This window comes from Actinopolymorpha sp. B9G3 (assembly GCF_040120725.1).
Taxonomy (GTDB): domain Bacteria; phylum Actinomycetota; class Actinomycetes; order Propionibacteriales; family Actinopolymorphaceae; genus Thermasporomyces.
This window is the reverse complement of the sequence record NZ_JBEEAB010000010.1, coordinates 55,433-113,103: the sequence shown is the minus strand read 5'-3', so window position 1 is coordinate 113,103 and position 57,671 is coordinate 55,433. Positions and strand designations below refer to the sequence as shown.

The 57,671-nt window shown below is 66.9% G+C and carries 49 protein-coding genes and 1 pseudogene (2 of these 50 running past the window's edge); 22 read left to right on the top strand and 28 right to left on the bottom strand.

Annotation, left to right across the window (positions count from 1 at the left end):
- Together ABNF93_RS18765 and ABNF93_RS18760 are read right to left on the bottom strand one after the other, a co-directional pair.
- On the bottom strand, positions 1-412 hold the 5' portion of the coding sequence (locus tag ABNF93_RS18765) for a DinB family protein (RefSeq protein WP_349329368.1). Its footprint begins 158 nt before the window's first position; 412 of the gene's 570 nt are visible here — the first part of the coding sequence; its start codon is at positions 410-412; its stop codon lies off the left edge, out of view.
- 419 nt (positions 413-831) lie between these two features.
- Positions 832-2,310, bottom strand: a complete 1,479-nt coding sequence (locus ABNF93_RS18760; RefSeq protein WP_349329367.1) for an MFS transporter — start codon at positions 2,308-2,310, stop codon at positions 832-834.
- Here ABNF93_RS18760 and ABNF93_RS18755 point away from each other — a divergent pair.
- Positions 2,295-2,888, top strand: a complete 594-nt coding sequence (locus ABNF93_RS18755) for a TetR/AcrR family transcriptional regulator (RefSeq protein WP_349329366.1) — start codon at positions 2,295-2,297, stop codon at positions 2,886-2,888. The two genes, ABNF93_RS18760 and ABNF93_RS18755, sit on opposite strands and share 16 nt — an antisense overlap.
- Positions 2,889-2,972: 84 nt before the next feature.
- Here the strand turns inward: ABNF93_RS18755 and ABNF93_RS18750 are convergent, their stop codons facing one another.
- Positions 2,973-3,389: a DUF6223 family protein gene (locus ABNF93_RS18750; protein ID WP_349329365.1), complete on the bottom strand. Its 417-nt coding sequence runs from the start codon at positions 3,387-3,389 to the stop codon at positions 2,973-2,975.
- Positions 3,390-3,605: 216 nt separating this feature from the next.
- On the opposite strand from ABNF93_RS18750, the gene ABNF93_RS18745 reads away from it, so the two are divergent.
- The 4 genes from ABNF93_RS18745 to ABNF93_RS18730 all read left to right on the top strand — a co-directional run bounded on the left by ABNF93_RS18745 (position 3,606) and on the right by ABNF93_RS18730 (position 7,283).
- The gene (locus ABNF93_RS18745; RefSeq protein WP_349329364.1) at positions 3,606-4,724 is read left to right on the top strand and encodes a sensor histidine kinase; all 1,119 of its coding nucleotides are present in this window, start codon (positions 3,606-3,608) and stop codon (positions 4,722-4,724) included.
- On the top strand, positions 4,721-5,383 hold the full coding sequence (locus ABNF93_RS18740; protein WP_349329363.1) for a response regulator: 663 nt from the start codon (positions 4,721-4,723) through the stop codon (positions 5,381-5,383). Before ABNF93_RS18745 ends, ABNF93_RS18740 begins: the two co-directional genes overlap by 4 nt.
- A 229-nt stretch (positions 5,384-5,612) precedes the next feature.
- Positions 5,613-6,548: a phosphotransferase family protein gene (locus ABNF93_RS18735; protein ID WP_349329362.1), complete on the top strand. Its 936-nt coding sequence runs from the start codon at positions 5,613-5,615 to the stop codon at positions 6,546-6,548.
- Between the two features lie 162 nt (positions 6,549-6,710).
- Complete coding sequence (locus ABNF93_RS18730) at positions 6,711-7,283, top strand: GNAT family N-acetyltransferase (RefSeq protein ID WP_349329500.1); 573 nt, start codon at positions 6,711-6,713, stop codon at positions 7,281-7,283.
- Here ABNF93_RS18730 and ABNF93_RS18725 read toward each other — a convergent pair.
- From ABNF93_RS18725 to ABNF93_RS18685, 9 genes are all read right to left on the bottom strand, one after another.
- Positions 7,198-8,583, bottom strand: a complete 1,386-nt coding sequence (locus ABNF93_RS18725; protein WP_349329361.1) for a glycoside hydrolase family 32 protein — start codon at positions 8,581-8,583, stop codon at positions 7,198-7,200. The two genes, ABNF93_RS18730 and ABNF93_RS18725, sit on opposite strands and share 86 nt — an antisense overlap.
- Before the next feature lie 89 nt (positions 8,584-8,672).
- Positions 8,673-10,700 carry a transglycosylase domain-containing protein gene (locus ABNF93_RS18720; RefSeq protein ID WP_349329360.1) on the bottom strand — a complete coding sequence of 676 codons (2,028 nt, stop codon included), beginning with the start codon at positions 10,698-10,700 and terminating at the stop codon, positions 8,673-8,675.
- A gap of 495 nt (positions 10,701-11,195) precedes the next feature.
- Positions 11,196-12,317, bottom strand: coding sequence for a pyridoxal-phosphate dependent enzyme (locus tag ABNF93_RS18715; RefSeq protein ID WP_349329359.1), 1,122 nt, complete (start codon positions 12,315-12,317; stop codon positions 11,196-11,198).
- 111 nt (positions 12,318-12,428) lie between these two features.
- Positions 12,429-13,253 carry a GHMP family kinase ATP-binding protein gene (locus tag ABNF93_RS18710; protein WP_349329358.1) on the bottom strand — a complete coding sequence of 275 codons (825 nt, stop codon included), beginning with the start codon at positions 13,251-13,253 and terminating at the stop codon, positions 12,429-12,431.
- A gap of 164 nt (positions 13,254-13,417) precedes the next feature.
- Positions 13,418-14,668: an MFS transporter gene (locus tag ABNF93_RS18705; protein ID WP_349329357.1), complete on the bottom strand. Its 1,251-nt coding sequence runs from the start codon at positions 14,666-14,668 to the stop codon at positions 13,418-13,420.
- Complete coding sequence (locus ABNF93_RS18700; protein WP_349329356.1) at positions 14,665-15,522, bottom strand: Rossmann-like domain-containing protein; 858 nt, start codon at positions 15,520-15,522, stop codon at positions 14,665-14,667. The genes ABNF93_RS18705 and ABNF93_RS18700 overlap by 4 nt, the downstream gene beginning before the upstream one ends.
- 57 nt (positions 15,523-15,579) lie before the next feature.
- On the bottom strand, positions 15,580-16,566 hold the full coding sequence (locus ABNF93_RS18695) for an ABC transporter substrate-binding protein (RefSeq protein ID WP_349329355.1): 987 nt from the start codon (positions 16,564-16,566) through the stop codon (positions 15,580-15,582).
- Positions 16,563-17,372: an ABC transporter ATP-binding protein gene (locus tag ABNF93_RS18690; RefSeq protein ID WP_349329354.1), complete on the bottom strand. Its 810-nt coding sequence runs from the start codon at positions 17,370-17,372 to the stop codon at positions 16,563-16,565. Before ABNF93_RS18690 ends, ABNF93_RS18695 begins: the two co-directional genes overlap by 4 nt.
- Complete coding sequence (locus ABNF93_RS18685; RefSeq protein ID WP_349329353.1) at positions 17,372-18,448, bottom strand: FecCD family ABC transporter permease; 1,077 nt, start codon at positions 18,446-18,448, stop codon at positions 17,372-17,374. Before ABNF93_RS18685 ends, ABNF93_RS18690 begins: the two co-directional genes overlap by 1 nt.
- 198 nt (positions 18,449-18,646) lie before the next feature.
- Here ABNF93_RS18685 and ABNF93_RS18680 point away from each other — a divergent pair, with 198 nt between their 5' ends.
- Both ABNF93_RS18680 and ABNF93_RS18675 read left to right on the top strand, forming a co-directional pair.
- Complete coding sequence (locus ABNF93_RS18680) at positions 18,647-19,825, top strand: alpha/beta fold hydrolase (protein ID WP_349329352.1); 1,179 nt, start codon at positions 18,647-18,649, stop codon at positions 19,823-19,825.
- 217 nt (positions 19,826-20,042) lie between these two features.
- On the top strand, positions 20,043-21,785 hold the full coding sequence (locus tag ABNF93_RS18675; protein WP_349329351.1) for an inositol monophosphatase family protein: 1,743 nt from the start codon (positions 20,043-20,045) through the stop codon (positions 21,783-21,785).
- Positions 21,786-22,016: 231 nt separating this feature from the next.
- Here ABNF93_RS18675 and ABNF93_RS18670 read toward each other — a convergent pair whose 3' ends face one another.
- The 4 genes from ABNF93_RS18670 to ABNF93_RS18655 all read right to left on the bottom strand — a co-directional run bounded on the left by ABNF93_RS18670 (position 22,017) and on the right by ABNF93_RS18655 (position 27,552).
- Positions 22,017-23,819, bottom strand: a complete 1,803-nt coding sequence (locus tag ABNF93_RS18670) for an ABC transporter ATP-binding protein (RefSeq protein WP_349329350.1) — start codon at positions 23,817-23,819, stop codon at positions 22,017-22,019.
- Entirely contained in the window at positions 23,816-25,666 is a 1,851-nt protein-coding gene (locus tag ABNF93_RS18665) for an ATP-binding cassette domain-containing protein (RefSeq protein WP_349329349.1), read from the bottom strand. Before ABNF93_RS18665 ends, ABNF93_RS18670 begins: the two co-directional genes overlap by 4 nt.
- Positions 25,667-25,844: 178 nt before the next feature.
- Positions 25,845-26,423 (bottom strand): hypothetical protein, encoded by a 579-nt coding sequence (locus ABNF93_RS18660; protein WP_349329348.1) that lies wholly within the window; start codon positions 26,421-26,423, stop codon positions 25,845-25,847.
- Between the two features lie 292 nt (positions 26,424-26,715).
- On the bottom strand, positions 26,716-27,552 hold the full coding sequence (locus tag ABNF93_RS18655) for a hypothetical protein (protein ID WP_349329347.1): 837 nt from the start codon (positions 27,550-27,552) through the stop codon (positions 26,716-26,718).
- A gap of 689 nt (positions 27,553-28,241) precedes the next feature.
- Here ABNF93_RS18655 and ABNF93_RS18650 point away from each other — a divergent pair.
- Positions 28,242-28,709, top strand: a complete 468-nt coding sequence (locus ABNF93_RS18650; RefSeq protein WP_349329346.1) for a GAF domain-containing protein — start codon at positions 28,242-28,244, stop codon at positions 28,707-28,709.
- Between the two features lie 96 nt (positions 28,710-28,805).
- Positions 28,806-29,507, top strand: a complete 702-nt coding sequence (locus ABNF93_RS18645) for a GNAT family N-acetyltransferase (RefSeq protein ID WP_349329345.1) — start codon at positions 28,806-28,808, stop codon at positions 29,505-29,507.
- A gap of 99 nt (positions 29,508-29,606) precedes the next feature.
- Here ABNF93_RS18645 and ABNF93_RS18640 read toward each other — a convergent pair whose 3' ends face one another.
- Together ABNF93_RS18640 and ABNF93_RS18635 are read right to left on the bottom strand one after the other, a co-directional pair.
- Positions 29,607-31,385, bottom strand: coding sequence for an ABC transporter ATP-binding protein (locus ABNF93_RS18640; protein ID WP_349329344.1), 1,779 nt, complete (start codon positions 31,383-31,385; stop codon positions 29,607-29,609).
- Positions 31,386-33,194 carry an ATP-binding cassette domain-containing protein gene (locus ABNF93_RS18635; RefSeq protein ID WP_349329343.1) on the bottom strand — a complete coding sequence of 603 codons (1,809 nt, stop codon included), beginning with the start codon at positions 33,192-33,194 and terminating at the stop codon, positions 31,386-31,388.
- Positions 33,195-33,642: 448 nt separating this feature from the next.
- Between ABNF93_RS18635 and ABNF93_RS18630 the strand changes: the two genes are divergently transcribed.
- Positions 33,643-36,816 (top strand): AfsR/SARP family transcriptional regulator, encoded by a 3,174-nt coding sequence (locus ABNF93_RS18630; RefSeq protein ID WP_349329342.1) that lies wholly within the window; start codon positions 33,643-33,645, stop codon positions 36,814-36,816.
- Between the two features lie 3 nt (positions 36,817-36,819).
- Here the strand turns inward: ABNF93_RS18630 and ABNF93_RS18625 are convergent, their stop codons facing one another.
- From ABNF93_RS18625 to ABNF93_RS18615, 3 genes are all read right to left on the bottom strand, one after another.
- Positions 36,820-37,653, bottom strand: a complete 834-nt coding sequence (locus ABNF93_RS18625) for a DUF4097 family beta strand repeat-containing protein (protein ID WP_349329341.1) — start codon at positions 37,651-37,653, stop codon at positions 36,820-36,822.
- A gap of 63 nt (positions 37,654-37,716) precedes the next feature.
- Positions 37,717-38,457: an ABC transporter permease gene (locus tag ABNF93_RS18620; protein ID WP_349329340.1), complete on the bottom strand. Its 741-nt coding sequence runs from the start codon at positions 38,455-38,457 to the stop codon at positions 37,717-37,719.
- Positions 38,454-39,398, bottom strand: a complete 945-nt coding sequence (locus tag ABNF93_RS18615) for an ATP-binding cassette domain-containing protein (RefSeq protein WP_349329339.1) — start codon at positions 39,396-39,398, stop codon at positions 38,454-38,456. Before ABNF93_RS18615 ends, ABNF93_RS18620 begins: the two co-directional genes overlap by 4 nt.
- A gap of 143 nt (positions 39,399-39,541) precedes the next feature.
- Here ABNF93_RS18615 and ABNF93_RS18610 point away from each other — a divergent pair, with 143 nt between their 5' ends.
- From ABNF93_RS18610 to ABNF93_RS18565, 10 genes and pseudogenes are all read left to right on the top strand, one after another.
- Complete coding sequence (locus ABNF93_RS18610) at positions 39,542-40,327, top strand: helix-turn-helix transcriptional regulator (RefSeq protein ID WP_349329338.1); 786 nt, start codon at positions 39,542-39,544, stop codon at positions 40,325-40,327.
- Between the two features lie 22 nt (positions 40,328-40,349).
- On the top strand, positions 40,350-40,742 hold the full coding sequence (locus tag ABNF93_RS18605; protein WP_349329337.1) for a VOC family protein: 393 nt from the start codon (positions 40,350-40,352) through the stop codon (positions 40,740-40,742).
- Positions 40,742-41,119 (top strand): hypothetical protein, encoded by a 378-nt coding sequence (locus ABNF93_RS18600; RefSeq protein ID WP_349329336.1) that lies wholly within the window; start codon positions 40,742-40,744, stop codon positions 41,117-41,119. Before ABNF93_RS18605 ends, ABNF93_RS18600 begins: the two co-directional genes overlap by 1 nt.
- A gap of 186 nt (positions 41,120-41,305) precedes the next feature.
- Complete coding sequence (locus tag ABNF93_RS18595; RefSeq protein WP_349329335.1) at positions 41,306-41,653, top strand: ArsR/SmtB family transcription factor; 348 nt, start codon at positions 41,306-41,308, stop codon at positions 41,651-41,653.
- Positions 41,650-42,153: an SRPBCC family protein gene (locus ABNF93_RS18590; RefSeq protein ID WP_349329334.1), complete on the top strand. Its 504-nt coding sequence runs from the start codon at positions 41,650-41,652 to the stop codon at positions 42,151-42,153. Before ABNF93_RS18595 ends, ABNF93_RS18590 begins: the two co-directional genes overlap by 4 nt.
- A complete protein-coding gene (locus ABNF93_RS18585; protein ID WP_349329333.1) occupies positions 42,140-42,715 on the top strand; it encodes a TIGR03086 family metal-binding protein in 576 nt (191 codons plus the stop codon). The genes ABNF93_RS18590 and ABNF93_RS18585 overlap by 14 nt, the downstream gene beginning before the upstream one ends.
- A gap of 256 nt (positions 42,716-42,971) precedes the next feature.
- Entirely contained in the window at positions 42,972-45,284 is a 2,313-nt protein-coding gene (locus ABNF93_RS18580; RefSeq protein ID WP_349329332.1) for an ATP-binding protein, read from the top strand.
- Positions 45,285-45,311: 27 nt separating this feature from the next.
- Positions 45,312-45,800, top strand: a pseudogene (locus ABNF93_RS18575) (GNAT family N-acetyltransferase); the annotation flags it as partial.
- A gap of 151 nt (positions 45,801-45,951) precedes the next feature.
- Entirely contained in the window at positions 45,952-46,458 is a 507-nt protein-coding gene (locus ABNF93_RS18570; protein WP_349329331.1) for an HIT family protein, read from the top strand.
- Positions 46,459-46,584: 126 nt separating this feature from the next.
- Positions 46,585-47,553 carry a phosphotransferase family protein gene (locus ABNF93_RS18565; RefSeq protein WP_349329330.1) on the top strand — a complete coding sequence of 323 codons (969 nt, stop codon included), beginning with the start codon at positions 46,585-46,587 and terminating at the stop codon, positions 47,551-47,553.
- Between the two features lie 137 nt (positions 47,554-47,690).
- On the opposite strand, the gene ABNF93_RS18560 is transcribed toward ABNF93_RS18565, so the two are convergent.
- From ABNF93_RS18560 to ABNF93_RS18545, 4 genes are all read right to left on the bottom strand, one after another.
- Complete coding sequence (locus tag ABNF93_RS18560; protein WP_349329329.1) at positions 47,691-48,185, bottom strand: GNAT family N-acetyltransferase; 495 nt, start codon at positions 48,183-48,185, stop codon at positions 47,691-47,693.
- A 335-nt stretch (positions 48,186-48,520) separates the two neighbouring features.
- Positions 48,521-49,171 carry a phosphatase PAP2 family protein gene (locus ABNF93_RS18555; protein ID WP_349329328.1) on the bottom strand — a complete coding sequence of 217 codons (651 nt, stop codon included), beginning with the start codon at positions 49,169-49,171 and terminating at the stop codon, positions 48,521-48,523.
- 440 nt (positions 49,172-49,611) lie between these two features.
- The gene (locus ABNF93_RS18550; RefSeq protein WP_349329327.1) at positions 49,612-49,956 is read right to left on the bottom strand and encodes a YciI family protein; all 345 of its coding nucleotides are present in this window, start codon (positions 49,954-49,956) and stop codon (positions 49,612-49,614) included.
- A gap of 209 nt (positions 49,957-50,165) precedes the next feature.
- Positions 50,166-50,720 (bottom strand): dihydrofolate reductase family protein, encoded by a 555-nt coding sequence (locus tag ABNF93_RS18545; protein WP_349329499.1) that lies wholly within the window; start codon positions 50,718-50,720, stop codon positions 50,166-50,168.
- A 267-nt stretch (positions 50,721-50,987) separates the two neighbouring features.
- On the opposite strand from ABNF93_RS18545, the gene ABNF93_RS18540 reads away from it, so the two are divergent.
- Positions 50,988-53,330 (top strand): LuxR C-terminal-related transcriptional regulator, encoded by a 2,343-nt coding sequence (locus ABNF93_RS18540; RefSeq protein ID WP_349329326.1) that lies wholly within the window; start codon positions 50,988-50,990, stop codon positions 53,328-53,330.
- 111 nt (positions 53,331-53,441) lie between these two features.
- Here ABNF93_RS18540 and ABNF93_RS18535 read toward each other — a convergent pair whose 3' ends face one another.
- Complete coding sequence (locus ABNF93_RS18535; protein WP_349329325.1) at positions 53,442-53,954, bottom strand: phosphotransferase family protein; 513 nt, start codon at positions 53,952-53,954, stop codon at positions 53,442-53,444.
- A 552-nt stretch (positions 53,955-54,506) separates the two neighbouring features.
- Between ABNF93_RS18535 and ABNF93_RS18530 the strand changes: the two genes are divergently transcribed.
- On the top strand, positions 54,507-55,070 hold the full coding sequence (locus tag ABNF93_RS18530; RefSeq protein ID WP_349329324.1) for a hypothetical protein: 564 nt from the start codon (positions 54,507-54,509) through the stop codon (positions 55,068-55,070).
- Between the two features lie 18 nt (positions 55,071-55,088).
- On the opposite strand, the gene ABNF93_RS18525 is transcribed toward ABNF93_RS18530, so the two are convergent.
- Both ABNF93_RS18525 and ABNF93_RS18520 read right to left on the bottom strand, forming a co-directional pair.
- A complete protein-coding gene (locus ABNF93_RS18525; RefSeq protein ID WP_349329323.1) occupies positions 55,089-56,012 on the bottom strand; it encodes a hypothetical protein in 924 nt (307 codons plus the stop codon).
- Between the two features lie 369 nt (positions 56,013-56,381).
- Positions 56,382-57,671, bottom strand: partial view of a polysaccharide pyruvyl transferase family protein gene (locus ABNF93_RS18520; RefSeq protein ID WP_349329322.1) — the 3' portion only. 186 nt of this gene lie beyond the right edge of the window; only the last 1,290 of its 1,476 coding nucleotides appear in the window; its start codon lies off the right edge, out of view; the stop codon is at positions 56,382-56,384.

Here is a 57,671-nt window from a genome sequence, read left to right as displayed (position 1 = left end):
GTAGCCAGTCCACGGACAATCCCTGCGTGATGTCGTGGGTGTGCAGCAGGGTTTCGGCGACGCCCATCGCTGCGAACCCAGCGGGGTCACACGGACCCCAGTGCCAGGCACGCAAGGCCGGGCTGGCTGTGGCCAACACGCTGCTGAGCAGCCCGCCGCAGGCGGTGACGGCCTGGAGTACCTCGGCCGGTGAGGCGTGGGGGCGGACGTTCAGGTCGAACGGAAGGTAGGCGTCGGCGGGCTGTGCTGCCAGCTGCCCTGCGTAGGCCAGCAGGTCGTGGCTGATGTGCGCTGCTGTTTGCCAGCAGGTCCATTCAAGCGGTCCCGCTGGCACCGTCCAGTCCTCGGCGGTATGAGGGCTCAGCACCTGCAGCATCTCTGCAACGGCGGCGTCAACGTCCTGGTGATCCATGCAGAGCCCTCCTTGCGGTTCGTGCCGTGAGACTGGGCTGTGCCGGCTGTCGTTCATTCACGTCTCCAGGGAACTGGCACGTCCGCCCCAGCGGATGCCCTGCTCGCTGCGGATGCGGGCGCGTTCTCGGCGCATGGCGGCCAGGACGTCGGGGTGGAGGGCGTTGGCGTTGAGCCCGCGCAGGTAGGTGTGCGGCGTCCGGTTCCCCGCCGGCGGACGCGAGCAGCATCATCACCCGTTTGTAGCGCACCGAGTTGGTGCTGCCCAGGCACTTGATCTGCCGCAGTTTCTGGCCCTCCTGGTCGGTCAGTCTGCGCACCCGCACAAGCTCAGCCACCACACGTCCCGCGGTCGAACGGATGCCACCGCCCATCCAACTGCCCCAACGCCCAACCTGACGAACCTATGCGGTCACAGCACTAGCTGGATTCGCCCGTGCCGGGAACCTGTCGGATGAGCAGAAGGCTGACGACCAAAGCACCTGCGGCGGTGAGGAGTCCGGTGCGGTAACCCGCAGCGAGTGAGTTCACGGTGGTGTCGACGGTCGATGCAGCAGCCAGTGCGCCAAGGACCGCGACACCAACTGCTGTGCCGAGTTCTTGTGCGGAGTTGAGTAGTCCGGATGCCAGGCCCTGGTCGTGGTTCGGAACGCCGGCCGTGCCTGCAGCAAACGTGGGGGCATATGACAGGCCGCTGCCAATGGCGAGAAGAAACAGCGGCGGTAGTACGTCTCGAAGGTAGCTGCCGTTCGTCGGGACTCGGGCGAGTAGGAGCATGCCACCAGCGAGCAGGCAGAACCCGATCAGCACGAGTAGGCGGGCGCCATATCGGGTGATGAGAGCGCCGGCCCGTGGCGAAATGATGAGAATAAGTAGCGTGATGGGGGCAAACGCGAACCCCACCTCCATAGGTGAGTAACCGAGAACCAGCTGCAGATAGAGCGTCGTAAAGAACAGAGTGCCTCCGAGCATCCCTGCATTCACGGCAAGAAGCGCGTTTGCAGCCACCACGTTGGCCCTGCGGATGAGTCGTGGATCGAAGATCGGCGTGTTGTGACGGCGCTCCACCATGATGAACGCCACCAAGGCGGTGGCAGCCGCCACCAGCAGAAATGTTCCCTCATCTTTGTGCCCGCCCTCGGCGAAGCGGGTGATCGCGAGCATTCCGCACGCCAGCGAAAGGACGAGCAGGACCGCGCCGCGTAGGTTGAGGGAGGGCCGACGGTCGTCGCGGCTCTCGGCGAAAACGAAGCAGCCGGCGATGACGGTGACGACGCCGACTGGAACGTTGATGAGAAAGATCCATCGCCAGCCGAGAGTGTCGGTCATCAGTCCACCGAGTAACTGCCCGCCGATTGCGCCCGCCGAACTCACCGCCGCCCAGTAGCCGAGCGCACGGTTTCGCCTGGCTCCCTCTTCGAAGGCAGTAGTCAACAGCGCCAGGGCCGTCGGTGCGACCATCGCCGCGCCGACACCCTGCCCGGCTCGGGCGGTGATCAGTTGCCATTCGTTCTGGGCCAGACCAGTGAACAGGGAGGCGAGAGTGAACAGCGAGAGGCCGAGGAGGAACACCCGGCGGCGACCGAGCAGATCACCGGCCCGGCCGAACGCGATCAGTAGGCTGCCGAAGGTCAGCGTGTAAGCGACGGAGATGAGCTGGAGGTGATCATCGGGGATGGCGAGACCGTTCCGGATCGACGGCAACGCGACGTTGACGACAACGACGTCCACGATGAGCATGGCCTGAGCCGCACAGATCAGGACGATGACGATGCAGCGCCTGCCAGTGGGGTTGGAGGCATATGTCGCGTCGGGCTGTATGGCCATGCCGACCGACAATAGTTTACGATCGTTCGTAAAGTAAAGGTTCTGAGGTGGTCGGCATGACCGGACGTCCACGCTCCGTCAGCGACGAAGCAATTTTCGATGCTGTTGCCGATGTGGTCACTGCGGTAGGCCCATCGGGGCTGACTCTCGCGGCGGTAGCGCGCCGAGCCGGTCTGTCCGCGCCGGGCCTGACCCAGAGGTTCGGCTCCAAGCGCTCCCTCCTGGTCGCCTTTGCCTCCCGGGAAGCGGCCGGCGTCGCCAGCATCTTCGAGGACGCGCGAGCAGCTACGCCCGGACCGTTGGAGGCAATACGCAAAGCGCTCGTCTCGTTGCCTGGTCCGATCACGACTCGAGAGGGCGTGGCCAACAACCTCGCGTTCCTGCAACTGGACCTCACCGACCCGGATCTGCACAGACATGCGGCGGACCTCAGCCGGTCTCTACGGGCGGAACTCACCACCCTGCTGGAAGAGGCCGCGAAGAATGGCGACGTCGTGGTCGACCGGTGCGAAGTGCTCGCTGACAGTCTGTACGCGATCTACTGTGGCGCCCTGCTGACGTGGGCTATCGACGGGACCGGCGAGCTACACAGCTGGCTCGCCGATCGCATAGATCGCACCCTGGCTCCACACCGCCGAGCCCAGACTTGAGGAGCTGCCCGTTGGGCGGCGACGCTTGGTCTTCGGGCAGGCCGGGACCCGCTCGAGTTCACCGCCGGTCAGCCAGTCAGCGGCTCAGGCGGTGCGGCGGGAGCGCGCTAGAGCCAGCCCGCCGAGGACCATGGCGATCAGTCCCACCACCAGGGCGACAAAGCCTCCGACTATTCCGTAGCCGGTGCCGGGACCACCGTCGGCGGCGGCCACAACCAGCCCGCCGATGACGGCACCGGCCAGCCCCGCCGTCAGGGCCAGGATGGCGCCCCTCCCCCCGGTTCCGATACGACCGGCGGACCGGGCCAGAGCCAGCCCGCCGATGACCACGCCGGCCAGTCCCAGTAGCGCGGCCACCAAGGACCAGAAGCGCCCGGCGGTCATCGTGTAAGCAGTGGCGGCGGCCGGCTGGACCAAGACGTTCGCGGCTGCTGGTGTGGCAAGCCCCAATACTCCGAGCAGGGCGGCTGCGCCGGCGGCAGGCAGGTGTCGGACGGACATGAGGTACTCCTTCTCTCCTACGACTGGACGTCGCTGATCATGTCCGTTGGACCCACCGTCGGTCGTTGTGCGGACGCAGACAATTCGCACTGCCGCCAAGGCTGTAGCCGGCTGCCGCAGACGCCGCAGGAGGCGCGAAACTACCGCGTGTGCGGTAGGAGGCTGATCATCTGCACGCAGGAGTTGCCCGCCCGAACATCTGGTTAGGGTGCACGTGTGAGCAGGGGACGGATCGGTGCCAGCGACTGGGTGATCGCCGTTGGAGTGGCGACGACCCTGATGGTCGCCGGGCTGTCCAGGCAACACCCCTCCACGGATCTCGACCTGCTGGGTTACGCGTTGTTGATAACCGGCGGTCTGGCGCTGGCCGCGCGCCGCTGGGCTCCGGTCCCCGTCCTTGCTGTGACCGGGTTGTGCGCCTTGGGCTACCAGGCGGTCGGTTTCGACGTACCTGCCGTCGCATATCTGTTCGCGGTGTATGCCGCCGTACGGGCGGGACACCGCATCGTCACGGTGGCGGGTTCGGTGATCATGCTGGCTACCCTTCCGCTCGCGATCCTCGCGTCTCCCCACGACTGGCCCGTTGGCGAGGCGTTCACGCAGTCCCGTAGCGCCCTGGAGCTGGCCTGGCTGATCGCCGCCGGTGCGGCGGGTGAAGCGTTGCGGCAGGCCGAGCGCCGGGCGGATGCGGCCGAGCACACCCGTGAGGAGACCGCGCGGCGCCGCGCCAACGAGGAGCGGCTGCACATCGCGCGGGAGCTGCACGATTCGCTCACCCACCAGATCTCCGTCATCAAGGTGCAGGCCGAAGTCGCCGTCCACCTGGCCCGCAAGCGGGGGGAACAGGTGCCTGAGGCCCTGCTGGCGATCCGGGAGGCCGGTCGTGAGGCGGCCCGGGAACTGCGCGCGACCCTGGAGGCGCTGCGCGACGACGACAAGAACCCGCCGCATGGGCTCGACCACGTCCCGGAGCTGGTGCAACGGGCCCGGACGACCGGCCTGGACGCGAAGCTGACGATCGAGGGACGCCGTCACGACGTGCCGGCCGCAGTGGACCGGACCGCCTACCGGATCGTTCAGGAGTCTCTGACCAACATCGCCCGTCACGCCGCCGCCGCTACCGCGTCGGTCCGAATCGACTATCGTCCCGACGCCCTGGTCATCCGGGTCGATGACGACGGCAAGGCCACGTCGGACACCGCGCCGGTGCACGGCGTCGGGCTGCTCGGGATGCGCGAACGAGTCACCGCCCTCGGAGGTCACCTGCGGGCGGCGCCGCGCAGCGAGGGCGGCTTCACCGTCCAGGCCGAACTTCCCGTGGATCACACGCCATGATCCGTGTCCTGCTGGTCGACGACCAGCCGCTCATTCGCAGCGGATTCCGCGCGCTCCTTGACGTCGAGGACGACATCGAGGTGGTGGCCGAGGCCGCCGACGGCAGCGAGGCCCTGGCGCTGGCCAGGCAACTCCTGCCCGACATCGCACTCATCGACATTCAGATGCCGGTCATCGACGGCATCGAAGCGACCCGGCGCATCGCCGCGGACCCGACCCTGGCGCGGGTGCACGTCGTCATCCTGACCAACTACGGTCTGGACGAGTACGTCTTCAACGCGCTGCGCGCCGGCGCGGCCGGATTCCTGGTCAAGGACATCCAGCCGGAAGACTTCCTGCATGCCGTACGCGTCGCCGCGCGCGGTGACGCCCTGCTCGCGCCGTCGATCACCCGCAAGCTGATCACCCGGTACGTCAGCCAGCCGCTCAACGCCGGCACGGACACGGCGCTGGAAGACCTGACCAACCGCGAACGCGAGGCCGTCGCCCTGGTCGCGCAGGGCCTGTCGAACGACCAGATCGCCGCCCGCATGGTGATCACCCCGCTGACCGCGAAAACCCACATCAACCGGGCCATGGTCAAGCTCCACGCCCGCGACCGCGCTCAGCTCGTCGTCCTCGCCTACGAATCCGGCCTGGTGGCGCCGCGCACCTCCTGACATCCACGGTCCGGGCGCAGGCACGCGAAAGTCTCTCGCAGCGGGAACCGATACGCGGTTAGGTTTCGGGTAATGCGACCACGCCTTCTTCCCGTCGGAGTCTGCGGCGGGAAGCAGTTGTAGGAGTGGAGTGTGATGGCAGAAGTCCCCTACCGCCTGGAGGGGCCCGAAGACCCATGACGTCGCCGATCGACGTGAACGTGCCGATCCGGAAGGCGGCCCTCGTCCGGTGGCTCCGGCGCACTCACCCGATCTCGCCGTCATCGAGGTTGGACAACGGCATCCCCTGACGGGTGGCGTCGGCTCTCTCCTGGTCGAGCGGGTGGAGATCACAGCCGTACGGTCGAGTGGTCGGAGGGAACAGTTCGACGTCGTCGCGAAGCGTGCATCCTCCGCCGAGGTGATCGCCTTGCGTGAGATCGCGTCTGTACCTGCTGCCGACGCCTTCCCGGAGCTGATTGACGCAGGCACGGATCAGTCCGGACCGTGGGTCGTGACACCGTTCTATCCGGGCGCGACGATGCCGTGGGATGCGGAAGTTCCGGAGACGGTGTTCGCGAGCTTGGCGCGGTTGCACCAACGACATCTCGAGACAGCGAGCACGCTGCCTGCAGACCTTCGACGAGTCGATGGGGCGTTCTGTCGCGAGGCTCTGACGGACTTCGCCTCGTCGTGGATTCGCGATGCCCAGCGCAAAGCGCCCCATCCGCTTCACGACCGTGCCCTGGATCTACTGCATCGATGGTCCTACGACGAGCGGATCTACGCCGGTCCGGACGTACTACCCGCCACCCTTCTGCACGGCGATGTGTACGGCCTCAACGTTGTCGTTGCAGAAGACTCGGATGGACCGCCTCGCCTCATCGATTGGGGAAACGCGCGGGTTGGGCCGATCATGCTTGACGTTGCCCTATCCGCCACCAAGTCCTCGGCTGGGTTCTCCGCCTACCTTCGGGCGTGGGAGGACGTCGCTGGCTGCCCGCTGGATCCGTGGCAGGCAGATGCGGGTCACGCTTGGGCGAGAGCCATCAGTAACGCGATGTTCGTTGGCGCAGTCGCCGAACGGTTCGGCCCCACCTACGCCGAGAAGATGCTCGACCAGGGCGAGGCCGCGCTGGAACGATCTGGGCAACTTCTTGCAGGACGCTCACCCCGCCGCCCGTAGCTCGGTCCCAGCCGTACGACCCTCGGATGCGGTACCCATGCCCACCTGCCGACGTCGAGAACCGATCACCAAGGCTGAAGTCACAGCAAAATAAGGGACTGAGCCGGGAAGGTAGCCTCAGACCTCGTGCACGAATCGATCGACCAAGACCTGGGGTGTGTGATGTTTGCTGGAGAGAAGGTCACCTTACGTGGTGTGACGCGCGAGGACCTGCCCGTGCTTCTTTCGTACTACAACGACCCCGAGGTCGACCTTGCCGCGGGGGACTTGCCGTCCCCGACGTCGATGGAGCGGCTCGAGAAATGGTACGAACGGTTGGTCGAGCAACAGCCGATGCGCCGCTTCGCCATCGAGGCGGACGGGAGGTTCATCGGTACGTGCCTTCTGCAGGACATCGACGAAACGGCCGGGCATGCTGAGCTCGGAATCACCATTGGTGACAAGGACTCCTGGGGACGTGGTTACGGCAGAGACGCAATCCGGGTCCTGCTTGACTACGCGTTCCGACTGGCGAACCTCCGCCGGGTATGGCTACGGACGCACGCCGAGAATGTGCGTGCGATTCGTGCCTATCAGGCTGTCGGCTTCGTGGAGGAGGGCCGACTGAGGGAACATCAGTGGCTCGCCGGTCGGTACGTCGACACAGTCCTCATGGGCATCCTTCGGAGCGAGTTCTGCGACCGGCGTGACCGGACTCCCACAGGCGCCACACGTGCACCTCGTCAGTCGCGGTGAGGCCGGACAGCGAGAGCGTCCACGGTGGGGGTTCGGTGGGATAGAACCGAACAGTTGCGCTGCGGCCGGAGCCGGTGAACAGCTCCCCGACCGAACCGTCGACGAACCAGCGCAGCGACATGGTGCTGGTGGACAGGATTTCCGGCTCGTCGAAGGTGTAACTTCCTCCTTCGGCGCGCGGGTCGCGGCTGGCTTGGTCCCGGTCGATACTCACCTGGCCGGTCGCCCAGTCGACCACAACATCGAGCCGTTCGCCGGCGGAGGTGCCGAGTGACATTCTCGTCGGCTCACCGCGATGCCCACTGAGCTCGAGCTCGACCTCGAACTGCGCAGGCACGGATCGTCCGATCTCTTCTTGCCGCAGGCCCGTGAGCGCTTCGACAGGTGCGCTGGCGAGGCGACCGTCGGGCGTCAGGCTGACGGTGCGCGGCAGTGAGATCATCCCCGACCAGTCGGCCTCATGGGTCCAGTCCGCCGCCCGGCTCTCGGTGACCCAGCCCCACATGATCGGACCGTCGCCGCCCTCGCGCAGCACCGAGGCGGCGTAGAAGTCCGGTCCGGCATCTACCTTGCCAACCCGCTCGGGGATCAACTCATGCCCCGACCGACGGCCGGTGACGGCAAGGACGCGGTTCGCAGCGCTCCTGTCGAACTCGTACGCGGAAACCAGCAGCGCCTCGTGGTCGCCGAACGACACCAGCTGTGGGCATTCCCACATGTCACCGAGCCCTGTTCGCTCGTCCGGTGTGGCGAACGAGCCGTGGTAGGCCCACTTCTCCAAATCGTCGGAGGTGTACAGGCGCGCGGACGGGCCACCGGGCACCGCACCGGCGCCGACCAGCATGGACCAGCGACCGCCTTCCCGCCACACGAAGGGGTCACGGAACTGCTCTACCTGCTCGGAGGGCTCTGGGTCCGCGACGACCTGGTGGGGCGGCCCGAACGACTCCCCGCCGTCGGTCGACAGAGCCGAGAGCACCGACTGGTAGCGGTGTCCCTGCCGCATTCCGGAGTAGAACGCCACCACTCCGTCGTCGGTCAACACGGTGTTGCCCGACCAGCAACCATTGCGGTCGGCACCGTAGGGCTGCGGCGACATGGCCGGGCGGTGATAGCGCCAGCTCACCAGATCCGCACTGCTCGCGTGACCCCACACCACCGAGCCCGTGTGGGCGGTGTCGTGGGTGTACTGGAAGTACAGGTGCCAGCGACCGTCGATGCGCACCGGCCCGTTCGGGTCGTTGACATATCCGGTGGGTGGCCGCGGGTGGTAGCGGGGGAAGTGATGGTCTGCCGACAAGACTGCTCCTCTGCTCTACCGGAACGATCCGGCGGTGATGCCCTCGACGACGATAGCGCTGGGCGACCACGATCACAGCTGGGCCTCTCTCAGTCGGCTGTCCGAGCGGGCTCGGCGAAGTTGGGGCTCTTCTTGCCCTCGAGAGCCCCGCGCATGGCCGTCAGCCACATCGGGCCGGCGAGCGTGCCACCCCAGACCTGATCGCCGCCAACGACCCGACCGTTGATCGTGGTGCCGATGAGGGAACGCAGTACTGGGTGGGCATCGGCCACCGCAGCGGCGGCGACCAGGTTGCTGGTGTAGCCCATGAACCAGACGGCCTTGCGGCTCTCGGACGTACCTGTCTTTCCGGCGACCTGGCGACCTTCGGACATCATGCTCATCTTCTGCCCGGTCCGGCCGGAGTCGGTGCCGTCGACGACCTGACGTAGCACGTAGTTGACCTTGTCCGCGACGTCCTTGGGAATAGCCTGCTTGCAGTCCGGCCCGCGCACCGGGAGCGGGTTGCCATGGCGGTCGAGCACCTGGGTGAACGGCACTGCTCGACAGTGCACGCCGCGAGCGGCGAAGGCGGCGTAGGCCTCAGCCATCGACAGCGGCGCGATCTCGTTGACCCCGATCGTGAACGGCTTGATCTGCAGCAGCGGCAGACCATCGGCGCGGACTGCCCCGAGCTTGGTGGCGATCTGGGCCGGTTCGCAGATGCCGGTTTCGGCTTCCAGGTTGGCGTAGTACGTGTTGACCGAGCGACCCGTACCACTGATCATGTCGCTGGTCGCCCCGGCGCTGGTGGAGTTTCCGATGGACCAGAAGTCGCTGTTGTAGCCATGCTTGCCGTTCGGGCAGTTCGCCACCGGCCGACTGATTGCCGTACGTCCTGGCGACGGCAGTCTTTCGGTGAGCGGCATACCTTGGCGAATGGCTGCGGCGAGTACGAACGGCTTGTACGTCGATCCAGGCGAGAAGCCCACACCACCGCCATGCCTCTGCGGCACGTTGACGTTGACGTAGGTCTTACCCTCGCCCTCGCCGTACCCCTTTGACTGGGCCATCGCCTTGATCGATCCGGTGCGCGGTTCGACCATCGACAGCGCGCCATGTATCAGGTCTGTCGGAGCGACAGTTTCCGAAACCGCCTTCTGCGCTGCTTCCTGGGCCCGGATGTCGAGGGTGGACTTGATTGTCAGGCCACCGCGGTAGAGGGCTCGCTGTCGCTCCTCCTGGGTCTTGCCCAACGCCGGGTCGGAGAGCAGAACCGCGGCCACGTAGTCACAGAAGAACGGGTACTTCGAGTAGTAGCAGCCCTGAGTGAACGGGGTCATCCGCAGCCCGAGCGGGGTCTTCGCAGCCGCTGCTGCCTGCTTCGGCGGGATCAACCCTTCGTGCACCATCCGGGAGAGCACGAGGTTTCGTCGGGCCAGGACAGCCTGCGGCTTCTGCCTGACGTCCAGGCCATTGGGGTCGCGGACAAGACCGGCCAGCATCGCCGCCTGGCTGAGAGTCAGCTTGGACGCCGTGGTGCTGAAATAGTATTTCGCGGCGGATTGGATTCCGTAGGCACCGTCACCGAAGTAGACAATGTTGAAGTACTTTTCCAGAATCTTGTCCTTCGTCATCGTCTTCTCGAGCTCGACGGCGTAGCGCAGCTCCTGGAGTTTTCTGGCATAGGACGCCTCGGTGACCTTGGCTTGCTCGGCTGGAGTCTTGGCATTCTCAAAGAGCACCAGCTTGACGTACTGCTGGGTGATGCTCGACCCACCTTGCGAGACCCCACCGCCTTGCTGGTTACGGACGAACGCCCGCAGCGTGCCCTGCATGTCGAGCGGACCGTGGTCGTAGAACCGCGCGTCCTCGATCGCCAGGAGGGCTCGCTGCATCACCGGTGCCACCTGGTCCAGTTTCACCTCGACCCGGTTCTGGTCATAGAAGGTCGCGAGAACCTTGCCGTCCGAGGCGAGCAGCTGGCTGCGTGCAGGCAGCGCCGGCACTTGGAGGTTGCGGCTCATGCCCTGGAACGAGTCGGTCACGGACTTGGCCGTCAGGCCCACGGCGCCGACGAACGGGATCGCCAACCCGGCCACCAAGGCCCCGGCGAGCACCGATACCGCGATGAACATGACGAGGTGTGCGAAAAAGCGAGGCTTTCGTCTGGCCCGAGACATCATGCGGCTTTCCTTTCCCGGCGCGGCGAAACGGAAGAGTTCTGCTATCGGGAGACTGAGCTGCACGAGTGAGGTCGGGACTTGCTGTTCACTTCCCGAGGAGTTGTTGACCAGGTTGTCGCATCAGATTCGCGACTCTTGGACGCCATGACTGCTCCCGTTCTGGGCTTCCCCCGTAGCCCACCTGGACGCAGCTGAACTCAGCGAATGTCCTCAGCCAGGAGGTTATCCGCGCTGCGCCGAGCCCGACTTGAGTTCGACAGAAATTGGCGTTGCCCTATCGACAGAAGGGAGGTCAAATAGACCGCATAACGGCACAGCGGACATGAGGCACAACGGGCGGTCTCGTCGGGACAAGAACCCCTCGTCGAGGAGCCGGTGTGCGGACGACTTCCTCGGCGGGTTCACCACCCGTGAGGCTGGCGAGGAATGGACGCTCGTGGAGCGAGATCAGCAGGATGATCGGGAGGTCGGCGCCGGCATAGGCGAACGCGATGGTGTAGACGGTGGCGGCGCGTCGGCTCCGTCGGACTCGTCCTCGCCATCCCTCTCACCACGGCTGTGGGCGACCGCCGCGGCGGGCGCCGGTGCGCCCGCCCAGTTCATCCTGGTCCATGGGAGGGCCAGGTCTGCCAGGCTTGCTGCAGAGCGCGGGGTGAGGCTGTCGAGGGCGGGTGCATCATGGTGTCGGGCGAAGACGGTTTCGACATAGCGGTGTCCGGTGTCGGCGGCGATGAACATGACAGTTCCGTCGACGGAGTGTTGTTCCCATCGCGCGCACAGGTAGGCGGCCCCGGTGGAGAGCCCGGCGAAGATGGCGTGTCGGCGGAGCAGGTCGATGCTGCCTGCGCGGGCGGCGTCGAAGGACACCCAGTGGATCGTGTCGTACAACGCGTGTGAGACGTTCCCGAACGGGATCGAGCTTCCGATGCCGGCAATGATGATCGCCGGATCGGAGATGTGTTCACTTCCGAAGGTGATGCTGCCGAACGGTTGGATGCCGACGAGGGTGACCGACCGCCCCCGCTCGCGGAGGAAGGTCGCGAGCGCACCGGTCGATGCACCGGATCCCACGCCACCGACCATGGCGATGGCCTCGGTGGGTGGGAGGGAGGCGTCGATCACGTCGGCAACCGCGAGATAGCCCGCGTAGTGGATGTCGTCGTGATACTGGCGCATCCAGTGGTAGGACGGATTGGCCTTGAGGATCTCGGCGATTCGCTGGACTCGCAGGCTCTGGTCCAGCTTGAGGTTCTGCGACGGCCGTACCTGCTCCAAGGTCGCACCAAGGACAGCGAGCTGCGCCTTCAGCACCGGATCGACCGTCGTCGAGCCGACGATGTGGCAGCCCATCTCGTAACGGTGGCATGCCAGTGCAAGGGCGTAGGCGTATATTCCACTCGAGCTGTCGACCAGCGTGTCGCCTCGACGCACATGTCCCTGGTCAAGCAGGTACCGCACGGCGCCGAGTGCAGAGACCACCTTCATGGTCTCGAAGCGCACACAGACGAGCTTGTCCTGGATTCGAATCAGGTCGGGAAGACTTGTCGCGTCCGCGATATGACCGTACATCCGTGCCCTCCCCGCGGCGTGTGGTGCCTCCTTCGTTCCTTCGAACCGGGGGTACGACGTCGGGCCCTCCGGTTGGCCGGCCCGTCGGCGGACCGGACCCGTTCGCGTGGTTCAGTGCGGTTGGTGCGCGACGGCGTGCCCGCCCGCGCGGAACACTCCGGTGATCTGTAGTCCGTGCGCCACCAGTTCACGGGCGCATCGGCCTATCCTGCTCCGCAGCTTGGAGCTCCTGGGATCGAACAGCAGGCCGGCTACGTTGCCGCTGTGGGCTACCTGGACACCGGCTGCGCCGAACGCGCCGGCGAGATCTTCGAGCAGGCCGAGTTCCTCCTTGACATGCACACGCTGGTTGCTCCGAGCACTTTCGGTGCAGACTCGGCCGAGCAGCCTGACATCGGCGTCCGCGACGGCCCGACGGAGGGCGGCACGCAGCCGTTCGAAGTGCTCGAGATCATCGTCACCGTACTTGATCGTCGGTAGGGACAGCGTGTCCACGGGACGGCCGTTCCCGGTCCCGCATCCGAGGACGACTGTGGGCGGCAGGGCGCCTCCCAGATCTTCCAGGACGCGACCCTCCCGCTGCGCGAACAGGAGCGGACGGCCGGCCAGCATCAGCGGGTCGGTGGCGTTCTCGGCGTTGACGGCGAGTCGGGCGATCATCAGGGATGGCAAGGTCACGTTGCAGCTTGCGGCCACCGCTCGAACGGCCGCAATGACGTCGCTGGTGGACGATCCCATCCCGAGTCCGATCGGCACGTTGCTGTCCAGCTCGAGGTGTCCACCGCTTCCCGGCTTGTGCTGGAGGTGGGCGCACGCATTCGCCGCGAGGACCGCGGCGCGTCGCGCCTTTGTCCGGTCCGACGGCTCGACGATGACCTCATCCGTGGAGGTGGCCGGGTTGGGGGTGAACACCGCGCGGGCGCCGTACCGGTCCATGGGCAGAGTGACCAGCCCGCGGCAGGCAGAACCGTCGGTGTCCCTGAAGAAGCCCTGCAGTACTTCGCCGTGGTGGCATCCAGAAATTCCCACGCCCGCGTGGGGACGTCGAGAACGGCTGTGCGAGCGGGCGCCGCCGCTGTCGCCGGCCCTCCTGTGGTCGCTCACCCGCACGGCTCGGCTCCCGCGCTCGGTGTGGAGCGGAGCACAGCCACGGCTGCCGCCACGGCGGCCGCGCTGATCGCACCGAACCCGATGGCGATGCCGACATAGCCGCCGAGACCGAGGCCGAGGCCTCCCACCGCGGCGCCGACGAACACGCCGAGGCTCTGGCCCGCTGCGTTCACACTCAGGGCCGCGCCGCGAACCGTGTCGCATCGGCGCACCAGCAGGCTCACCACACACGCGGCCACGGCAGCGTGGCTGGCCCCGAGCAGTGCGGTGCAACCCAGCGCGAGAGGGAGCGTTGGTGCGGCGTAGAAGCCGAGGATTGCGACCAGCGAACAGCTGGCTCCCACCAGCAGCACCCGTTCGACCGGAAGCCGGGAGGCTCTGTTGATCAGTCGACCGGTCAGCAGGTTTCCCAGGAAGAAGGAGGTGCCCGAGAGAGTCCACACGAGCGCGAAGACGCTTGGTGTCAGGTCGAACCGGTCGTCGTAGAACGCGGCGAGGTAGGCGAGGTAGCCCATGAATGCCGCCGTCCGAAAACCACCGACGGCGAGCAACGGAACGGCGCCCCTGGTGCCCGCGAGAGCTCGGAAGGACGCGAGGTAGCTCGGCCGAACCGATGGCTCCGAATCCAGTAACGCCCTGTGAGTCCGACGCCTGAGCAGGACGACGGCGAGCAGGCCGGCGACCGAAGCGACCGCGAGCAGGTCGCCCTCCCACCCCCACCACAGCGCTGGCAACGCGATGAGCGGTGCAGCCAGCATGGCGGTCAGCGACTGCGTCGCGGTGACCAGCGTCGCGGCGCGGCCGGCCGCCGCGCCGGTGCCGTACTGGTCGGCAGCGGCCGCTCCCAGCGCGGGGTTGAGCATCGCGGTCGCGGCACCGATCAGGAGACAGAACGCCGCGAACGTGGCCAGAGTGCCGACGGCGCCGAGTACGCAGGACAGGCCGAGGAGAACGAGCGCGGTCGCGGCGGCGAGCTGCTTCGGTATCCGGTCGATGAACGGGGCGAGTGCGGTGCCGACGATGAGCGCAGCGATCCCGCCGAGCCCGCGCAAACTGCCCATCGTCGCGGCACTCGTACCGGCGTCGGCGGCGATCGGCACCAAGAACGTACTGAAGACTGTGAACGGCACGAGGCCGACAGCAGACGACAGTAATACTGGCCACAAAGTGCGGGCCATGCGCAGGTCGCTGGGTATGGCCTCGCGGGTGGTGAGGTCGTCTGCGGTGGTGCTACCCCTCATCGCCGTGCATCCCCCATGAAGTTACCTGCGCGATAACGGAAGAGCGGGGTCGGCTCCGCGCTGAACTGCGAGAACGGGAACGGCTCGGCAGACAAGGCCGTCACTCCGGCGCCGAGGAAGCAACGAACGACCGCGCTACCGGTTTGCGCGTACACCACAAGAGGAATCTCGCGTTCCCGGCACCGGCGCAGGATCTCGTCGAACGTCCCGTTGGACAGGGTCATGCCGGTGGCGACCACCGCGTCCGCCACGTCGAGGACCTTCCTCATGTCGTCAGTGACCGGCTCACCCCACTGGGTGGTACGAAGGTTGAGATCGCACGGCAGACAGTCGCCGCCGCGACTGCGGATCGCGGCAACCAGCGGGTTGACCACGCCGATCAGGGCGACGCGCGCACCCTCGCCGACGTCGAGGAGGCCCGCGATTGCGTCGTCGCGGGCTCGGGCCCGAACCTCCGGCGGCCCGTACGGCAGCTCGACCCGCTCCGCCAGGCCGGCGGCCGCGGCTTCGCGATGAGGCTGTTGCTCGGCGAGATAGGCGTCCAACGCCGCCACACGGATCGGCAGCGGCATGTCTGCGCCCAGGAGGGACGCGACCGGGCGGCCCGAGGCGTCGGCGCAGATGCTCACCTCGACCTCGCCGGCCTCGAACGCGCACGCACCGAACGAACGGCCGACCCGAACCAGTACGTACTGGTTGAGGTAGGTGACGTCGCCCCCGGCCAGTCTGGTGCCGTGATGGAGCCAGAACACACTGGTAGCCGCCTGGCTCGCCGGTGCCGGGCCGAGCTCGCCGGCAACGGCGCTGGTCAACAGATCGGCAACGGTGCCGGTGCTCACTTCATCGTTCTGCATGTCCTCAGTCCTCGTCTGTGCGGGCGCCTGGAGCGGAACACCCTCGTTTGCCTTCATTCATCGTCCGATCGATCGGAGATATCTGGCGAAGTCTTCGGCACCCTCGATGCTGCGCGGGCTGGTGACCGCTTGGCCGTAGTCGAGGACGTAGAACCGGTTGTTGCGTACCGCCGGGGTTTCGGCCAGCGCGGGCAGCGATTTCAGGTACGCGATCTTGTCCTCAACCGGTTGGTCTCCGTAGTCCACGACGGCGATCACCTCGGGCCTCGCCTTCACGACCGCTTCCCAGCCCACTGTTGTCCAGCGCTGATCGAGATCGGAGAAGATGTGGTCGCCGCCGGCGAGCGTGACGATGGTGTGCGGCGTGGTCTGGTTGCCGGAGGTGAAGGGCTCGTCAGTGCCGGAGTCGTAGACGAAAACCCTCGCCCGTTCGGTTTCTGGTTGCCGGTTCCGAAGCGCCTCGACGCGGTGCTTCAGGTCTGCGACAAGCCTCTCGGCACGGCGCTCGATGTGGAAGATCTCGCCGATCTGCTCGAGGTCGGTGTAGAGGGCTTGAAGAGGGCGCACCCGTGCTGGGTTGTCGCCATAGTCAAAGCAGGTCTCGGTGTACATGTAGCTCTTGATGCCTACCTGGTCGAGGAGGTCGGGCGTCACACCGCGTTCTTCGGAAAAGCCGGAGTTCCAGCCCGCCAACACCCAGTCGGCCTTGACGTCCACGACCACTTCACGGCTCAGCACGTCATCGCTGAGAATTTCGACGCGCTCGTAGTCATCCTTGTGCGGCGAACGCTCGGCAGGTTCCTCGGCCGTCTTCGGCAGTACGATGCCGCGCATCTGGTCGGCCAGGCCCAGCGCGAACATCTTCTCCGTCGCACTCATGTCGTACGCCACGGCACGTTTCGGCATGGGATAGGTGATCTCACGCCCGCAGTTCTCGATCGTGACAGGTATCGGGCCTGAGTCGCCACGCGGCTGCACCTCCGCCCCACAGCCGGCCAGGACTCCAGCGGTCGCCGCCAGCAACGGGATCAGGACACGTTTCATCGAGCGCTCCCTTCTTTGCTGTTCATGTCAAAGCTGTCGCGTGAGGTGAGGTCGTACAGCAGGCGGGGGGCGCCGGTCTGCGGATGTGCAACGATCACCGGCCGTACACCGAACACGCGATCCACCAGATCAGGTGTGAGCACCTCATCGGGGGCTCCACTCGCCACGAGCTCTCCATCCTTCAACACACCAAGGCGGTCACAGGTCGCCGCGGCGAGGTTGAGATCGTGCAAGGCGATCAGGACAGTGAGACCACAACGGCGCAGGAACGCCAACAGCTCGACCTGGTGTCTCAGGTCGAGATGGTTCGTCGGCTCGTCCAGCATCAGCAGCTCCGGCTCCTGCGCCAACGCACGGGCGATCAGAACGCGCTGGCGTTCACCACCTGAGAGGGTCAGCACGCTTCGATCTGCCAAGTGCGCCACGTCAGTCCGCCGCATCGCCTTCTCACACAGCTGACGTTCCCGTACGTTCAGTCCTCGATTGCCCTCGTGATGAGGGAACCGGCCGAGCGCGACCACTTCTCGTACGGTGAAATCGAGATCGGACTGGTTCTCCTGAGTGACAGCGGCGACCCGGCGGGCACTGTCACGAAGGGCCAGGGTGGTCAGATCGGCATCGTCCACACGGACGACTCCCGCGGTAGGACGAAGCGCACGGTACACACACCGCAGCGCGGTGGACTTTCCGCTACCGTTCGGCCCCACCATGCCGACCACCTCGCCGCTGCCCACCTTGAGGCTGAGCGCCCGAACCAGTGCCACACCCGCGAACTCGACCGAAACGGCGTCCAGGACCAGGCGCATCATCGGCCCCCGAACAGGTAGCCGCGACGTCGCATCAACGCCACAAAGACCGGCACCCCCACCAGCGCGGTAATCACGCCGAGCGGCAACTCTCGTGGGGGCACGAGAGTACGCGCCACCAGGTCCACCCACACCAGGAAGATCGCCCCCACCCACGGCGCGATCACGAGAACCTTGCCGTGGCTCGGCCCGACGACGAGTCGTACCAGATGCGGAACGACCAACCCGATAAAGCCGACAGCGCCACTCACCGCCACGAGAGCGCCCGTGACCACCGCAGTCAGGAGAAAGAGAAACCGGCGCAGTGCCGCGACATCCAGTCCGAGGGTCGCGGAGGTCTCATCTCCATGCGCCATCACGTCGAGTGCCCCTGCCCGACGAAGCACCACGACGATGGCGAGGACGACGGCACCTGCCGCGAGAGGCAACGAACCCCACGTCGCAGCGCCGAGACTTCCGAGCAGCCAGAACAGTACGGTCCGGGCAGCCTCCCCCTGCGGCGCGAAGAAGACGATCACACTCATCACGGCCTGAAAGCCGTACGCCAACGCAACGCCCGTGAGCACAAGCCGAAGCGGACTGACTCCGAACCGAGTGCGGGCCGCCACGTACACCAAACCTGACGCGGCCAGAGCGCCCAGAAACGCAGCCGCGGACAACGCGTAGATCCCCAACGCCGCGAACAGGCCGAAACCCACGACCGCGCTCGCGCCGACCGAAGCACCCGACGACACACCGAGAATGAACGGGTCCGCCAGCGCGTTGCGGACCATCGCCTGAACGACGACACCGACCACGCTGAGCCCGGCGCCGACCATGGCCGCGAGCAGGACCCGGGGCGTACGCACGACCCAGACAATCGAGTACCCCGTCACGTCATCGGCCGGGATCGTGCCACCGATCAACGCTGCGCCGACGTAGCGGAGCGAGTCGCCCAACGACACTGTCGCTTGCCCGAGAGCGACACCAGCCACCATGGACAGCAGGAGCACAATCGCCAGTCCAGCAACGGCAACCAGCACCACTGTCGAATCCTCGAGGGGCCTGGCCGGCCGGGCCAGCCGCTGGTCTGCCACGTATCCCTCTCCCCCATCGCCGCGTACGCAAGGACTGACCGACGCCCAGCCGCTGACCTATGGACCGCGGCCAGCGGTCACGACAACCACCTTTACGACAACGATTTCCATTGTCAAGTCAATGCGGCCATACCTGTGCCGCGGCATTAGCCTGATGCCCGCAGGAGGAACATCCATGGTCGGGAGGGGTGATGTCCCATGCGCTGGGTAGTGGTCGCCGTTGCGGCGATGCTCGTCGCGGCGAGTCTGGTCGCCTTGTCGGGGGTCTCTTGGCGGCATCTCACCTCAACAGACCGGGGTCTGCTGCGAGCCAACCGGATCGCCCGCGTTGGTCGGTGGTTTCGGGCGGGTTGTGCGCGCCTGCTGGCAGCGCTGGCGGCCTGGCCTCATGTCGTCGAAATTGCCGCTGGGCTATCCCGTGCGAGTGTGCCGGCCACTCCTTCCTCGGTGGTGTGGCGGTCCGGTCCGGCAGTGCTCCGGCGCTACATGAGCGAACATCGTGCACCCGGCCCACCTGTCCTCGTGGTGCATTCGCTGGTCACCCGCTCCTGGGTGCTCGACCTGGCGCCGGGTCACAGCCTGATCGCCGCGCTCCGGGGCGCGGGCCATGACGTGTACCTGCTCGACTGGGGAGTCCCAGGACCCGCCGAGGAAGGCTGCGGGTTCGACGCCTACGTCGCCACGCTAATGCTGGCCGAGCAGGCAGTCCGCGAGCACAGCGGCCAGCCGGAGGTGCATCTGGTCGGCTACTGCCTGGGCGGCACGCTGGCTCTGGCTGCGCACGCGGCGCTCGGCGATGCCGGGCTGGCGTCCCTCACCGCGATTGCCCCATTCATCGACACGGCGGCCGCGGGCCGCCTGGGCGGGTTCCTCCGCTCACCACGCCTGGCGCCCGCTCTCGCCCTCGATGGGAATGGTCTCCTGCCCGCCCCGCTCATCCGGGAGAGCTTCCACTGGCTCCGCCCCATCGCACTGCGCGCGGCCCGCCAGACCTGGCGCCGGCGACGGGATCTGACCTGGCGAGCGACGGCCGGCCCACTGTCCCGGTGGGTCTGGGAGCAGACGCCTATTCCCGGCGCGTTGCTGTTCGACCTCGTCGACTACGCCCGCAGCAACGCCCTCCTCGACGGCCGCTGGGCCGTGGACGGCCGACCAGCACGCCTGGAAAGCCTCAACGTGCCCATCATGCTCGCCGTCGCCGGGGCCGACCACATCGTGCCGCCACCTGCCAGCCTCGCGCTCATCGACCGGCTGCGTCGACCACCACGGGTAGCCGAATGCCCCGGCGGGCACGTCGCGATGCTCACCGGCACCCGCTCGATCCTCTACCGCGAACTCTTGGACTTCCTGACCACCACCAGGGCCGAACAGAGATAGCTGGAGCCCAGGGAGAGACACGGGTTGCTGCCGGCCAGCAGCCCGGGCGCTCCGGACGAGCGGGCGGACGGCGGCGAGCGGCCGGCGTTGGCCTTCTACGGTGCGGACATCGGCATCCTGACCGGCGCCGCGGCGCTAGGTTCGATCGTGGGACCCGCTCGGGTGGGCGGGTCCGTCGAGGAGGTGGCTCGCGATCTCAGCATCGATCGCCGCCGACGTGGTGTCCGCGCTCGGGCTGGACGGCCCGGACGCCGAGCCGATCGTCGGCGGCCGGGTCAGCAAGGTCTGGCGGGCCTACCGGGACGGCGCGCCGGTCGCCCTGCGCCAGTCGCCGCCCTTTCGGCTCCTGCCCGAGGTCGCCTACGAGTGCGATCTCTTGGGGACCCTCGCCGAGGTGGGCGCGCCGGTCGCGGCTGTCCTCGCGGGACCGACGCTGGTGGACGGCTCGGTCTGGGTGGCGTTCAGCTGGGTCGACGGCGCACACCCGGCCGTCCCGGTCGAGGATCCGGCCAGCTACGGTCGGCTGCTCGCCGAGCTCCACGAGCGCACCGCGAAGCCGGCGGTTCGGCTCGGGCAACGACCGGGCTGGGGCCGGCTCGACGAGTTCCTCACGGTGCCGCGCCCCGGCGGCGGCCGGACGATGGCGGAGGTTCTGCCGGACTTCGAGCGGGCGTTCGGTGCGGCGGGGGCATGGCTGCGGCGGATGGCTGAGGACGTGCACGGACGCCTGAGCGCGGCGTCGATCGATTCGTTCCCGCGGGTCGTTGCCCACGGCGACTTCGCTCCGGGCCAGGTGCTGATGCACGACGGCGGTGTCGGCGCGGTCGTCGACTGGGACTTCGCGCACCTGGACCTGCGGTTGGCCGACATCGCGATCGCCGCGTCGCTGGCGCGGCCGACGGTGGCCCGGGCAGCCACCTTCGTACGCGGCTACCTCGACGTCGCAGGCACCGATGTCGGTGACCTCGACCTGCTCGCGGATCTGCGCAGTGCGTTCCACCTGAGCAACCTCGGCAACCATCTCTGCGCGCGCTGGGCCAACGGCGCCGACATCGCGCCGCAGGTGACGATGCTCACCGAACGCCTCGAGCGCGAGCAGTGGTTTGGGCCGACGCTGGTGGCCGCGGCTCGCGAGGCCACGAACACCCGGTCCACGCGCGCCAACCACCCGCCCGCCACGGCACCGGTCACCCGCGCATCGTCCGACCTCGAGCTGGCACACGCGCTTGCCGACCGCGCGGCGGTGGTCGCGCGGCACTACTTCGAGCGAGGCGTCACCACGCAGACCAAGGAGGACGCGAGCCCGGTCACCGAGGCGGACCGAGCGGTGGAGCGGCTCCTCCGGGACGCGCTCGCCGAACTGCGACCCGACGACGGAGTGCTGGGCGAGGAGTTCGGCGGCGATGGAACCGGCGACCGGACCTGGATCCTCGACCCGATCGACGGAACCGGCGCGTTCGCCCGCGGTGACTCGCACTGGCGGATCCAGATCGCCCTCGACAGCGGCGGCGAGATCATCGTGGCCATCGTCGACGCGCCGGCGTTGGACGTCCGCTGGTGGGCGGAGACCGGCACCGGGGCGTACGAACGCGTGACCGGCGGGCCCGACCGTCGGCTGCGGGTCTCGAAGACGGCAGCGATCGAAGACGCGCTCGTCGCCGCTCACCCGTTGCCACTCGCCCACCGGCTACCGGCCCGAACCCGGCAACCGGCCCAGACGCCACTACCCCTTGTCGAACTCATCCGCGGCGAGCTCGACGCATATTTCGTGGAGTGCTGCCATCCCTGGGACCACGCACCCTGGATCCTGCTCGTCCACGAGGCCGGTGGCTCGTTCACCGACCACCGCGGCGGGATCACGCCGGACCAGCGGGGTGGGCTGTACTCCAACGGCCGGATCCACCACGACCTGCTCGCCGCGCTGTCACCGCCCATCACGCCCAAGCAGACCGCCGAGTGACGTCGCTCTACCTCCACTACCGCACCGGCGGAGGCCGCCGCCACCCGGAATGGCGTCAACCTGTCCCCCGGTTGGGAGGAGTTGATCGGCGCCGGCCAAGGTCAAGAGAACGCCAGGCGGGAGCTCCAAGAACGGCGGGCACCACACCACGTAGCCGTACGGCCAGCGGCGTTCGTACGTCCGTGCGTGAATCCGGCGGAGCGCGTTCGAACGGGATCTCCGCCGACAGCTTCAGCGGTACCCGCGGGCTTGCAGCTCGTAGAGCTCGCTGTAGTGGCCGCCGCGGGTGATGAGTTCGGTGTGGGTTCCTTGCTCGATGACGCGTCCGCGATCGAGGACGACGACGTGATCGGCGGCGGCGACGGTGGAGAAGCGGTGGGTCACGAGGATGGTGATGGTGCCTGCGTCCCGCCCCGCTTTTGCGGCTTGGGTGTAGCGGTCGAAAAGCTCGTGTTCGGTGGCGGCGTCCAGTGCGGCGGTGGGTTCGTCGAGGATGCGGATGAGAGGGGTACCGCGCATCATGCCGCGGGCGATGGCGAGTCGCTGCCACTGGCCACCTGACAGGTCGACCCCTCCGGGCCAGGTGACGCCGAGTTGGGTATCGAGGTCGCGTGGGATCGAGGTCAGAACGGCTTCGGCCGCACCCGCCTGGATCGCGCGACGTACCGCGGATTCGTCGTCGCGTGCGGGTAGGTCGCCGATCCCGACGGTCTCGCGGAGGTGGAACTCGAACCGTACGTGGTCTTGGAACGCCCCGGCGAGCCGTGACCGCCACCCAGCCGGGTCGAGACTGGCAAGGTCCACGCCGTCGATCCGGATGGCTCCGCTGGTTGGTGTGAGCATGCCGGTGATCAGATTGACCAGCGTGGTCTTGCCGGCGCCGTTCTCGCCTACCAATGCGATGACACGGCCCGCGGGCAGGGTGAGCGAGACATCCTCGAGCGCCGGGCGCTCGTGCCTGGGATACCGGTAGGTGACTCGATCCAGTACGAGTTCATCCCTGAGCGTCGCTGGGGGTGTGTCCCAGCCGGCGTGCGCCGCCCGGATCCGCGCGGTTTCGTCGACGAGCCAGAGGAAACGACCAGCGGTACGGGTCATCGCGGCAACGTCGTGGATGATGCCGCGCAGACTGCCGCTCACGCCCTGCAGCCGGCCGACCAGCAGCAGGGCCAGGGTGAGTTCGGCCACGCTGACCGGACCGGCGATGGCGTCGCGGACCAGAAACGCCAGGACTGCACCTGCGGCACCGTAGAAGATCACCTGCACCGCGATGTTGACCGCAGACTCTCTCACCGCGAGTCCCACCTTCGGCGCCCACCAGGCACGGGTGGCGGCGGCGAGCCGGCTACGCAGTGGGTCGGCCAGCCCGAAGACCCGAATCTCACCGGCACCGGCGGGCGAACCACCCACCTGCATCAGATGCGCGGCCAGCCGACCCCGTTCGGCTCCGGCCGCCTCGGCCCGGCCCTGCCAACGAGCAAGCAGTGGACCCACGAGGACGCCAGGAACACCGGCCACGGCGACCAGCAGCATTCGCCAGTCAGCGGTCGCGGCGAGCGCGATGACGCCGACGACGCCGGCCATTCCGCTGAGGCTGTTCAGCAGTGTGTTGACCGCAAGCCCGAGGGATCCCCGCTCCTCTCGCATGATCTGCAGCTGGTCGAGATAGTGCGGGTCGTCGAGGTGTTCGATGGTCGGAACCGATGCGGTGATCTCGGCAATACGCGCATCGAAGGCGTAGCTCACCCGCTCCAGCTGGCCGGCACGGGCGTTCATCCCCAACCAGATCAGCGCCCGACCGACGGCGATCTGCGCCACGAACGCACCGGCGGCGAGCGCCATCAGCGACGTGTCGTGTGCGACCGCGCCGGCAACGAACCAGGCCAGGCACAGCGGCTGCAGCAGTTGAAGGATCACGCCACTGGTCTCGGCCAGGCAGAGCACCGCCTGCCATGGCGCGACCCGAATCGACGAGGTGACCAGCACGTGCATGGCGCGCCAGAAGCTCCGAACCGCATCCACCACACGGCTCATGCGACACCCCTGGCAGCGGCGAACCGGGAAGCCTGCAGCTCGAAGAGCCGGGCGTAGTCTCCTCGAGCAGCAACAAGGTCATCATGGGTACCGTCCTCGACCACCCGAGCGCCGCCGGCGTCTGAAGGTCCGACCACGACAATCCGTTCGGCATGCCGAACGCTGGACAGCCGGTGACTGATCAGGATCGTCGTCAGCCCCGACCGCAGCCGTAGCAAGGACTCGAACAGCGCGACCTCTGCACGTACGTCGAGCGCCGCGGTCGGCTCGTCCAGCACAAGAATTCCCGCACCTGCCCGGACAGCGGCCAGTGCCCGGGCAAGTGCGATCCGCTGCCACTGGCCCCCGGACAGGTCGGTACCTCCGGTGAACTCCGCCGAGAGCACCGTGTCCCACCCGTCGTCCAGGCCCGCGACCACGGGATCGGCGCCGGCATCGACCGCGAGCCGATCGAGATCGTCCACCCGGCTCCAGCCCGCGCCCGCCTCGACATTCGCCCGGGCCGAGAGGCCGAAGCGTACGAACTCCTGGAAGATCACCGAGATCCTGCGCCGCGCCTGTGGGTCGACACTCGGGTCCAACCCATCGATGCGGACCTCCCCGCCCTGCGGACTCCACAGACCGCACAGGAGCTTGACGATCGTCGACTTCCCCACGCCGTTGACCCCGACCACAGCGACCGACTGCCCGGCCGGAATCGTGAGATCGAGGTGCGCGAGTACCGGCCCGTCTACACCGGGGTAGCCGAACGTGACATCCCGCAACTCGACGACGCCCGCCGAGCCCACGCCCGCCGAGCCCACGCCCGCCGAGCCCACGCCCGCCGAGCCCACGCCTGCCGCCGCCCCACGGGACTCCTCCCGCACCGGAGCCGGCAGGAACGGCAGGCCAAGTCGCGCCCGAAATGCCGCGACCGCAGCCACCGACGATGCGGTGCGTCCCAGCCCGGTCTCCGCATCCCCCTGCGACCCGAACGCAGCCAAACCCAAGATCCCTTGCACTGCCGCGACAACCACACCGGTCGAGATCTGGCCTGCGGCGGCGTCGGCGGCCAAGACCGCGAACGCTCCCGTGTTCACCACCAACAGCACCACCAGGGGCGGCAGCGTGCCGCCGACCCCGCGAAGGCGCCGCGACGACACGATGGCCATCGTCTCGCGACAGACGGCCACAAAACCGTCGAGCAGCCACCCGCCCAGCCCGAACAGCCGGATCTCCTTCGCCGCGGCACGACCACCCAGGACACCTTGCAGGTACGACGCGCGCCGCCGCCCTAGACCGGTCTCGCCGATCATGTCGTCGAAGACCGCACTGCGCCAACGCGCCACCGCACGTGACAGCAGGAGCCAGCACCCCACCAGGACCGGGCCGACCCACCACTGCCACATGGAGACGACGATCAGTGCGCCGACACCGTTCAACCTGTTCGACAGTGCACCCCACGTGCCGCCGATCCCGCTCAGGAACAACCAGTCCCGCGACGCATCGACTGCCGACTCCATCTGCTGCGCACCCGTTGGGTCCTCCAGATGCGCCACCGAATGCGGACGCACGCCCGTGTCGGCAACGAGGTCGTAGTACGCGGCCAGATATCGCGCCGAAGTGACTTCCTCGACGCCACGAGACACCGCCCCTGCGACTGGCGCCGCCACCCACACCACCACCGTGACCACCAGCCACACCCACGACTCGCCCGCCGCGGCTGAATCCATCCCCGCCCGAACGGCTGCGCTGACCGACTCGACCAACTGGCCCGACGCGACCATTGCCACCGTGATCGCACACGCCTGCATCACGGCGAGCGCCACACAGGCGGCCGCCATGCCGGGCGCTGCGTGCCACAGCAAGCGAGCATGCAGCAGATACCGGTTCGGGACACGGCGTCGACGACCAGGACCAAACACAGGCACGGAAAAGACAACCCCCTAAGGACAGCTCCGAGAGCTTCGTGAACAGCGATGGCCCCGCGGCGGCGGACGCCTGATGTCAGCACACCGGACGCGTCCTCCGCACGCCGTATATGACCTAGATCACAGCCAACCCGGCTTCGCTCCACGCCTCGAGAGCGGACCGCGCCGCAGCAATGTCATCCATCTCGTGGAGGCTACGCAGGTAGAGACCGGCTTCGCACGACGCCTTATCTGACAAGTTTTTGGTCACTTCTGGATCACGGCGCAGGCCAGGCGCGTGACGTCCTTGCCGTCCGTCCCAGGCCGCCGAACTACGTGAAGTACGGCGCGCCGGCACCACCGACGTTGAAGCGCCGCCCTCCAACGTGAACACCGCGATCACCCCGCCAACCCCGGAAGGATCACGATGGGCGGTGATGTGACCCTCGCCCTCGGGATAGCGAGTCCAGGTCACTTCATTGAAGAAGGGGACGGGCGGAAATCCCGTGGCCTCGGCGGGTATCGAAAGCTGCGACACAAGCTCGGTAGCCACCTCGACTACGGCGTGGGCGCACTCTGCCATGGGGAGATAAAGGGCGGATCCAACCTGGCGAACACTGCCGCCACCTTCATCCTCTGGAGAGGATGCCAGACTCCTGGATTCGCTTTCCGCAGTCCCCCGCAGGCGCGTTGCGACCGCAGGCTCGACGTCCATGGACGCATCCGGCGTCACGAGGCCAAGTTCGTGGTGGGGAACCTGGCCCCTCTGGCCCTGGCCGGCTTCGTGGCGTGGGGCCGCTTCTCCCTCGAGCCCTTCACCGGTTGACCGGAGTGCGGTGATCTGGATGCCCGAAACACGGAGGGTCGATGGGTAGCGGAAGCGACTCATGAGCGCCGGGCCAGGCGAAAGGACCACTCCTGCTGCGCGTTCACACCAGGCGTCGATTCGTACCCGCCGCCCAATCCTTTCTCGCAGGAGAGGAGAGCTCGCCGCCGGGGACGCAGCCTCAGCCGGCGTTGTAGACGCGCCGGAGCAGGTCGTACAGCTGCACGTTCTCCGTCCTCAGGAACGACGGTGTGTACTCCGTGCTGAAGACAGGCGGCGGGGCGCACGCCTCCCTGGTGTCGAAGAGCGCCGCGGTGCCCTCGGCCCAGTACTCATCGACGGTGGAGAGCGCGTACGTGTCATCGCAGCCGACGGGCTCGGTGTCGCCACCGAAGATGAGTGCGAAGACCTGTGCTGCTCGGAGTTGGTCGACCTCCTCCATGAGCTCCGGCGCTCCGAGCGAGAGCACGACGTGGCCAAGCTCGTGAGTCACCGTGTAGACAGTTCGCTCCTGGCCGACCGCGATCGCGATACCTGTACGGCCGCTGCGACTGTGGCTGAGGCCGCGGAGGTCACCCCAGGTCCGGTCACCGTCACTCGGACTGTCGGTCTTCTCGTCAGGGTCGAGATGGTCCCAGGGCGGCAGATCAGTCACCTGCCGGTCCGAAGGGATCCGGTGAATCTCCAACACCTTGCCCTCGAACCCACTCACATGTTGCGGCTTGACGCTCTCGGCGACCTCCTTCACCATCGCGTCGTGCGACGTGTTCCCTGACGAGGCGCCGGGGTGCGCGATCAGCTCCCCGTTGCTCGACTCGGTGTAGATGACGATCCGGCCGGCGAGGACGAACTGCCTGCCCCACTCGCCGGATCCGGTGCCTGGTAGCGAGCCGCGGACAGACAGGTATCTGCTGGTCGGGACGCTGACCTGCATGCTCCCCTTCGGCCCAACTGGCTGCCCGCTCACCGAGAACGTCAGTCCACCACAGCCCGGCTCGATGTTCCATGAGTACCGCACCGTCTCAACCCCGAAGGTCGTGCGCTGGTCGACCGAACTGCTCCTCGCCCGGGTCCTCTCCAAGCACTGCACACCAGGCGTCCCGGGACTGTCAGGGTCGCCAGGACCGCCAGGCGGAATGGCCACCGCCGGGACTGCAACGGCCAGAACAGCAGCCGACAGCCCGATCACCATGACCGCGAGCCTGGCAAGTGGCCGTCGACGAAACCGTGAGAGCGTCATGACTTCCTCCAACCGGCCGCTCCGAGTGGCTATGCGTGGTCCGGCACAGCCGGGACCGGACTCCCACCGAGTACGGCAAGACTCGCCCGCCGGTTCGCCAGCCCGGCGCCAAGTCCCCGGTACACATCCAGGGCCCGCGCCTCTCGAGCGACTCCGAGTTCCGCGGTCAGCCAGGACGGTCGATCGCCCCTTGCCTGTTGGGTGAGGAAATGCTCGGCGTTGGCGCCCGCGCGCTACTCAGGCAGTACGACCAGACCCACCGCAGCGGGCTTCGAGACTCCGACCTGCCTGACCTGCGAGATGTACGGGACCGGCGCGGCCGTCATCCTAGACACGCTGCGGACAGTCGCAGTAAGGTCGCATTGGCGTGCCGGGAAGTCTGGTCGGCGACATTGAAGTCGATCACAGAAGAGGCTTTCCGATATGTTCACCTTGCGGGCCTGGGGCTAAAAATGCCTAGTCCACCAATGGCCACTCTTCTTCGCCAACTGGACGAATGCCCAGCCAACTCGCTCGGCGTGGTGTCGCCAGACGACTGCGCCCGCATCCTTGACGTCGACGGCATCTGTGCCAGTCGCATCGACATCGAGGATGGGTTACTCATGTGGCATATGTTGTGGTGCTGCGACAGCATCAGCGAAGCGCTCAATGAGTTGAGAACACAGCGCGCCGAGGGCCCTGGTGTGCATGCCGTACTTCGGAACACACCGGTCCTCGTGCCTGATCTCGCTACGCCACAAGTCCAAGCTCGTTGGCCCGGCTATGCAATGGCGGCGCTCGCCCTTGGCGTCCACGCAGTGTTTGCGTTCCCGCTTCGTCGGCGCAATGCGCCATTCGGGGCGATCGTCGCATACCGGCGAAGGCAGGGCTTTCTGCGATCAGTCGACGATGCGAGGGCACTCACCGACGCAGCAGCACAGATCCTCGCTGCGTAAACGCTCGGAGCTTCACGTGTCGGCCCGTCAGCCAACCTGTCCCCCGGCCGGCAAAGGTGTTGAGTGTGCTGTGCGCTGTCGCTAACGTCCAGCGACATGGGTGAGGACGATCGAGCGACGCCGGGCGGCGTGGAGGACTTGATACTGGCCGACGATGGTGGGTCCCGGTTCACGAGGCGCCTGCGGCTTGAACCGGTGGGCACCGCCAATGCCGAGGACCTGTGGCTTGTCCACAGCGACGACGAGGTGCGCCCCTGGTACGGCAACGAGAAGCCGAGCCTTGCGGAGATGGATCATCAGGCGAAGTCCATGGGCGAGTCGTGGCGCTTGCAAGGCGTCCACAAGTGGATGGCGTACGACCGGGTGAGCGGCGAGGTAGTCGGTCGGGGCGGACTGTCGCGCACGCCGGTTGACGAGGACTGGGGTCGGATCTACGCATACCTTCCGGCAGAGCCGTGGGTGCGCGTCGCGCACGAGAGTCGGCGCCCATTCCTGGCGCACGCGAACTGGCTCGAGATCGGGTGGGCGCTCCGGCACGAGTTCTGGGGGCGCGGGTACGCCTCTGAGGTCGGCCGTGCCGGGCTGGCGTTTGCGTTCGACGTCCTCGGGTTGCAGGCCGTCGTGTCGTGCACTGTCCGTCACAACGAACGTTCGCGTGCGGTGATGGAGCGCATCGGCATGCGGTATGCGGGCGAACTCTGGAGCGAAGAGTTTGAAGGACAGAACGGCGCTCCGCTGGCGGTGTGCGTGTTGCTGCGAAGAGACTGGGACCAGTCCTGCGCCGGCGGCAGCGAATAGCCCAACTGGCAGAGCTCGTTCGCGGCCGCCGCCTGCGGTCCAGGCCCGCGACGTGGCGAAAGCGTCCGTCCTCGCCACCTGATTGGCGGGAGCAAACCATCAAAGGTATGCCTTCGCCTGTAGGTTGAACAGTTCATGGTACTGGCCCGTGCGGGCCATGAGATCGTCATGACTACCCACCTCGACTATGTGTCCACCAGAGACGACCACAATCATGTCGGCCATCCTGACTGTCGAGAAGCGATGCGATACCAACAGCGTAATGCCCCCGCTGGACCCGGTCGTGCGTCGAGACGCGGCAACGACTCTTGTGAAGAGCGCGTACTCCGACTCTGGATCTAGTGCAGCAGTTGGCTCGTCAAGCATGAGCAGCAAAGGCTGCCTTCGCATGAAGGATCGTGCAAGGGCCAGCCGCTGCCACTGCCCACCCGATAGCTCGACACCGCCGGTGAACCTGGTACCAAGCTGGGTGTCGAGGCCGGACGGCAGACCTTCGACTACCGTTGCCGCATCGCCTCGCCGCAGCGCGCTCGTCAGTACATGAGGATCGTCCATATTCGCGAGATCCCCCAGGCCGACTGCTTCTCGGGCGGTGAATTCAAACCTCGCGTAGTCCTGGAAACCAGTCGACATCACCTTCCGCCACGAACCCGGGTCGTACTCGCGCAGGTCGGTCCCGTCAATCAGGACTGAGCCTTCCGTCGGGTCGTAGAATCGGGCCAGGAGTTTAACTATCGTTGACTTCCCCGCGCCGTTGTCGCCGACCAAGGCGACAGTGGTGCCGGCGGGTATTGCCAAGTTGACGTCTCTGAGTGATGGCCCCGGAGTTCCCGGATACGAGAATGTCACATTACGCAGCTCAATCCCGTCCCGGAGCGTCAGCGGTGTAGCGCCACGAACCCCCTTCCAAGACTCACTCTCCGCATATAGTCGAAGCCAACGAAGATTAGCGACAATCTCCAAGATCCACGAGATCACCCGAGATGAGCTCGCCAACCCGGACGCGGCGCTGTCGACCTGGGGCACAAGCAGAACTACCAAGGCAATGTCTCCCGCGCCCATGGACCCAGCACGCACCTGCCAGGCAACGAAACAGATCGCAGCACCGTATCCGAGGCAGAAAACTAGTCGCCCCGCGATCTCGGTGCGAGCCGCGTCCTTCTCTGCCGCCCACCGTGGTTGATCACGCAAGTCGTACAGGTGGCCAAGCCGGTCGAGCAGGAAACTCCGCAGCCCGAACGCCCTCACCTCCATCGCATGCCGCGCCGACACAGCAAAGTCAGTAACTAGTTCGATCATTCGATGATGCTGCGCTGTCGAGCGGTTGGAGCGCTGGAGCCGGTTGCCGGCCCGCCCGGCAGCCCAGACCCTGGCCAGACCAACGACGGGGAGTGCGACCAGGACCGGGTGGATGGTGAGGAGCACGACTAGTACGGTTGCCGTCCCCATGCCGACGGCAAGCGCGGAGCCGAACATAGTTGGACCATACTTGAGATCGCGGGACTCCTCTCGCACCGTGGCGATACGATCCGCGACCTCCGGACGCTCATGGTGGCTCAACCCAGGGATGGACGTAGTTACGCTCAAGAGCTCACTTGTCAGCGCAACTTCAACCCGATCCTCCAGGGATGCCTCCACAGCGCTCGACGCAATTCTGCCCACGAAGGTCACCAGTACACCGGCCGCAAGTAGCAGGACCCCCTGTCCGCTCCCCCTGCCGCCAGCTAGTCCATCGACCAGGCGTGCAAGTCCGTACGTTTGAAGCGGAACAGCTACCGCGACTGCGCAGACCGAAAGGAACTCCACTGCCGCCAAGACTGGCGCTGCCCTGAAGGTGAGGGCCAGCAGCGCGAGCAACGACCGGCTCAATTCAAGCATCTACTGTGCTCCCTCGAGGTAGCGGTCGGACTGTAGCCGGAACATTCGCGCGTACGTCCCGTCATTGGTCATGAGTTCCGTATGAGCACCAGACTCGACAATGCGGCCACTCTCCATGACGCAGATCCGATCCGCCCCTCGAACGACCGAGAACCGGTGTGAGATGGTCAACGAAGTGACGCCCCTGGTCAGTTCAAGGTATCGGTCAACCAGATCTGCCTCTGCCCGAACATCTAGCGCGGCTGCGGGCTCGTCGAGTACAAGCAGACGTACTCCAGACGAGAGAGCGTACAGAGCTCGAGCAAGGGCGAGTCGTTGCCACTCGCCCCCAGACAAGTCGGCACCACCTTCAAATGCCTTGTCGAGTAGGGTATTTCCACCTCGGGAAAGGCGCTCGACGAAGCTGCCAGCACCAGCCTTTGCGAGAGCGCCTCGAAGAGTTTCAAGCTCATGCGTACCAAGTTCGCACGAGTTGAACGCCACGTTCTCGACAACAGACAGCGGGAGCCTGGCGAATTCCTGCGGGACTGGCACAATGCCCCGCTGCCACGACACCAGCGCGTCGTCATTCATTTCGCTCAGGTCGTGCCCACCTAGGGTTATCCGTCCGGATGCAGGAATGTAGAGTCCATGCAGAAGTTTGACTAAAGTTGTCTTGCCCACACCATTGACTCCCACCAGTGCGAGGCGTTCGCCAGGTCTGATGTCAAGGTCCAGGCCATTGAGTACCTTGTTTTCCGAACCAGGATACTTGAAGGTAACGTTGGTGAAGCTAACCAGTGAATCCGAGGCTTGTGCGTCTGGACTGTCCTGTGGCGCGACTTCCAATCCGTGCACCATCTTCCGCGACACCATCCTGGGAATCTCCAGCATCGCCTCATAAGCTTCCAGACCGCGACGCACCCCGCACGCAGCCGCAGGGTCGGCCGACATTCCGAGCTGGACGATCGCCACCACCACGGTCGTCAGTTCGGCAAGCCCAAGGCTGCCTTGCTCTATCGCCCGGGTGACCAGGACGACGGCAGCGATCATCATCCCGAGGTGCACTCCGTACACCGCGAGGGTGGCCACGGCGGCGCGCATCCGTTCTCGGTAAAGTGGCGCCATGGCCTCGCTCCACAGCCACAGGTGGCGGTCCCTGAACCAGTCAGCCAGGCCGAATATGCGGATCTCCTTGGCGCCACGATCCATGGCCAGGTCGAAGATGTACCCGCACCGACGCTTCCCCTCGGTCTGGTCAGCCAGCTGATCGGACTCCGCTATCAGCAGTCGCGCGGTGTGCCACTCGAGGAACCAGGTGGTTGCGAGGAGCGCTGATGCCACCCATACAGAAAAGGTCCACCCGATTATCACCGCTGCGCCCAGGGCGGTGAGTCGCGATCTGATCCGTGGGCCAATGGCTTCGATGCCGGTGCGTATGCCGAAGCTACCTATTCCCCTGGCTCGCTGGACGTAGTCCTGAACGCTCGGGTCCTCCAGGTGGGAGACACGAGGTGGTCCGAGGAGCGGCTGGACAATTCGGTCACTGGTCCTGCATTCTAGGTTGAGGACGGTCCGACGCGTGGCTAGGTGCAGCAAAGTAGGTTGCACACTGTCAAGGGCGAATACGGCTACCAAGACAGCAGCCTGGGCAAAGAATGTGCCCGCTGATCCCCCGCTCTGAGCCTCGGCGACCTGTGGTGCCGCACCGACAACGTTGCCGATCTGGAGTGCCAGGAGCATAGCCAAGCACGCCGCAACAGCTGCGCAACTTACTACTGCCACCACAGAGTAGCCGCCGGCGTACGCATATCTGATCAGTCTGAGCACTGCCGATTCTCACCGCTTCATCTCTTGTGACGTTCGGAGCCCACGTTCGTACGCGAGTGCCGCGAGAGGTGCAGGGGTCAGCTGGCGGGGTGTGAGGGAGACCCCAGAAGGCTGAGCCGTCAGCTTGCGGGCGCGGAATCGAAGTGAGCCTTGCCGGGTGTGAGATCGCTGTCAGCCCCGACCTGTTCGCGTCAGAGCATCACAGCGATGCGTAGAGCCGTGGCGGATTCGCCAACAGGCTTGAACCAGCCATCTCCGTCACGAACTGGGGCCACCACCGCGAGCACGGTGTGACCGAGCAGTCGGACAGGTGCGGCACGATGGGGCCGCTCGAGATTAGGCGAACATGCCGTGCACCCTATCCCGTCGAGCTGGAATTCTGCATCCCTGACGTCAGCTCGCCGGCGCCGCAAAGCAGCCGTTGAAGGCGGCACTGGAAACTGGCCGCATGTCTGGCAGGAGCGAGCCGGCGTGGGAGAATCCGCTCGTGCAGATCGGGATGCTCGGACCATTCGAGGTTCGCACGGACGACGGCGCCTTGGCCGACGTGCCAGGCGCCCGGTTGCGTGCACTGTTGATCGCCCTCGCCCTCGGCCCAGGTCGCGTCATCCCGAAGTCGGTACTCATCGACTGGATCTGGGGTGAGAGCCCGCCCGCCGATGCGGCGAATGCCCTGCAACGCTTGGCCTCCCGGCTGCGGAGGGCGCTGCCAGGAGGTGTGATCGAGGGGCAGACGGGCGGCTACCGGTTGGCGGTGGACCCCGATGCCGTCGACGCGCTGCGGTTCGAACGCCTCGTCGCTCTGGCTCGCAATGAGGAGGACTCACGGCGGACGCGGCTGCTGCGCGAGGCCCTCGCCTTGTGGCGTGGTGCGGCCCTGCAGGATGTCGGTTTGGAGGACAGCGCAGAGTTCGACGCGGTGGTGACTCGGCTCGAGCGGCTACGCCTGACCGCGATGGAGGATCGGTTCGATGCGGAGGTCAACCTCGGCCACGGTGCGGCGCTGGTCCCCGAGCTGACCGACCTGGTGGCCGCGCATCCGGTGCGAGAACGGCTGGTTGCCGCGCTGATGCGTTCCCTCGTTGCGGCCGGTCGCAAAACCGAGGCGCTGCTCGTGTACGAGCGCACGAGGCAAGCCCTGGCCGACGCGCTGGGCGCCGACCCCTCGCCGGACTTGTCGGCCTTGCACGTCGCGTTGCTGCGGGGCGAGCTCGGGCGGCGGGAGGAGAACCGCAGGACCAACGTACGGGCCGAGCTCACGAGCTTCGTCGGCAGGGACGCCGATGTCGCCGCGGTTCGCGAACTCGTCGCGCAGCATCGGCTGACCACCCTGATCGGGCCGGGCGGCTCGGGGAAGACCCGGCTGGCCACGGAAGCCGCACGCCCGCTGGTCGGCGACCTGCCGGACGGGGTCTGGCTGGTGGAGCTCGCCGCCAGCGGTGCCGACGGTGACGTGGCCCAGGCAGCGCTCACCGGACTCGGGCTCCGGGATGCGCTACTCGGCGCGGCACCGAGCGCGGACCCGGTCGAGGGGTTCATCGCCGCGATCCGCGAGCGGGAGATGCTGCTGATCCTGGACAACTGCGAGCATGTGATCGAGGCGGCGGCAGCGTTCGCCGATCGGGTGCTCGGGGAGTGCCGGCGGTTGCGGATCGTGGCGACGAGCCGGGAGCCGCTCGGCATCACCGGGGAGGCGCTGTGGCAGGTCGAGCCACTGGCGGTGCCAACCGAGGCCGGCCGTGCCGAGGTGGCATCCTCGCCTGCCGTCCAGTTGCTGCGGGACCGGGCCGGCGCGGTGCGCCAGGATCTCGGGGTCGACGACCACACCAAGGCGTTGATGGTACGGATCTGCCGGGCGCTGGACGGCATGCCGCTGGCGATCGAGCTGGCCGCCGCCCGGTTGCGCACCATGACCGTCGAGCAGCTCGCCAACCGGCTCGACGACCGGTTCCGCCTGCTGACCAGCGGGAGTCGTACCGCATTGCCACGACACAGGACGCTGCGGGCGGTGGTCGACTGGAGCTGGGAGTTGCTCACCGATGCCGAACGGATGGTGCTGTGCCGGCTGTCTGTGTTCTCGGGCGGGGCAGGCCTGGAGGCGGCCGAGCGGATCTGCATGGGTGAGGCAGTGGAGCAGGATCAGGTGCTGGAGTTGCTGACCTCGCTGGCCGAGAAGTCGCTGCTGGTCACCGCTGGCGACGGCGCGCCGCGCTACCGGATGCTCACCACGATCAGGGAGTACGCCGCGGATCGGCTCGCCGAAGCGGGCGAAACCGACCAGGCTCGGCAGGCGCATCTCGGCTACTTCACCGAGCTCGCCGAGACCGCGGAGCCGCACCTGCGCCGCGCCGAGCAACTGGAATGGCTCGCCAGGCTCGAGGCCGACCATGACAACCTCAGCGCCGCGTTGCGGGCGGCGATCGCGGCTGGTGACGCCCAGGCGGCGATGCGGCTCGCGGCCGCCACCGGTTGGTACTGGTGGCTCGGCGGGCGTCGGACCGAAGGCCTCGAGCTGCTGATCGCGGCCGCCAACCTCCCGGGCGAGGTGACCGATGACACCCGAGCCATGACGTACGGGCTGGTCGTGCTCTACGTGACCTCCGGGCGGGGCGACGAACATCTCGGCGCGGAATGGATCCACAAGGCGTACCGGTTCAGCCAGCAAAGCCAGCAGGGAAACCCGCTGCTGGAGTTCGCGATCCCGCTGGAACGCCTCCTGCGGGCACCGGAGGAAGCGGTGACCGCGTTCGAGTCGTTGCTGGACAGCGTTGACCCCTGGGTACGCGCCATGGCTCGGTGGCAGGCCGGCAAGATGCGGACCATGGTCGGGCAGGGCGGCCGGGAGGTGGAGGCGCAGCTGGAGCAGGCGCTCGCGGAGTTCAGGGCGCTCGGCGAGCGGTTCGGGATGTCGATGGCCCTGTCCGAGCTTGCGAACCAGCTCGCCATCCGGGGCGAGTTCGCCGATGCCTGCGAGTACTACGAACAGGCGATCGTGGTCCTCACCGAGATCGGCGCCGTCGAGGACGTCATCGAGGTACGGACCCAACAGGCACTGCTGTACTGGCTTGACGGCGATCGCGACGCCTGCGCGGCCGCCATCGCCGACGCGGAGCGGAGCGCCGAGGGTGTTACCTGGCCGTACGCGCTGGTCACCTTGGCGCTCGCCAAGGCGGAGCTTGCTCGCCTGCGCGGCGACGCCGACGGTGCCCGCCAGCAACTCGGCCACGCGACCACCCTCCTGGGCGATGCCGCGGAGCAGGCGAACAACCGCGCACAGATCCATGACGTGCTCGGCTATCTGGCCGACGATCTGCGAGAGTCCCGTACCCACCGCGTGGCTGCCTGGCAGGCGGCATCCGAGGCGGGAGCGCCACCCGTGATCGCCAAGATGCTCGTCGGAGTCGCGGACCTGGCCGTTCGCCTCGACCAGTACGAACAGGCGGCGCGGCTGCTCGCGGCCAGCGTCGGCGTACGAGGGCTGCCGGACCGCTCCCAACCGGATGCGGCCCGGATCGAGCAGGACGCGCGACGTCACCTCGGCGAAGCACGGTTCGCCGAGGTGACGCAGGAGGGTGCGCAGTCGAGTTGGTCTCAGCTGGTCGAGGTCACGCTCGCCTCCTGAGGGTCAGCTTGCCGCGCGCTGAAGGGTGATGTCGCCGTGCCGCGTGCGGGCGAAAACCGAGACCTTGGCCTCGGCCGCGCCCGGCTCTCCCGGCGAGGAGATGTAGTTGTGCACCGCCCCTCGCTCGCTGTTGACGTCGATGGAGGCAGCGATGCCCTCGCTGATGCCGACCTCGATGTTGCCCGAGCCGTTCCTCAGCCTGGCTTGACCGTTGGCCATCCGGCCGATCCGGATGGTGCCGCTGGCCGTCTCGCCGGTGACGTTGCCGTCGGCGCGGTCGATGTCGAAATCGCAGCTGCCGCTGCTGAGATCGAGGTCGGCCGAGGCGTGGCCGATCCAGGCCTGCCCGCCCGAGTTCGAGAGTGCGACCGTGCCGTCGACCTCGCCGATCCGCATCGCGAAGGCCCCGCCGTCGATGCTGGCGCTCCCGGCGATGTGGCCGATCTCGACCTCACCGGACGCGATGCTCGCCCGCAGCGCGTCGATGCGATCCAGCTGCACCTGACCCGATGCCATGTGCACCTCACACTGGCCGATCGGGCCGTCAATCTGAACGCTGGAGTGTGCAAGGTACGCGGCCAGGCTGGAGCCGGCGGGCAGGTCGATCGTGATGGCGACCGAGCCACCCCTTTCCCCGGGGGTGGTCGTCTTGACCGACAGTTGACCGCCGGCGAAGTCGACCTTGGTCTTGTCGGCCACCTTGACCGACCGGCTCGCGGCATTGAGGGGTTCGACCAGCACCACGGTGTCGGTCCGGTCGCTCGAGGTGACCCGCACCTGAGCACCGGCGACCTCCACGGTCGCGGCGACAGGCCCTGGCGTGGCGAACGTAGGCATGACAGGTTCTCCCCTTGCTTCGTACGTGATCTTGTGGGTGGGCGACTCCAGCGCCTCGGCTGGTCAGGCTCGCTTCTTGAAGGTGGAGAGCGCCCATACGTACCCGACCAGGGCGACCCCGACGCACCAGGCGACGGCGACGATCGCGCTGCTTACCTGCGGCTCACCGGTCAGCAGCCCGCGCAATGCCTCGTTGATCGGCGTGAAGGGCTGGTACTCGGCGAACTGCCGCACACCGGGGCCCATGGTGCCGGCCGGAACGATCGCGCTGCTCAGGAACGGCAGCATGATCAGCGGCACGGAGGCCATGCCCGCCGATTCCGGAGTCTTGGCGAACAACCCCAGGGCGACGGTGATCCAGCTGGTCGCGAACGTGACGAGCACGAGCAGACCGATGGCGCCGAGCCATTCTGCGAAACTCGCCGCCGGCCGGAATCCCACGGCGAACGCCACGCCGATGAGGGCCGCGACGCCGATCAGGCTGCGGAACATGCTCGAGGCGACATGGGCGCTGAGTACGGCACTGCGGGAGATGTCCATCACCTTGAACCGGTTGATGATCCCCTTCGTCATGTCGGTGTTCACGGCCAACGCGGTCGCACTCAGCCCGTAGCTGATGGTCAGGATGATCATGCCCGGCGTGATGTAGTCGATGTAGTTGCCACTGATGTCGAAAGCGCCACCGATGACGAAGGTGAACATCAACAACATCACGACCGGTAGCAGGACCGAGTTGAAGACGGTGACCGGGTTCCGGACGGTGTGCTTGAAGTTGCGACCCAACATGGTCGTCGCGTTGCTCATCGTGCAGTCACCTCTGTGCTGGTACGGCCGGTCAGGGACAGGAAGACGTCGTCGAGGTCCGGGGTGTGCACCGAGAATTCCTCGACCTCGATGGAGTGCGCGTCGAGTCGGTCGAGCAGGGCTCGTACCGATTTCGCCCGGCCGTCGCTGGGAACCCGCAAGGTCAGGTCCTCCTCGCCGCGCGTGGCGCCGGTCAGGACCCGCAGCGCGCCGTCGAGCTCGAAGTCGCTGGCGAACTGAAGCCGGACATGGCTCCCGGGGATCTGACGCTTGAGCTCAGCGGGAGTGCCCTGGGCCACCAGCTTGCCCTGGTCGAGCACCGCGATCCGGTCCGCGAGGCGATCGGCTTCCTCCAGGTACTGGGTGGTCAGGAAGATGGTGACGCCCTCGGCCACCAGGAGGCGGATGGTGTCCCACATGGTGCGACGGCTGCGCGGATCCAGTCCCGTCGTCGGCTCGTCGAGGAAGATGATCCTGGGCTTGCCGACCAGGGTCATCGCCAGATCCAGTTTCCGGCGCATGCCGCCGGAATAGGTCGCCGCCATCTTCTGCGCCGACTCCGTCAGGTCGAACCGTTCCAGCAGGTCGGTGACCACCCGCTTGCTCTCGCCCGAGCCCAAACGCTTGAGATCCGCCATCAACTGGAGGTTCTCCTGGCCGGTCAGCAGGTCGTCCACCGCGGCAAACTGGCCGGTGACCCCGATGGCCGCGCGGACGGCCTTGGTCTCGGTCGCCACATCGTGGCCGGCGACGCGTACCGTGCCGCCGTCGGCCTTCATCAACGTGCTCAGCACGTTGACCGTCGTCGTCTTGCCCGCCCCGTTCGGGCCGAGCAGGGAGAAGATCGTGCCCGCGGCAACATCGAGATCGATGCCGTCAAGAACGATCTTGTCCTTGTACGCCTTCCGCAGCCCTGAAGCCGCAATCGCTGATCTAGTCATGCGACCACCATCGGTGCCCGGCCTGCCACCGACCTGACACGCTCCTGACACGACAGCTGACGCCTGGACGGGTGCGGGCTCCGCGGCACCGATCAGCGGCGCGATCATGACCGATTGTCGGCGCGCTGGGCTACGTTCCGCCCATGAACCGGATCGACCGCCTCTACGCACTGGTCGAGGAGCTCCGGGCCGCCGGGTCGCGGGGCCGCACGGCCCGACAGCTGGCGTCCCATTTCGAGGTGAGTGTCCGTACGATCGAGCGCGACCTCAGCGCGCTCGGCCAGGCGGGCGTCCCGCTCGCGACCAGGAGCGGGCGCGCAGGCGGCTACACGCTCGACCGCTCGATGAGCCTGCCGCCACTCAACTTCACGCCGCGCGAGGCCGCGGCCGTTGCGGTCGCGCTGAGCCAGTCCGAGCACGTCTTGTTCGCCAAGGACGCCCGCAGCGCGCTGCAGAAGATCGTGGCCGCCATGCCTGACCGTGCGGTCGAGGAAGCGTGGCAGGCCGCGGAGAAGGTACGGCTGCTCGTGCAGTCGGCACCGGAGCCCGACGCCGAGATCGCCGAGGTCGTGTGGCGAGCCGTACGCGACAACCACGTGCTGCGGGTCGCCTATATCGACGTCGGTGGGGTCGAGACCACCCGCGAGGTCGAGCCGCAGCACGTGGTTGTCGGGCCCAACGGGTCCTACCTGATGGCGTGGTGTCACCTGAGACAGGAAGATCGCGTCTTCCGGATGGATCGCATCATCCATGCCGAGCGCATCCCCTCACCTCGACCGCAGCGTGCGGCCCCGGAGCCGCTGGTCGACGGCCATGTCACGAAGGCGCCGGCGTCCGCACTGCGACCCGAGCGATCCCTGCCAAACACCGACATAGGGCTGTCGCGAGACCGCGAGACGGTGGATTCAGCCCGCCGCCCCGGCAGGTGATCCGACGCGGAAGGAGACACCGATGACGAACCCCGCTCCCGCCACCCTGGCCTGGTTCGAGGTCGCCACCAGCGACCCCGACGGCGCCCAGAAGTTCTACGGCAGCCTCTTCGACTGGACCTTCGCCGCCGACGGCCCCGCGGCCTCCAGCGGCATGGACTACCGCAACATCACCGCCTCCGGCGCCGACGCCCCGATGGGCGGTCTCTTCGGCACGGGCGGCCAAGTGACCGACCACGCCGTCTTCTACATCCTCGTCGCCGACGTCGAGGCCACCTGCGCCGACGCCGAGCAGCTCGGCGGTTCGGTGATCAGCAAGCACCTCGACCCCGGTCCCGGCGCCCCGAAGTTCGCCTACCTGCGCGACCCGTCGGGCAACCAGTTCGGCATCTTCACCCCGCCGGCGGCGGCCTGATGGCGCGAGACTCGAAAGGCACGTCCCCGTCGGATGCCTCCGGCGGGGACGACGCCCGCGACCTTTACGACGACCTCACCGACGACCTGCTCTACGACCCCGCGATCGGGCGCGCCACGATGATGGGCTACCCCTGCGTACGGCTGGCAGGCAGGTTCCTTGCGTCCTACGACGACAAGCTCGGCTCGCTGGTGGTGAAACTGCCGCGCGAGCGGGTCCTCTCGCTGATCGCCAGCGGTGACGGCGAGCCGTTCGCACCAGCAGGCAGGGTCTTCCGGGAGTGGGTGGCGGTGCCGCGAGTCGACCGCGCCCTGTGGGAAGCACTGCTCGCAGAGGCCGTCGACTTCGCCCGCAAGGGAATCGCCGAGCAAGCCTGACGATCGGGCGGGCCCAATCTCCCTGAGGGCGGCCACGCACTCGTTCTGTCAGGCGCGAAGGCGGCCCGCCCGCGGTGACGCTCTTGTGCCCCGACGGCGAACCTCGTCGAGTGCGGCCTCCCTTGACCGCGGGCCGCGAGCGGGCTACCTTGGGCTTTAAACCCATTGGTTGAAACGAGGGCGCTGATGCCGACCGACGTCCTGTCCAAGGTCTTCACCGCGGTCGCCGACCCGACCCGCCGCGACATGGTGGCCCGGCTCGCGGTCGGCGACCGCACGGTGAACCAGCTCGCCGAGCCGTACCAGATGAGCGTGCAGGCCGTGTACAAGCATCTGCGGGTGCTGGAGCAGGCGGGCCTGGTGAGCCGGTCGCGTGGCCCACAGCCGCGGCCCGTGCACCTGGAGACTGGGGCGTTCGACCTGATGGACGAATGGATTGAGCGATACCGCCGCCAGGCCGAGCAGCGCTACCAACGCCTCGACCGCGTGCTGGCCGCCATGAACGAGGCCGACGAGCACAAGGAGCACCAATGACCGAACGGAGTGAGGGCATGAAGAGACACAGCACCACGATCGAGGCGGACTGCGCCCTCCCCATCATCCGCATGGCGCGCGAGTTCCTCGCCACGCCCGAGCAGTTGTTCCGGGCACACACCGACGCAGAGCTGTTCAAGCAATGGGTCGGCCCGGACACCATGCGTACGCGCATCGACCACTGGGACGCGCGTACCGGCGGGAGCTTCCGGTTCGTGTCGATCGCCGGCGACGGCTCGGAGTACGCGTTCCGCGGCTGCTTCCACGAGGTGCGCCCGGACCGAATCGTGCAGACGTTCACCTTCGAGGGCGACCCCGATGGCGTTGCCCTGGAGACCCTGTGGGTCGACGATCTCGGCAACGGCCGGAGCCGGCTGCGCACGCAGTCCCTGGTGGACAGCTTCGAAAGCCGCGACGCCTGGCTGAAGAGCGGCATGGAGATCGGCGTGGAAGACGGCTACGCCAAGCTCGACAGGATGCTGGCCGATGGCACTGTCTGACCTGCCCCCCGCGGAGCGGCATCGCCAGATCGCCGGCGGGTTCACCGATCACGTCCGCGGGGCCAAGCACTGGGACGCCCCCGCGCCGGTCGCCGGCTGGACCGCCCGCGACGTGGTGCGCCACCTCGTCGAATGGTTCCCCTCGTTCCTTGCCGCCGGTGCCGGCGTCGAGCTGCCGAACGGACCCAGCGTGGACGACGACCCGGTCGCAGCCTGGCAGGGACAGTGCCGCGCGGTGCAGGCGCTGCTGGACGACCCGGAGACCCCGCAACGGTCGTTCGCCAACCGGCACATTGGGGAGCTACCCCTGGACCAGGCGATCGACCGGTTCTACACCTCCGACGTGTTCATGCACACCTGGGACCTTGCCCGCGCTACCGGCCAGGACGACCAGCTCGACCCCGAGTTCTGCGCGGTACTGCTGGCCGGCATGGAGCCGATCGAAGAGCTGATGCGCTCCTCGGGCCAGTACGGTCCACGTGTACCGACCCCCGACGACGCCGACGCTCAGACCCGGATGCTCGGCTTCATCGGCCGCGATCCGTTCTGGACCCCGCGCTGACGGCTTCCGTTGGGGAAACCTCCGGGCCGCCGTTCGTGTGGAACCTCCACAACTCCCGGCCGGGCACAATGGACCAGGCCACTAGATATGCCTTCCAGGGAGAGATATCGGGCGTACCTGCCTACTCGATTCTGTGCTGGATGGGCTCCGGGCTGCCTCCGCGGCGCGCGAGTAGCATCCGAGGTGAGTCGGTCGCAACAGGGAGTGACGCCGCGTGGTCCAGGCCCTGCACCGTGGGGGAGGGATCCCTGCCGATGTGACGAGTTTCGTCGGACGTCGGCACGCGACGAGTGATGTCAAACGTCTCATGTCGAGGTCGCGGTTGGTGACGTTGACCGGTGTCGGTGGTGTGGGCAAGTCGCGGTTGGCGTTGCGGGTGGCAGGCGACATTCAGCGCGTTTTCGCCGATGGTGCCTGGTTGGTCGAGTTGGCCGATGTTCAGGATCAGGCGTTGGTGGGTCAGACGGTGGCGGCGGCGCTGGAGCTGCGTGATCAGTCGGTGGGCGATCCGGAGACCCTGTTGATCCGCCAGTTGCGCGACAAACACCTGCTGATCGTTCTTGACAACTGCGAGCACGTGCTGCCCGCCTGCCGCCAGCTGGTCGCGGCTCTGTTGCCGGCGGCACCGGGGGTGCATGTGTTGGCGACCAGTCGTGCGCCCCTGGGCGTCTCTGGCGAACACGTGTGGGCGGTGCCTGCCCTGTCGGTACCTGGGACCCGTGGGGCGGATGCGGACATGTCGCCGGTCGATCGGTCCGCCAGCCGGTACGAGGCGTTGAGGTTGTTCGAGGACCGGGCGGCGGCGGTGCTGCCAGGGTTCGTCGTGAATCGTGACAACCAGAATGCTGTGGCCCTGTTGTGCAGGCGGTTGGACGGTCTGCCGCTGGCGATCGAGCTCGCGGCGGTGCAGGTGCGGGTGCTGTCAGTGGAACAGATCCTGGACCGACTCCAGGACCGCTACCGCCTGCTGATCCGGGGCAGTCGTGTTGGCCCGCCACGACACCAGACGTTGCAGGCGGCGATCGACTGGAGTTACGCCCTCTGCTCTGCCACCGAGCAGGCGTTGTGGGCACGATGTTCGGTCTTTGCCGGCGATTTCGACCTGGAGGCGGTCGAGAGCATATGCGTGGGCGATGAATCTCCTGGGGTGGCCGTCACCGATGTGCTCGCACTGGTCACGGGTCTGGTCGAGAAGTCGGTGCTGGTTCGGGACATGGCCGGCGATTCCGCACGGTTCCGGTTGCTGGAGACGATCCGGGAGTACGGCCGGGAACGGCTGGTCGAGGCCGGGCAGGAGGATGAGTTTCGTCAGCGGCACCGTGACTACTACCTGCGCATGGCCGAGCGGGCCGATGCGGGTTCGTTCGGTCCGCACCAGGCCCAGTGGGGTGCGCGCCTGCGTGCCGAACGGGCCAACTTCTGGGCCGCGCTGGACTTCAGCCTCACCGAACCGGGCGAGGCTGGCGCAGGGCTGCGGCTGGCCAGCGACCTGTGGTTCTACTGGATCGCGGGCGGGTTCATCCGGGACGGGCGCTACTGGCTGGACCGGGCACTCACGCTGAACACCGAGCCCAGCCCCGAACGGGCCCGAGCCCTGTGGATCAACGGCTGGGCGGCATCCCTGCAGGCCGACACCGACTCGGCGAGGGTGCTGCTGGTCGAATGCCGCGACCTCGCCCGGGACCTCGGTGACACGTCCGCGGCCACTCGTGCAATCCAGTTCCTCGGGATGGCGGACCTGTTCGACAACAACCTGACCAGCGCCGCGCGCCTGCTCGACGAGGCACTGGCCGGCTACCGCAAGTCAGGACGATGGGACGCGCCCGCGTTGATCGCTTACGTCGCGCGTGCCGATGCCGCGTGCATGCGGGGTGACCTCGACCGCTCCCTGGCGCTCGCCCAGGAGTGCCAGCGCATCTGTGCTGGTCGCGGCGAGCGATGGGCGGCGTCGTGGGCGGAGTGGATCGTGGGCCTGCGCTGGTGGGTCGCGGGTGACCGGGTCAAGGGGTCCTCGCATCTCCGAGGGTGCCTGCGCAGCAAGGACGACCTCAACGACCTCCTGGGCATCCCGTTCTGCCTCGAAGTGCTGGCCTGGGTCGCGGCCTCCGACGAGGATGCGCATCGGGCGGCCGTGCTGTTCGGGGCGGCGGAGATGATGTGGAAGCCGATCGGCGCCCAGCTGTTCGGGTACGAGATCCTGCTCGACTGGAGCCAGCAATCCAGGGCCCGTAGCCGGGGGGCCCTCGGAGAAGCGGCCTATGACGCTGCCCGCCACGAGGGTGCAAGCCTCACCCAAGCGGAAGCGGTCGCCATGGCGCTGGGCGAGAAGGTCACCTCGACCAAGCCTCCCGCCGCGGCGCCCGTGACCGCGGCGGCGACGCTACTGACCAAACGCGAACGGGAGGTCGCCACTCTGGTCCATCAGGGTCGGACGAACCGGGAGATCGCGGCGGAGCTGGTGATCTCGCGGCGTACGGCCGAAGCCCACGTCGAGAACGTCCTCACAAAGTTCGGTTTCACCTCACGGGCGCAGATCGCCGGTTGGGTCGCCAGCCAACAGCAGTGGTGACGTCGACCAGGTAGAAGATGGCACGGCGACCCTGAGGTGATGGAGTTCTTCGTAGCTACGATGACCCGCGAGCAAAGCGATGCGTTCGTCGAAGTCATCGAGGCCGGCATCACCGAGCGTGGGCACGGTATGTGGGCTGTGGAGTTGGGCGAAACAGGTGAGTTCATCGGCTGCGCCGGGCTGCTCTACCAGACGTTCGACGCCCACTTCACACCCGCGTTCGAGATCGCGTACCGGTTCGCCCGCAGCGCGTGGGGTCACGGCTACGCGACGGAGGCGGCGAAGGCGGCAGTGGCATACGCATTCGAACAGGTCGGCCTCACCGAGATCGTGTCGATGACGGCAGTGCTGAACACGCGGTCGCAGGCCGTCATGGGTCGGCTTGGCATGTCGCACGATCCGGCGGATGACTTCGACCACCCGCGTGTTCCGCCTGGCCACCCACTGCGCCCGCATGTGCTGTACCGCCTAAGCATCGACCAATGGCGTGGGCCCCAACCGACATCGCGCACGTGACGGCCCATCTGCCTGTGCTGGCGTCCTGACCGCGTGACGTCCGAGCGACCATCCGTAGAGGCAGGCAATTCGTTCCGACGGATATACCCGCGCCGAGACCCAGATCTCCGCTGCGAGCGACACTTGGCCAGGACTGGCATGATCGCTCAGCATGCGTACGACCTACCCTCGACGGCAACTCGACCTCAAGGCGTATACCGCCCGGGCACAGGCCGCACCGTGCTTCATATGCGGAGTGGTCGACGGATCGAACCCACACGAGCACCCGCCGATTTACCAGGACGACACAGCGATTGCCTTCCTCAACCGCTTCCCTACGCTCCTCGGGTACGTCCTGGTCGCCCCGATCCAACATCGGGAGAACGTCGTTGCCGACTTCACGATCGAGGAGTATCTCCGGCTGCAGGCGATCGTGCACCGAATCGGTGTAGCCATCTCAGAGGTGCTGCCCACCGAGCGGTTGTACGTTCTCAGTCTGGGAAGCAAGCAAGGCAACTCGCACGTGCACTGGCACCTTGCGCCCCTGCCTCCCGGTGTGGCGTACGAAGAGCAGCAATTCCAGGCGCTGATGATGGAGTCCAAAGGGTATCTCGACGTACCGAAGGAGGATCAGGCCGCACTCGCCTACGCGATCGCTTCCAAGGTTCCACCGGAATGATCCACCGAGGAAGTTTGCGGCGGGCGACCGGGTGAAGGCCATGCAGGCGCCTACATGGTCATAGCTTTGTAGATGGCCGGGCAAACCCCTTTGATCCATGGGCGCCGGGCTGTTGGAATGGCCGGCATGCCCTTGGGCTCGTATGCGGAGTGGCAACACGCTCAGACGAGTACGCCACGCTCGGTGCTGACCGAGCTCGTACGCCGTGCTGTGGGTGCCGGGACCGACCGCGTGGACCGGATCGTGGAGGGGTACTCGAACGAGGTCTACCGGGTCCGGTGTGCCGACGAGCAGGATGTGGTGGTCCGGATCCTCCGGTTCGATGACGGAGACCTCGCCACCAGCTCGGCGGGCGAGGCCGGGGCGATCAAGAGTGCACGTGCCGCCAGCGTGCCCGCCCCGGAGATCCTGCTCCAGGACACCGTACGGATCGACGACTCCGAGTTCCCCGTCATGGTGCAGCGCACCGTGCCGGGCCGTCCGCTCGGCGAGGTCATCAATCGCCTCTCGCAGCAGCAACGCCACGACGTGCTCGCCGAGATCGGCGGACTGATTGCCCGAATCAACCGGATCCATGTCGATGACGAGCGCGACTGGCCGACCGCGATGGCGGCCGAGTTGGCTGCCCGACATGCAGCACGGGACAGGATCCTTGCCGGTGGGTTTTCGGCGCTTCAGTTCGACCGGATGCTCGACCTGCTGGAGGGATACGTCCGCGACTTTCCCTGTGCTCAATGGGTGCTGTGCCATGGTGACCTCGGCCCCAAGCACATCTTCGTGACCGGTGACGGCAGGGACGGCGAGGCCGTACGCGTGAGCGGGATCATCGACTTCGGCGACTGGCAGCCCGGTGCACCGGTCCATGACCTGGCGGTGCTCCGGGTTCGCGGCCCGCAGCTGGACCTGCTGCCGCTTCTCGCCGGCTACGGCGCGCCGGCTGACAGGACGCACCGGCGGCAGTTGGACCTGCACACACTGATCATCGCGTTGGATTCGTTCGAGTTCGGCGTGGCTGAGGACGACCAGGCCTGCGTCGAGCGCTCAGGCCACCTGATCCGCACCCTGATCGCCGACCTCGACGAGCCAGGCTTCTAGCGGCCAGGCAGCCCAAAGAATGACGCCCAGGCCAGCGCAGGTTGCACGCCCTCGGTCGAGCTATGGCGCCGCGGTGGGCAATGAGGTAATCAGTGACGTGGCCCGACAAGTGTTCGGTGCCGGTACTGTGCTGGCTGTCAGATGGCGTGAGTGTCGATGTCGTCGAGGTTCCACGCGTGTTCGTGGCCGACGACAGCGAATCCGACGCTGTGGTAAAGGCCGTCGTCTCTGGCCAGTTCCTCGGTGGTTCGCAGGCCTGCAATGCTGGCCCCCTGGCGGCGGGCCTCGGCGCAGGCGGCCCGTATGACCGCCGATGCAGCGCCTCGCCCGCGTGCCGCCGGAAGCGTGGCGATACTCCAGATGTTGGCGACGTCTCCATCGATGAGAAGGCTCCCCGTAGAGACCGTCTGTCCGTTCTCACGGACAGCCAGATAGGTCATGGTGCCGGGGGCGTGGTAAAAGTCGGCCTCGTTGTCGGCCTTCACGGCCTCTTCTTCGTCCACGCCTGCGTAGACCTGGCCGACAACCGAGCGGAGTTTGGCGAGGCTCTCGGCATCAGTGGCGACGGTCGCGGAGAACCCCGGCGCGTGGTCGGCTCTGTCGTCGAGTGACCTGAGGTCGAGCGCCATCATCGTATGCGGCCCCTCGCTGTCCTGGTGAGCACCGACGGAACGCAGCAGGGACACGGCCGCCGGGTCGAAGCTTGTGGCGACACCCCGGATCTCAAGGTGCCCGCCCGGAACCCGTTGATGGCTCCGCTGAACTGCGCGTAGGACGTCGTTCAGTGGAACTCCGCTGGCGGGAATGAGCCGGACGGGATCTCGATGACCACCGGTGGTGTTGCTTTCCCAGAGACAGGCCGCGCCCGGAAGGACCTCGGAACGAGTCGTTACCTTCGGCCTCGGAAGGCTCCCGAGCCTGTGAAGTCCCCGCAGTTCGGCGCTGAAGACGAGATTCTCATCAATGATCAATGCGACCTCCCGCCAGCGTGGGGGTCGATAGCAGAGCGGCGGCGGGGTCCCAGGAAGCCGGGACCATTCCCGTAGCGTCGGAACAACGATGACACGGCCCAAGAGACCGGCGGACCGACCAGGAGCAGCGCCGTCACCGCAACGGTGGCGCCGATGAGAGCGCCCGCGACAACGTCGTGGGGATAATGGACGCCGGCCACCACGCGCAGCAGCGCCACAACCACGGCAAGCGGCAATGCCACCACGGACAGGCGTGGCCGGAGCACCGCCAGCCCAGCAGCGATCCCTGCCGCGAGCACGGCATGATTGCTCGGGAACGACCAGTCACCCGCACCCGGACACTCCGTGACCGCACTAACGCCAGGCAGCGCGAAGCATGGCCGTTCCTCGTCCACCACCAGCTTCAACGCCTCACTCACCACGTAAGCGGCAACAACCCCGGCGCCCACCGAAGTGGCCCCGGCGACACCGCGCGCGTCCCTGCCACGGACAGCCGCCCACCACACCCACAGCAGGAGAAATCCGAGCGCCACCAACCCACCTTCGGTCGCCACCGACAGGGCCGATCCCACCCAGGACGGCGCGTCGTCCATCACCCCGGACACCGACCGGTACACCGACGCCGATGCGCCACTGGTGACCCTCACCGGTCCGGCCTGGCCCAGCCCACCCGGGGAGAGCCACACAACAGCAATCGCCCCCGCAGCAGACAATGCCAACGAACCCAGCAGCCGTCCGCCGATCCGGAGTTTATGTACGGCTCGCCCCAATCGGAATTTCACCATCGGTTCCAAGATCCGCCACTGGGATTTCCATGCGCCATCGGAAGAGTTGAATGAATCCAAGCGTATCGACCGCGTGGAGAAACCCAGCACGCGTCCCCTTCGCCCGGTCGGCCGCGTCTCAACACCGTCACATTCGCATTGACCGAGAGTCTGTACGGCCGGCCTGTTGGCGCGAACGCCTATTGCCGCATCGATCCGCATGCGCGCTGCGTGGTCGCCGCCGTCGATGCAGTGGTCAGGTCGTGACGTACGGCGTCGGTGCCCGGGCTCGTCGCCACGTAATGCCGCCCCACAACGTCATCTCATTCGACGGCCGGGTCGGGCAGAAACTCGCGGACGTCTTGCGCACAGCGGCAGGCGACCGCGATCTTTGCGGCCCACTCCAGGGCTGCCTCCCGGGTAGGGACGTCGACGACCATCAGGCCGCCGATGAACTCCTTGCTCTCCGGGTACGGGCCGTCGGTGACCATCCCGTCGGTCGCCACCACGTCGTACTCCGCGTCGAGGGGCAGCCCGCCGGCGAAGACGAACACGCCGGCGTCCTTGGCCTCCTGGACCACCGCGTGGGCGGCCTCGGCCACGTCGGGAAGATCCTCGTCGGGGACGTCCATCGCACCGTTGTTGAACGAGATCAGGTACCGCGTCATCTCATGACTCCTTGTCCCGGCGGCCTCCTTCGGCCAGCCTCTCACCCCTCCTACGAACGCCTCGCTCCGGATTTGACAGGCTGCCGGCAGATTCTCACGGGACCTCCGCCGGCGGCGATCGCCGTCATGCGCCCGACGAACGGCCGGACCTCGGCCTGCGCCGGCAGGCACCCGAGCCCTCCGCCGCCAGGTTCGAGGCGCGTTCGGCTTCAGCGACGGACGCGGTAGCGGATGTGGGTCGCCTCGGGCGTGTCGATCACTCGAACGATCTCCAATTCGATACGCGACGGCAAGACGTCGAACTGCCGGCGACCACCGCCGAACAGCACCGGGATCTGATGGATCTGGATCTCGTCCAACACTCCGGCCTCGAGTGCCCGCTGTGCCGTGTATGCGCCGTGTACCAGCACGTCCCGGTCGCCCGCCGCAGCCTTGGCCTGCGCCATGGCGCTCTCAATCCCGTCGGTCACGTACGTCACCAACGGATAGTTGGCGACAGAGGGAGGCGGCGGCCGGTGGCTGGGCACGAAGATCGGCACGCCGTGGTGATCGCCTTTCCAGTGGTCTACTTGCTCCATGAGGCGCCGACCGGCCAGTACCGCACCGGTGGCGTTCCACTCGTCCATCAACTCTCCGGCGGGCCCGGACGGCCGGAAGAACTCCCCTTCCGGCGTGGCGAACCACTCGTGCAGGCGCATGAAACGGTCGCCGCCGGGGTTGCCCGGTTCGTCGTTCGGTCCCGCGATGTACCCATCGAGTGACATCGACATGTAGAGCACTGACGCAGACATTCCGGCCTCCGGCGGTCTCGATCCGAATCGACTTGACGTGGTGTAGACCCGGCATGCCGCCATAACTCACCGGCCAGCCCAGACCCAAACCTCCGCCGCGCGACCCCCACAAACCTCGCGAAATCCAGGCTCACCACGTGGATTGGGGCCATGCAGGGTGAATGCCGTAGAACATGCGGGCATTTAGTCCGCAGGTCGACCGGACATACGATGGTCGTGCTGTTTCGCTGAAGGGGCTTCATGGCGACTGTGGCAACGCAGGCACCTCGTCGGGAGACCGGTGGCATCCCGGCCGAAGTGACCAGTTTCGTAGGGCGTCGGCAGGCAAGCGCTGATGTCAAACGAGCCCTGTCCGAGTCGCGGTTGGTCACCCTCACCGGCGTGGGCGGTGTGGGCAAGACCCGGCTGGCCCTGCACGTCGCGCAGAGCGTGAGTCGCGCGTTCCCGCATGGAGCGTGGATGGTGGAGCTAGCCAAGTTGGACGACCCTTCGCTGGTCGGCAACGCTGTGGTGACGGCGTTGCGGCTGACGGACTCCATCACCGACGACCCCGAGACTGTGCTGACCAATTACCTGGAGAACAAGCGACTGCTGCTGGTACTCGACAACTGCGAACATCTGCTGGACTCGTGTGCCCGACTGACGCACAGCATGCTCGTGGCGGCACCCAACGTGCGGGTGTTGGCAACGAGCAGAGAGCCCCTGAACATCTCCGGAGAGCACATATGGCCGGTGCCGCCGCTCTCGGTTCCCACGGCTGGTGCCTCGCTTACGGAGGAGTCGCCACACCGCTACGAAGCGCTGCAGTTGTTCGAACAGCGTGCGTCAGCCGCCGTTCCTGGCTTCACTATCTCCCCCGCCAACGAGGAGACGGTGGCCCGGTTGTGTCAGCAGCTCGAGGGACTGCCGTTGGCGATCGAGCTGGCCGCCGTACGACTGCGAGCACTGTCCGTCGAGGAGATCCTCGAGCGGCTGGAGGATCGCTATCGTCTCTTGACGGGCGGTGGCAGGGAGGCGCCACCGCGCCATCAGAGCTTGCGTGCCGCCATCGAATGGAGCTTTGATCTCTGCTCGGAACTCGAACGGACATTGTGGGCCACCCTGTCGGTGTTCGCTGGCGACTTCGACATGGAGGCCGCCCAGGTGGTCTGTGCCGTTGCGGGTCTCGCCCCCGACGACGTTTTCAACGGCATGGTTGGTCTGGTGGAAAAGTCCGTCATGAGCCGCAAGGCAGGCCACGCCCGCTATCAGATGTTGGAGACGATCCGACAGTTCGGTCGCGAGCAGCTGAACCCGATCGACGAGCGCGCCATCCGCGAGGGCCACCGCGACTACTACCTACGCCTTGTCGAGGAGGCCGAGGCCGACTGGTTCGGACCACACCAGATGGACCTGTTGCGCCGCTTCGCGGTCGAACAGCCCAACATCTTTGCGGCATTGGAGTTCTGTCTCACCGAGGCGGGCGAGGCACGTACCGGGATGCGGCTGGCGTACCTGTTGTGGTGGTACTGGTTCGGTGTATCAATTCGTGACGGCCGCTACTGGCTGGGTCGAGCACTGGCACTGGACCAGCAGCCAAGCAACGAACGGGCCCAGGCGCTGTGGGTCGACGGCTGGTTCTCGTCCTCCCAGGGCAACTACAAGCATGCCTTGCCGGTGCTCCACGAGTGCCGCGACCTGGCCCGAGAGCTGGGCGACGAGCTCACACTCGGCCACGCGATGCAGTTCATTGGACTCGCCAAATGGTTCGAGGGGCGACTACCCGAAGCGGTGACCGCGCACGAAGAGGCGTTGGTTCACTACCGCGCTGCCGGAGCCGTCAATTCACTCACCGCCCTGGCCATGATCGACCTCGGCATGACCGTCGCCATGTTGGGCGACCCCCAACGGGACGTGGCACTGTGCGAACAAGCCATCGCCATGTGCCAGGAGCGTGGGGAGCGATGGGCGCAGTCCTGGGGGCTATGGCACATCGCGTTCGCACGTTGGCTACTGGGCGACCTCGCACAGGTGAACACCTACGCCAGAAGCGCCCTCGAGCTCAAGCGCCACCTCGACCACGTGGGTGTCGCCTGGTGTGTCGAACTGCTCGCCTGGAGCGCCGCGGCGAGCGGCCAGGCTGAACACGCCGCCGTGTTGTTCGGCATCGCTGAGACCCTGTGGGAACCGATTGGCGGTGGGCGGTTGTCGGGCTGGCAAGGCCTGATCGACTGGAGCGACGAACGTCGTGAGCAAGCCCGGAAGTCTCTTGGCGCGCAGGCGTTCCAGGCGGCGTTCGACCGCGGGCGCGGCCTCGCCATCGACGTCGCATTTGCGTACGCCTTGGGCGAGTCGCCGACGGTGGCTGGCGCCGAGGAGTCGTTCGAAGGCAGGGCGTCCACGAGGCAGGCGGACGAACAGCTGACCAGGCGGGAGCGCGAGGTCGCCGAGCTCGTCGCCAACGGCCTGTCGAACAAGGACGTGGCCGCCACCCTCGTGATATCGCAGCGAACAGCTGAGTGCCACGTCGACCACATCCTCCGCAAGCTCGGCTTCACTTCGCGCACGCAGGTCGCGGCATGGTTCATCGAACAACGAAACTAGGGGGTGTCCCCCTAGACAACACCGCGAAGCCCTGGCGTGAACTTGCCACCATCACCAGTTCGTGAACGATCCGTCGGCGCGCCGACCCGAGAGGCCTTCAACCTCACGGACTCATGACGACGCTCCTGTTGCGCCGACCCGCCTCAGGACATGTGTGATGAAGGCGTCGCGTCCCTCCGTTGCGTGCGGCATGGGCGCCCACCCTTGAAGGTTGGCAGGTGTGTTGAGCGTGGCGGAGAGGTCCCAGTAGAGGAGGTCGTCCGGTGCTGGCGCCCCCGCCACTTCGGTCCAGCCACGTAGCAGCGTCTCGGCTGCCCGCACTCCGTAATGCATCGCGAGTTCGAACCGGGCGTTGCCGAGGTCCCGGCCAGTCGCGCCACTGCCTGCGCCCTCCCAGTCGATCACGACCGGGCGCCGGCCAGTCGACCAGATCACGTCGCCGATCGCGATGTCGTTGTGCACCAGGCCGGTGGGCTCGGTGGAGTGCGGAAGCTGCTCGAGGACGCGTTCTGCCTCCTCGATGAGTGGTGTGGTGCCGGGGTCGGTGAGGTACTGCTGGACCCGCTCTGCTGACCACGCTGGATTTACTGGCCGCGACCTGACTGCGCAGCTCTTCACGATCACGTGTGCTACCTGCTTGGTAGTTCTGGATGGCACGACGTCGCTGGGCACGCTGGGAGATGAAGTGCTCGCCTTGCCGGGCGCGGGTGCGCGGCGGAAGGTGCGGGTTTGGCGGGACCTGGACTGCGTGGATCCTCGGTAGGACTGCTCCCAAGGCACTCATCTCGGCCGCCTCCGTAGATATCGATGCAGTGATCGACACGTGTTCGGACGTGCCACGGTCGGCCGCATCATCCAGCGGACCGGTCTTCAAGACGACTTCGCGGTTGCCGGAGACGGAGGACACGGTGAGGAGCCAGGGTCCACGCTCGCCCGGGATCTCACGCAGAGGGCTAACGCTGCAGACCTTCGATCGAGCCTCAAACTGCGCGATCACCCACGCGAGGACGGGCTCGCGCGATGCTGGAGTTGCGTGGCGGAGCGGGATGGAGTACCCAATACCGGACATCATGCCCTCACCACCCGGGGACGGGGCGGGCGACCGAGAGGACGTCCGACCCTGGGGCGACGAAGGAGATCATCATTTCGACGCACCAGCCGTACCAGCCAGGCCACTTGGCAACCCGCGAGGACCTGGATGCCCGTCAGGCGCCGGTGGCCGACCATGCGCTGCCGGTGGTCCAACACCAGACGGCCGGACTTCACTGGCCCCAGTACGTCAACACGCACCGACTCATCGGTGGGCTCGTGGCGGGCTTCGCGGCCCTTCACATCGCCGACATGATCGGCTACTGGATGACCGGCATCGGCCTGCCGAAGTTGGACTTCGCCTCCTTCAACGGATCCATCCTCATGCCCGAGGCCGCCGCTACGACGCAGTGGTTCGAGGGGCATATCTTCCACACCTTCAACGGCATCGTGTTCGCGCTCGGCTACGCGCTGCTGATCTTCCCGCTGCTAGGCAAGACCCTGACGACCGCGCGCAACGTCGCCCGTGGAGTCGCCATGGGTATGGTTCTGGCAACGCTGAGCTGCCTGTGGTGGATCCCGACGCAGTTCCCGGATCTGAACGCGGGCTTCCTGTCACTCAACCTCGGCTGGGAACTCGTCCTCGGCGTCTACGTGTGGCACCTCGCCTGGTCGCTCGCACTCGGCTTCTTCTTCAACCCGCAGGACTGAACACCACACCGACGACGATTACTCGGCCGCCGGCCAGGCCATGAGCGGGCCAGCGCCACCCGCACGCAGATGCGTGTGGAGGCGTACGCCGACGGCCGGGTCGTCGTCCGACCGCAGCGTCAACCGCCGCTGGCCGGGATCAACGGACGCGAGACCCCCACCGAGCACCAGAGAGTCGGTGACCGTCTCGGCCAGCAGGCACACCTGGAGGGCCCTCCCGCTGGCCTCGGCGACCCTGGTGCGCTCCAGCGGGGCCGCCCAGATCAGTCGGCTCTCGATGACCACGAGACGCCGCTGAGTAACCAGCACGGTGACCCGGCCACCGGCATCACACACCATCTCGGCGGCGAACGCGATCCGCTCGTCATCCTCCATGAAGGTGGCGAGCGCACGGTCGAGCACGTCGGTCGGCAGCGGCTCGGCGGTCTCGGCCCTGCGTGGCACGGATGGTCGCGGAGCTTCGCCTCCCCAGCTCGTGTCGACCTCGGGCAGCGCGCCCGCGGCCCGGGCAGCGTCCAGCAGCGTGGGGAAGAAGTCGTGGAACGCCTCGGCGTCACGGATCCGCATCGCCGTGGTGAACTCCCCGCCCGAGGGCCCGCCAGCCGTCCTCGCTGTGACGACGAAGTCGCCGAGGCTGGGCTCGATCGGTCGGCCCGCGAAGACAACGTACGCGAGCGCCACCGCAGTCACTCGCTCGCGGACCTCGAAGATGACCCGATGGTCGGTGACGAAGGCGAAGCCCGCGGCGTTCCCCTCGTGCGGGAAGCGCACCGCAACTCGCGCACGTGCCCGCTCCCCCGGCTGCATCACCGACTTCACCAGCAGCCAGTCGCGGGACTCCGCCGCGATGGCGCGGCCGCGCTGGGTCGCTGCCCGGACGTGGAGATCTTCCAGCGCACGGTCACCGACCGTGAGGCTGACGGACTTCCTGCGGAAGCGCACGAGCCGCAGGTTAAACCGTCCGCGTCCCTCCTCTCAAAGTGGCCGAAGGGGCGGCTGGCGCGAACGTGACGGCCAGGAGGCTTGGCTGCCCCGGTCGATCACCATGTAGAAGCCGGTCTGGACTGACCCCTTGCCGATGCTCTGGGTGACCGTCCGGTCGCCGGGAAGCATGACGGTCGTGACCTGCTCGCGCACGTCGGCGCCGCTGCGCCGACCGCCCTGACAGTCTGCACGGCGACGCGTACAGCCTCAACTCACACTCGACTCCAGCCCAGCCAGTCGCAGCGCCATGCTGATCTACGACCCAGCGGCGGGGCAGTACGCAAGCAAATGGGCCGGCGTTTGTTCAGGCCGACTGGTCTTGTCGGCTCAGCCGATGGGGCCACGGAGCCGGCGTATGCGGCGGCGTAGGGCGGGGCCGATGCGAACCAGGATCTGCTTTTCGACGCGTGTGATCCGTCGCTCCATGGCGGCAATCTGCGCGCGGGCGGTGTCGAGCTCCTCGCGTACGGCTGCGAGCCGGTTGGTGGCATCTACCTGGCGCATTTTGGCGGCTGCAAGGTGTACGCGGAGCTTTTTGTTGGCTGTCGCGGCCTTGATGTCGGATGCGATGATCAGCTCGCGCAGCCTGCTGATGCGGTAGCGCATGTTGGCGTCGTTGCTGCCGTCCCAGGCCGGCATGGACGCGGGCAGTTCGAGGGAGGCCATCTTGGCGTCGAAGGCCGCGCCCTTGTCGCCGTGGGTGTAAGTGTTCTGCAGGTTGTTGCGGTCGAGGAAGGCGACGACACGTTCGAACCGCTCACCGTGGCCGTTGAGCATAGCGGAGAAGTCAGCGTGCTCGTACAGCTCACGCGGGTCGGTGTCGCCAGGCACCTCGGCGAGTCGTCGGTACGGGATGTCGAAGTACCGGCACAACTCCAGGGTTCGCGAGTCGTGGGTGAGGACGACGCTTGGCGTGCCGGCCAGCAGCGCAGCGACGTTGCCATGGATTCGGGTTCCGAAGGCGAAGTCGTAGTCGGCTAGCTCCCTGACCCAGCTCGTCGGGTCTAGTGGCACACGCACCTTGTTCTCGCGCAGAAGAGGATGACTGTGATAAATCGGGAAGGGGTCGGCTTTCCCCGACTCGGGTGTCGTGTCACCCCACAGCAGCAATTCCGCGTCGATGGTGTTCTGCGCGTAGTAGGTCAGGTGCGGGTAGCGCTCCCAAGTGTGCCGAGCGATGCCGGCGAGGTCCCCGACGGGAATCGCGTCTGGGGAGAGGTTGATGGCGATGCGCGAGTCCACACTAAGCTCGGCTGCCCGGATATCGGGGAACCTGTCCCCGTGCCAGAACATCGACGGGCAGCCGATGATGTCGACGTCATCGAAACCGAGGCTGTTCAGGTAGCTTGCGGTCAGCTCACCGCGGACACCGATAGACGCTGACCGACTGAGTACCGCGGAGGCGAAGCGCTTGACCGACTCCTCCATCGGCTGCAGACACTCCGTGGAGTAGTCCTCCCCTACCTGCGCTCCAACGCCGAACACAACGACCGGAATAGTGAGTTGCTCGATCAACCTACTCAGCCGGTCGAGCGAAGACTGGAACCGAGGGCGGAATGCGTTAGCGAGCGGGACCACAAACACGTGGTACCGCTCGTTGATCTCCGCGGCACGCTC

What these genes read in the sequence shown, in the direction of transcription:
- ABNF93_RS18755 (WP_349329366.1), top strand. Translation starts at nt 2,295, where the DNA reads ATGACCGGACGTCCACGCTCCGTCAGCGACGAAGCAATTTTCGATGCT.
- ABNF93_RS18750 (WP_349329365.1), bottom strand. Translation starts at nt 3,389, where the DNA reads ATGTCCGTCCGACACCTGCCTGCCGCCGGCGCAGCCGCCCTGCTCGGA.
- ABNF93_RS18740 (WP_349329363.1), top strand. Translation starts at nt 4,721, where the DNA reads ATGATCCGTGTCCTGCTGGTCGACGACCAGCCGCTCATTCGCAGCGGA.
- ABNF93_RS18730 (WP_349329500.1), top strand. Translation starts at nt 6,711, where the DNA reads ATGTTTGCTGGAGAGAAGGTCACCTTACGTGGTGTGACGCGCGAGGAC.
- ABNF93_RS18720 (WP_349329360.1), bottom strand. Translation starts at nt 10,700, where the DNA reads ATGTTCATCGCGGTATCGGTGCTCGCCGGGGCCTTGGTGGCCGGGTTG.
- ABNF93_RS18715 (WP_349329359.1), bottom strand. Translation starts at nt 12,317, where the DNA reads ATGTACGGTCATATCGCGGACGCGACAAGTCTTCCCGACCTGATTCGA.
- ABNF93_RS18710 (WP_349329358.1), bottom strand. Translation starts at nt 13,253, where the DNA reads ATGGACCGGTACGGCGCCCGCGCGGTGTTCACCCCCAACCCGGCCACC.
- ABNF93_RS18705 (WP_349329357.1), bottom strand. Translation starts at nt 14,668, where the DNA reads ATGAGGGGTAGCACCACCGCAGACGACCTCACCACCCGCGAGGCCATA.
- ABNF93_RS18700 (WP_349329356.1), bottom strand. Translation starts at nt 15,522, where the DNA reads ATGCAGAACGATGAAGTGAGCACCGGCACCGTTGCCGATCTGTTGACC.
- ABNF93_RS18695 (WP_349329355.1), bottom strand. Translation starts at nt 16,566, where the DNA reads ATGAAACGTGTCCTGATCCCGTTGCTGGCGGCGACCGCTGGAGTCCTG.
- ABNF93_RS18690 (WP_349329354.1), bottom strand. Translation starts at nt 17,372, where the DNA reads ATGCGCCTGGTCCTGGACGCCGTTTCGGTCGAGTTCGCGGGTGTGGCA.
- ABNF93_RS18680 (WP_349329352.1), top strand. Translation starts at nt 18,647, where the DNA reads ATGCGCTGGGTAGTGGTCGCCGTTGCGGCGATGCTCGTCGCGGCGAGT.
- ABNF93_RS18670 (WP_349329350.1), bottom strand. Translation starts at nt 23,819, where the DNA reads ATGAGCCGTGTGGTGGATGCGGTTCGGAGCTTCTGGCGCGCCATGCAC.
- ABNF93_RS18660 (WP_349329348.1), bottom strand. Translation starts at nt 26,423, where the DNA reads ATGGACGTCGAGCCTGCGGTCGCAACGCGCCTGCGGGGGACTGCGGAA.
- ABNF93_RS18650 (WP_349329346.1), top strand. Translation starts at nt 28,242, where the DNA reads ATGGCCACTCTTCTTCGCCAACTGGACGAATGCCCAGCCAACTCGCTC.
- ABNF93_RS18645 (WP_349329345.1), top strand. Translation starts at nt 28,806, where the DNA reads ATGGGTGAGGACGATCGAGCGACGCCGGGCGGCGTGGAGGACTTGATA.
- ABNF93_RS18640 (WP_349329344.1), bottom strand. Translation starts at nt 31,385, where the DNA reads ATGCTTGAATTGAGCCGGTCGTTGCTCGCGCTGCTGGCCCTCACCTTC.
- ABNF93_RS18630 (WP_349329342.1), top strand. Translation starts at nt 33,643, where the DNA reads ATGTCTGGCAGGAGCGAGCCGGCGTGGGAGAATCCGCTCGTGCAGATC.
- ABNF93_RS18625 (WP_349329341.1), bottom strand. Translation starts at nt 37,653, where the DNA reads ATGCCTACGTTCGCCACGCCAGGGCCTGTCGCCGCGACCGTGGAGGTC.
- ABNF93_RS18620 (WP_349329340.1), bottom strand. Translation starts at nt 38,457, where the DNA reads ATGAGCAACGCGACGACCATGTTGGGTCGCAACTTCAAGCACACCGTC.
- ABNF93_RS18615 (WP_349329339.1), bottom strand. Translation starts at nt 39,398, where the DNA reads ATGACTAGATCAGCGATTGCGGCTTCAGGGCTGCGGAAGGCGTACAAG.
- ABNF93_RS18610 (WP_349329338.1), top strand. Translation starts at nt 39,542, where the DNA reads ATGAACCGGATCGACCGCCTCTACGCACTGGTCGAGGAGCTCCGGGCC.
- ABNF93_RS18605 (WP_349329337.1), top strand. Translation starts at nt 40,350, where the DNA reads ATGACGAACCCCGCTCCCGCCACCCTGGCCTGGTTCGAGGTCGCCACC.
- ABNF93_RS18600 (WP_349329336.1), top strand. Translation starts at nt 40,742, where the DNA reads ATGGCGCGAGACTCGAAAGGCACGTCCCCGTCGGATGCCTCCGGCGGG.
- ABNF93_RS18595 (WP_349329335.1), top strand. Translation starts at nt 41,306, where the DNA reads ATGCCGACCGACGTCCTGTCCAAGGTCTTCACCGCGGTCGCCGACCCG.
- ABNF93_RS18590 (WP_349329334.1), top strand. Translation starts at nt 41,650, where the DNA reads ATGACCGAACGGAGTGAGGGCATGAAGAGACACAGCACCACGATCGAG.
- ABNF93_RS18585 (WP_349329333.1), top strand. Translation starts at nt 42,140, where the DNA reads ATGGCACTGTCTGACCTGCCCCCCGCGGAGCGGCATCGCCAGATCGCC.
- ABNF93_RS18570 (WP_349329331.1), top strand. Translation starts at nt 45,952, where the DNA reads ATGCGTACGACCTACCCTCGACGGCAACTCGACCTCAAGGCGTATACC.
- ABNF93_RS18565 (WP_349329330.1), top strand. Translation starts at nt 46,585, where the DNA reads ATGCCCTTGGGCTCGTATGCGGAGTGGCAACACGCTCAGACGAGTACG.
- ABNF93_RS18560 (WP_349329329.1), bottom strand. Translation starts at nt 48,185, where the DNA reads ATGATGGCGCTCGACCTCAGGTCACTCGACGACAGAGCCGACCACGCG.
- ABNF93_RS18550 (WP_349329327.1), bottom strand. Translation starts at nt 49,956, where the DNA reads ATGACGCGGTACCTGATCTCGTTCAACAACGGTGCGATGGACGTCCCC.
- ABNF93_RS18545 (WP_349329499.1), bottom strand. Translation starts at nt 50,720, where the DNA reads ATGTCACTCGATGGGTACATCGCGGGACCGAACGACGAACCGGGCAAC.
- ABNF93_RS18540 (WP_349329326.1), top strand. Translation starts at nt 50,988, where the DNA reads ATGGCGACTGTGGCAACGCAGGCACCTCGTCGGGAGACCGGTGGCATC.